This is a genomic window from Vagococcus bubulae (assembly GCF_003950315.1).
GTDB lineage: Bacteria > Bacillota > Bacilli > Lactobacillales > Vagococcaceae > Vagococcus > Vagococcus bubulae.
In genome coordinates, this window is sequence record NZ_NGJT01000004.1 from 1 (window position 1) to 57,671 (window position 57,671).

Annotated in this window: 57 protein-coding genes and 2 pseudogenes (1 of these 59 running past the window's edge); 49 read left to right on the forward strand and 10 right to left on the reverse strand. The window is 34.1% G+C overall.

The window, feature by feature from the left end; all coding sequences use genetic code 11:
• Positions 1-235 precede the first annotated feature (235 nt).
• The gene (locus CBF36_RS03100) at positions 236-964 is read right to left on the reverse strand and encodes a GntR family transcriptional regulator (protein WP_125956542.1); all 729 of its coding nucleotides are present in this window, start codon (positions 962-964) and stop codon (positions 236-238) included.
• A 207-nt stretch (positions 965-1,171) separates the two neighbouring features.
• Between CBF36_RS03100 and CBF36_RS03105 the strand changes: the two genes are divergently transcribed.
• From CBF36_RS03105 to CBF36_RS03125, 5 genes are read left to right on the forward strand one after another with little or no spacing between them, the layout of a single operon-like run.
• Positions 1,172-2,959 carry a glycoside hydrolase family 35 protein gene (locus tag CBF36_RS03105; RefSeq protein ID WP_125956544.1) on the forward strand — a complete coding sequence of 596 codons (1,788 nt, stop codon included), beginning with the start codon at positions 1,172-1,174 and terminating at the stop codon, positions 2,957-2,959.
• Positions 2,960-3,439 carry a PTS sugar transporter subunit IIB gene (locus CBF36_RS03110; RefSeq protein WP_125956546.1) on the forward strand — a complete coding sequence of 160 codons (480 nt, stop codon included), beginning with the start codon at positions 2,960-2,962 and terminating at the stop codon, positions 3,437-3,439. It begins immediately after the preceding gene.
• 13 nt (positions 3,440-3,452) lie between these two features.
• Complete coding sequence (locus CBF36_RS03115; RefSeq protein ID WP_125956547.1) at positions 3,453-4,349, forward strand: PTS mannose/fructose/sorbose/N-acetylgalactosamine transporter subunit IIC; 897 nt, start codon at positions 3,453-3,455, stop codon at positions 4,347-4,349.
• A complete protein-coding gene (locus tag CBF36_RS03120) occupies positions 4,336-5,139 on the forward strand; it encodes a PTS system mannose/fructose/sorbose family transporter subunit IID (protein ID WP_125956549.1) in 804 nt (267 codons plus the stop codon). Before CBF36_RS03115 ends, CBF36_RS03120 begins: the two co-directional genes overlap by 14 nt.
• Before the next feature lie 23 nt (positions 5,140-5,162).
• On the forward strand, positions 5,163-5,561 hold the full coding sequence (locus tag CBF36_RS03125; protein WP_125956551.1) for a PTS sugar transporter subunit IIA: 399 nt from the start codon (positions 5,163-5,165) through the stop codon (positions 5,559-5,561).
• Between the two features lie 40 nt (positions 5,562-5,601).
• On the opposite strand, the gene CBF36_RS03130 is transcribed toward CBF36_RS03125, so the two are convergent.
• Positions 5,602-6,420: a metallophosphoesterase gene (locus tag CBF36_RS03130; protein ID WP_125956553.1), complete on the reverse strand. Its 819-nt coding sequence runs from the start codon at positions 6,418-6,420 to the stop codon at positions 5,602-5,604.
• Positions 6,421-6,660: 240 nt separating this feature from the next.
• Here CBF36_RS03130 and rimP point away from each other — a divergent pair, with 240 nt between their 5' ends.
• The 18 genes and pseudogenes from rimP (at position 6,661) to gndA (ending at position 24,648) form a co-directional block, all read left to right on the forward strand.
• Entirely contained in the window at positions 6,661-7,134 is a 474-nt protein-coding gene (rimP, locus tag CBF36_RS03135; RefSeq protein WP_125956554.1) for a ribosome maturation factor RimP, read from the forward strand.
• A gap of 20 nt (positions 7,135-7,154) precedes the next feature.
• Entirely contained in the window at positions 7,155-8,381 is a 1,227-nt protein-coding gene (nusA, locus tag CBF36_RS03140) for a transcription termination factor NusA (protein ID WP_125956556.1), read from the forward strand.
• Between the two features lie 25 nt (positions 8,382-8,406).
• Positions 8,407-8,706 (forward strand): RNase P modulator RnpM, encoded by a 300-nt coding sequence (rnpM, locus tag CBF36_RS03145; RefSeq protein ID WP_125956558.1) that lies wholly within the window; start codon positions 8,407-8,409, stop codon positions 8,704-8,706.
• The gene (locus tag CBF36_RS03150) at positions 8,696-9,001 is read left to right on the forward strand and encodes a L7Ae/L30e/S12e/Gadd45 family ribosomal protein (RefSeq protein WP_125956560.1); all 306 of its coding nucleotides are present in this window, start codon (positions 8,696-8,698) and stop codon (positions 8,999-9,001) included. The genes rnpM and CBF36_RS03150 overlap by 11 nt, the downstream gene beginning before the upstream one ends.
• 12 nt (positions 9,002-9,013) lie before the next feature.
• Positions 9,014-9,122, forward strand: a pseudogene (locus CBF36_RS12565) (translation initiation factor IF-2 N-terminal domain-containing protein); the annotation flags it as partial.
• A gap of 242 nt (positions 9,123-9,364) precedes the next feature.
• A pseudogene (infB, locus tag CBF36_RS03155) lies at positions 9,365-11,338 on the forward strand (translation initiation factor IF-2); the annotation flags it as partial.
• Positions 11,339-11,369: 31 nt separating this feature from the next.
• Positions 11,370-11,717 carry a 30S ribosome-binding factor RbfA gene (rbfA, locus tag CBF36_RS03160; protein ID WP_125956563.1) on the forward strand — a complete coding sequence of 116 codons (348 nt, stop codon included), beginning with the start codon at positions 11,370-11,372 and terminating at the stop codon, positions 11,715-11,717.
• A gap of 125 nt (positions 11,718-11,842) precedes the next feature.
• On the forward strand, positions 11,843-12,811 hold the full coding sequence (locus CBF36_RS03165; RefSeq protein ID WP_165865364.1) for a Gfo/Idh/MocA family protein: 969 nt from the start codon (positions 11,843-11,845) through the stop codon (positions 12,809-12,811).
• 116 nt (positions 12,812-12,927) lie between these two features.
• The gene (truB, locus tag CBF36_RS03170) at positions 12,928-13,845 is read left to right on the forward strand and encodes a tRNA pseudouridine(55) synthase TruB (RefSeq protein ID WP_125956566.1); all 918 of its coding nucleotides are present in this window, start codon (positions 12,928-12,930) and stop codon (positions 13,843-13,845) included.
• A gap of 13 nt (positions 13,846-13,858) precedes the next feature.
• Positions 13,859-14,812: a bifunctional riboflavin kinase/FAD synthetase gene (locus tag CBF36_RS03175; RefSeq protein ID WP_125956568.1), complete on the forward strand. Its 954-nt coding sequence runs from the start codon at positions 13,859-13,861 to the stop codon at positions 14,810-14,812.
• Positions 14,809-15,945, forward strand: a complete 1,137-nt coding sequence (hemW, locus tag CBF36_RS03180; RefSeq protein WP_125956570.1) for a radical SAM family heme chaperone HemW — start codon at positions 14,809-14,811, stop codon at positions 15,943-15,945. Before CBF36_RS03175 ends, hemW begins: the two co-directional genes overlap by 4 nt.
• Positions 15,946-16,235: 290 nt before the next feature.
• Positions 16,236-17,282, forward strand: a complete 1,047-nt coding sequence (hrcA, locus tag CBF36_RS03185) for a heat-inducible transcriptional repressor HrcA (RefSeq protein ID WP_125956572.1) — start codon at positions 16,236-16,238, stop codon at positions 17,280-17,282.
• Between the two features lie 16 nt (positions 17,283-17,298).
• The gene (gene grpE, locus CBF36_RS03190; RefSeq protein ID WP_125956573.1) at positions 17,299-17,871 is read left to right on the forward strand and encodes a nucleotide exchange factor GrpE; all 573 of its coding nucleotides are present in this window, start codon (positions 17,299-17,301) and stop codon (positions 17,869-17,871) included.
• A 47-nt stretch (positions 17,872-17,918) separates the two neighbouring features.
• Positions 17,919-19,748 (forward strand): molecular chaperone DnaK, encoded by a 1,830-nt coding sequence (gene dnaK / locus CBF36_RS03195; protein WP_125956575.1) that lies wholly within the window; start codon positions 17,919-17,921, stop codon positions 19,746-19,748.
• A 142-nt stretch (positions 19,749-19,890) separates the two neighbouring features.
• Positions 19,891-21,054 carry a molecular chaperone DnaJ gene (gene dnaJ / locus CBF36_RS03200; protein WP_125956577.1) on the forward strand — a complete coding sequence of 388 codons (1,164 nt, stop codon included), beginning with the start codon at positions 19,891-19,893 and terminating at the stop codon, positions 21,052-21,054.
• A gap of 132 nt (positions 21,055-21,186) precedes the next feature.
• The gene (locus tag CBF36_RS03205) at positions 21,187-22,119 is read left to right on the forward strand and encodes a metal ABC transporter substrate-binding protein (RefSeq protein ID WP_125956579.1); all 933 of its coding nucleotides are present in this window, start codon (positions 21,187-21,189) and stop codon (positions 22,117-22,119) included.
• A gap of 92 nt (positions 22,120-22,211) precedes the next feature.
• Positions 22,212-23,108 carry a DMT family transporter gene (locus tag CBF36_RS03210; protein ID WP_125956580.1) on the forward strand — a complete coding sequence of 299 codons (897 nt, stop codon included), beginning with the start codon at positions 22,212-22,214 and terminating at the stop codon, positions 23,106-23,108.
• 112 nt (positions 23,109-23,220) lie between these two features.
• Positions 23,221-24,648, forward strand: coding sequence for an NADP-dependent phosphogluconate dehydrogenase (gndA, locus tag CBF36_RS03215; protein WP_125956582.1), 1,428 nt, complete (start codon positions 23,221-23,223; stop codon positions 24,646-24,648).
• Between the two features lie 42 nt (positions 24,649-24,690).
• On the opposite strand, the gene yidA is transcribed toward gndA, so the two are convergent.
• The 3 genes from yidA to CBF36_RS03230 are packed head-to-tail and all read right to left on the reverse strand — an operon-like array spanning position 24,691 to position 27,705.
• Positions 24,691-25,509: a sugar-phosphatase gene (gene yidA, locus CBF36_RS03220; RefSeq protein WP_125956584.1), complete on the reverse strand. Its 819-nt coding sequence runs from the start codon at positions 25,507-25,509 to the stop codon at positions 24,691-24,693.
• A 3-nt stretch (positions 25,510-25,512) separates the two neighbouring features.
• Positions 25,513-26,850: an HD domain-containing protein gene (locus tag CBF36_RS03225; RefSeq protein WP_125956586.1), complete on the reverse strand. Its 1,338-nt coding sequence runs from the start codon at positions 26,848-26,850 to the stop codon at positions 25,513-25,515.
• Positions 26,851-27,705: a lipoate--protein ligase family protein gene (locus CBF36_RS03230; protein WP_165865365.1), complete on the reverse strand. Its 855-nt coding sequence runs from the start codon at positions 27,703-27,705 to the stop codon at positions 26,851-26,853.
• Positions 27,706-27,842: 137 nt separating this feature from the next.
• Here CBF36_RS03230 and CBF36_RS03235 point away from each other — a divergent pair, with 137 nt between their 5' ends.
• From CBF36_RS03235 to rplS, 18 genes are all read left to right on the forward strand, one after another.
• A complete protein-coding gene (locus CBF36_RS03235; protein WP_125956589.1) occupies positions 27,843-28,280 on the forward strand; it encodes a YwiB family protein in 438 nt (145 codons plus the stop codon).
• Positions 28,281-28,362: 82 nt separating this feature from the next.
• Positions 28,363-28,968 carry a DNA-directed RNA polymerase subunit delta gene (gene rpoE / locus CBF36_RS03240; RefSeq protein WP_125956591.1) on the forward strand — a complete coding sequence of 202 codons (606 nt, stop codon included), beginning with the start codon at positions 28,363-28,365 and terminating at the stop codon, positions 28,966-28,968.
• 51 nt (positions 28,969-29,019) lie between these two features.
• On the forward strand, positions 29,020-29,367 hold the full coding sequence (locus CBF36_RS03245) for a DUF1622 domain-containing protein (protein WP_125956592.1): 348 nt from the start codon (positions 29,020-29,022) through the stop codon (positions 29,365-29,367).
• A gap of 103 nt (positions 29,368-29,470) precedes the next feature.
• On the forward strand, positions 29,471-30,949 hold the full coding sequence (locus tag CBF36_RS03250; protein ID WP_125956593.1) for an aldehyde dehydrogenase family protein: 1,479 nt from the start codon (positions 29,471-29,473) through the stop codon (positions 30,947-30,949).
• Between the two features lie 146 nt (positions 30,950-31,095).
• Positions 31,096-31,962 carry a class II fructose-bisphosphate aldolase gene (locus CBF36_RS03255; protein WP_079347919.1) on the forward strand — a complete coding sequence of 289 codons (867 nt, stop codon included), beginning with the start codon at positions 31,096-31,098 and terminating at the stop codon, positions 31,960-31,962.
• A gap of 189 nt (positions 31,963-32,151) precedes the next feature.
• Entirely contained in the window at positions 32,152-33,429 is a 1,278-nt protein-coding gene (locus CBF36_RS03260) for a UDP-N-acetylglucosamine 1-carboxyvinyltransferase (RefSeq protein WP_125956595.1), read from the forward strand.
• 1 nt (position 33,430) lies between these two features.
• Complete coding sequence (gene rho, locus CBF36_RS03265) at positions 33,431-34,702, forward strand: transcription termination factor Rho (protein ID WP_125956597.1); 1,272 nt, start codon at positions 33,431-33,433, stop codon at positions 34,700-34,702.
• Between the two features lie 90 nt (positions 34,703-34,792).
• Entirely contained in the window at positions 34,793-35,056 is a 264-nt protein-coding gene (locus CBF36_RS03270; RefSeq protein WP_125956599.1) for a type B 50S ribosomal protein L31, read from the forward strand.
• 67 nt (positions 35,057-35,123) lie between these two features.
• A complete protein-coding gene (locus CBF36_RS03275; RefSeq protein WP_125956601.1) occupies positions 35,124-35,513 on the forward strand; it encodes a hypothetical protein in 390 nt (129 codons plus the stop codon).
• Positions 35,514-35,576: 63 nt separating this feature from the next.
• Positions 35,577-36,410: an ammonia-dependent NAD(+) synthetase gene (gene nadE, locus CBF36_RS03280; RefSeq protein WP_125956603.1), complete on the forward strand. Its 834-nt coding sequence runs from the start codon at positions 35,577-35,579 to the stop codon at positions 36,408-36,410.
• Positions 36,411-36,481: 71 nt separating this feature from the next.
• Entirely contained in the window at positions 36,482-38,251 is a 1,770-nt protein-coding gene (locus tag CBF36_RS03285) for an LTA synthase family protein (RefSeq protein ID WP_416340692.1), read from the forward strand.
• Positions 38,252-38,493: 242 nt separating this feature from the next.
• Positions 38,494-41,166, forward strand: a complete 2,673-nt coding sequence (locus tag CBF36_RS03290) for a calcium-translocating P-type ATPase, PMCA-type (protein ID WP_125956606.1) — start codon at positions 38,494-38,496, stop codon at positions 41,164-41,166.
• Between the two features lie 182 nt (positions 41,167-41,348).
• A complete protein-coding gene (locus tag CBF36_RS03295; protein ID WP_243637964.1) occupies positions 41,349-41,789 on the forward strand; it encodes a hypothetical protein in 441 nt (146 codons plus the stop codon).
• 132 nt (positions 41,790-41,921) lie between these two features.
• Positions 41,922-44,258, forward strand: a complete 2,337-nt coding sequence (locus CBF36_RS03300; RefSeq protein ID WP_125956609.1) for an HAD-IC family P-type ATPase — start codon at positions 41,922-41,924, stop codon at positions 44,256-44,258.
• A gap of 96 nt (positions 44,259-44,354) precedes the next feature.
• Positions 44,355-44,810 carry a hypothetical protein gene (locus CBF36_RS03305; protein ID WP_125956611.1) on the forward strand — a complete coding sequence of 152 codons (456 nt, stop codon included), beginning with the start codon at positions 44,355-44,357 and terminating at the stop codon, positions 44,808-44,810.
• 112 nt (positions 44,811-44,922) lie between these two features.
• Positions 44,923-45,453, forward strand: a complete 531-nt coding sequence (rimM, locus tag CBF36_RS03310; protein WP_125956612.1) for a ribosome maturation factor RimM — start codon at positions 44,923-44,925, stop codon at positions 45,451-45,453.
• A complete protein-coding gene (gene trmD / locus CBF36_RS03315) occupies positions 45,443-46,183 on the forward strand; it encodes a tRNA (guanosine(37)-N1)-methyltransferase TrmD (protein WP_125956614.1) in 741 nt (246 codons plus the stop codon). The genes rimM and trmD overlap by 11 nt, the downstream gene beginning before the upstream one ends.
• Before the next feature lie 118 nt (positions 46,184-46,301).
• On the forward strand, positions 46,302-46,649 hold the full coding sequence (rplS, locus tag CBF36_RS03320; protein ID WP_079347943.1) for a 50S ribosomal protein L19: 348 nt from the start codon (positions 46,302-46,304) through the stop codon (positions 46,647-46,649).
• Positions 46,650-46,733: 84 nt separating this feature from the next.
• Here rplS and CBF36_RS03325 read toward each other — a convergent pair whose 3' ends face one another.
• Positions 46,734-46,940, reverse strand: a complete 207-nt coding sequence (locus tag CBF36_RS03325) for a glycine zipper family protein (RefSeq protein ID WP_125956616.1) — start codon at positions 46,938-46,940, stop codon at positions 46,734-46,736.
• A 167-nt stretch (positions 46,941-47,107) separates the two neighbouring features.
• Between CBF36_RS03325 and CBF36_RS03330 the strand changes: the two genes are divergently transcribed.
• The 8 genes from CBF36_RS03330 to CBF36_RS03365 all read left to right on the forward strand — a co-directional run bounded on the left by CBF36_RS03330 (position 47,108) and on the right by CBF36_RS03365 (position 54,760).
• Complete coding sequence (locus CBF36_RS03330; protein WP_243637965.1) at positions 47,108-48,493, forward strand: M24 family metallopeptidase; 1,386 nt, start codon at positions 47,108-47,110, stop codon at positions 48,491-48,493.
• Between the two features lie 86 nt (positions 48,494-48,579).
• On the forward strand, positions 48,580-49,347 hold the full coding sequence (locus CBF36_RS03335) for a threonine/serine exporter family protein (protein ID WP_165865366.1): 768 nt from the start codon (positions 48,580-48,582) through the stop codon (positions 49,345-49,347).
• An 11-nt stretch (positions 49,348-49,358) separates the two neighbouring features.
• A complete protein-coding gene (locus CBF36_RS03340; protein WP_125956621.1) occupies positions 49,359-49,835 on the forward strand; it encodes a threonine/serine exporter family protein in 477 nt (158 codons plus the stop codon).
• 80 nt (positions 49,836-49,915) lie between these two features.
• Positions 49,916-50,857 carry an HPr(Ser) kinase/phosphatase gene (gene hprK / locus CBF36_RS03345; protein WP_125956623.1) on the forward strand — a complete coding sequence of 314 codons (942 nt, stop codon included), beginning with the start codon at positions 49,916-49,918 and terminating at the stop codon, positions 50,855-50,857.
• Entirely contained in the window at positions 50,854-51,672 is an 819-nt protein-coding gene (gene lgt / locus CBF36_RS03350) for a prolipoprotein diacylglyceryl transferase (RefSeq protein WP_125956624.1), read from the forward strand. Before hprK ends, lgt begins: the two co-directional genes overlap by 4 nt.
• Positions 51,673-51,772: 100 nt before the next feature.
• On the forward strand, positions 51,773-52,783 hold the full coding sequence (locus CBF36_RS03355) for an NAD(P)H-dependent glycerol-3-phosphate dehydrogenase (protein ID WP_125956626.1): 1,011 nt from the start codon (positions 51,773-51,775) through the stop codon (positions 52,781-52,783).
• A 16-nt stretch (positions 52,784-52,799) separates the two neighbouring features.
• A complete protein-coding gene (gene galU / locus CBF36_RS03360; protein ID WP_125956628.1) occupies positions 52,800-53,729 on the forward strand; it encodes a UTP--glucose-1-phosphate uridylyltransferase GalU in 930 nt (309 codons plus the stop codon).
• 35 nt (positions 53,730-53,764) lie between these two features.
• On the forward strand, positions 53,765-54,760 hold the full coding sequence (locus tag CBF36_RS03365) for a nucleoid-associated protein (protein WP_125956630.1): 996 nt from the start codon (positions 53,765-53,767) through the stop codon (positions 54,758-54,760).
• Here CBF36_RS03365 and CBF36_RS03370 read toward each other — a convergent pair.
• The 4 genes from CBF36_RS03370 to CBF36_RS03385 all read right to left on the reverse strand — a co-directional run.
• Positions 54,757-55,518: an alpha/beta fold hydrolase gene (locus tag CBF36_RS03370; protein ID WP_165865367.1), complete on the reverse strand. Its 762-nt coding sequence runs from the start codon at positions 55,516-55,518 to the stop codon at positions 54,757-54,759. The two genes, CBF36_RS03365 and CBF36_RS03370, sit on opposite strands and share 4 nt — an antisense overlap.
• Positions 55,519-55,620: 102 nt before the next feature.
• Positions 55,621-56,493 carry a TPM domain-containing protein gene (locus CBF36_RS03375; RefSeq protein ID WP_125956632.1) on the reverse strand — a complete coding sequence of 291 codons (873 nt, stop codon included), beginning with the start codon at positions 56,491-56,493 and terminating at the stop codon, positions 55,621-55,623.
• Complete coding sequence (locus tag CBF36_RS03380) at positions 56,418-57,467, reverse strand: TFIIB-type zinc ribbon-containing protein (protein ID WP_125956633.1); 1,050 nt, start codon at positions 57,465-57,467, stop codon at positions 56,418-56,420. Before CBF36_RS03380 ends, CBF36_RS03375 begins: the two co-directional genes overlap by 76 nt.
• Positions 57,468-57,488: 21 nt before the next feature.
• On the reverse strand, positions 57,489-57,671 hold the 3' portion of the coding sequence (locus CBF36_RS03385; protein ID WP_125956635.1) for an SPFH domain-containing protein. 1,041 nt of this gene lie beyond the right edge of the window; only the last 183 of its 1,224 coding nucleotides appear in the window; its start codon lies off the right edge, out of view; the stop codon is at positions 57,489-57,491.

Here is a 57,671-nt window from a genome sequence, read left to right on the forward strand (position 1 = left end):
TCGGTTGTCTCTCGCTTCGCGAGACAACCAATTCTCATTAAAAATAAGAGAATCATCTGTTAAATTGAGTAGTTTTCTTGTATTATTATCCATAGGGGTATTCTCCTTTGTAATTTTGGTTTTAGTCGACTTAATTTTACCAATAAGAATGCCTCTTTTTCTATGTCTAAATAAAAAATCGCATTGATAGAATTTAATCTATCAACACGATTTAGTGTACAGCCGTTTTTTATAGTTATGAGTTAATGATTGGAGAAACGCTTGTCACGCTTTCAACTTTACTACAATAATAATCCCACCTTTTATAGCTTTCTATGTACTCTACAATTGTTCCGTTGTCTAAAAAAGTTGTTCTTTCTGCAAAACTCGTTGGTTCATACTCATTAATATTTAAAAGAGATGACACGTGTTTTGGTGTTGGAAATAAAATTTTATAGTATTCGATGGAAGGCGACGTAGACAGGTGAAAGTTAAAGTCTAATTCCATTTTTTTGTAGATTGATTTGAATTTTTCTGGATTATTCAAATCTTCTTTTTTTACGAATGTTTCTGGGATATAAGAATATTGTAAAAAAAATGGTTCTCCATCACTTATTCTTAATCTTTCAAATTGATAAATAACAGTGGATTTTGAGACATTCAATTTTTGTCTAATTCTATCATTGTTGATTTCTTTTATGCTAATAATTTTGACGTCTGTATTATGATCCGGAAACTTTTCGACATCTGTAAAACGTACTAATTGTTGATTTTTCCCTTGACTAACAAAGCGTCCTTTTCCTTTAACACTATATAAATACCCATCTAAAACTAATTCTTTAAGAGCTCTAATAACAGTAATAGAGCTGACATCATATTTTTGTATTAAGTCAGATTCACTATAAAAACGATCTCCCGGATGAAATTTACCAGTGTTTATCTCATTTAACAATTCGTTTTTAATAACTAAATATTTTGGAATCATAATGAGTGCTCCTTTTTTATTTTGTCATACCATAACCTATAGTTATCCTACTTTATTTTTATTGATAATTCAATGGTTGTTAGGATTAATTAATGTTAAAAAATAAACACAAAAACTATTGAAAACGCTTTTAAAAAATGGTATTATCTTAGTATACCAAGTCCTAGTATATTAGGTTTTGGATTTTGGAAAAAGGTTGGTGAGGTAGTGTCAACATTTGAAATTTCAGAGGATTTTTTACTAGATGGTCAGCCCTTTAAAATTTTATCTGGGGCAATTCATTACTTCAGGGTACATCCTGATGATTGGTATCATTCGCTATACAATCTTAAGGCTATGGGATTTAATACCGTTGAAACATATGTCCCTTGGAATTTACATGAGCCTAAAAAGGGAGAATTTGATTTTAAGGGGATATTAGATATTGAAAAATTTCTATCAATAGCAAAGGATTTAGGGTTATACGCGATTGTTCGTCCGTCTCCGTATATTTGTGCTGAATGGGAATTTGGCGGTTTTCCTGCTTGGCTGTTACAAGATCAAAACATGAAAATCAGACGTAGCGATGAAACATATTTAAACCATGTTTCTGATTACTATGATGAATTGCTACCCAAATTAGTGAAACACCAATTGGTAAATAAAGGTAATGTCTTAATGTTTCAAATTGAAAATGAATATGGGTCATACGGGGAGGATAAAGAGTATTTAAGTGATTTAAAACAAATCATGCTAGATAGGCAAATTGTGATGCCTTTATTCACTTCAGATGGTGCTTGGCAAGCAACTTTAGAGGCAGGTAGCATGATTGAAGATGGAATACTGCCGACAGGAAATTTTGGTTCTAAAGCCAAAGAGAATTTTGCGAATTTACAAGCATTTTTTGATAAGTATGATAAAAAATTTCCACTTATGTGTATGGAATTTTGGGATGGCTGGTTTAATCGATGGGGAGATAATGTCATTAAACGTGATCCAGAAGAATTAAGAGATTCGGTTAAAGAAGCTTTGGAATTAGGAAGTATTAATTTATACATGTTTCACGGTGGAACGAATTTTGGTTTTATGAATGGTTGCTCAGCAAGAGGTCAAATAGATTTACCACAAGTAACATCTTATGATTATGATGCCATTTTAGATGAACAAGGTAATCCAACTAAAAAGTATTACTTGATTCAAGAGTTGGTTAAAGAGATGTTTCCAGATGTTGAAATTAAGGAGCCTTTAATTAAACATTCTTTGCCTAATCAAACAGTAAAACTATCCAATAAAGTAGCTTTGTTTTCAACCTTAGAGACGTTGAGTGAAAAAGTTAAATCTAAATACCCACTTTCTATGGAAGAATTGAATCAAAATACTGGATATGTCGTATATCGAACAACCGTTTCTAAGGATAAAGAAGAAGAATATTATCGTGTAATTGATGGACGAGACAGACTTCATTTTTATTTAAACCAAGAATTAAAATTAACTCAATATCAACAAGAAATTGGTGAAAATATCACCGTACCATTAGTGAATGAAAGCAATCAAATCGATATTTTAATGGAAAATATGGGTCGAGTAAATTATGGACATAAATTATTTGCAGACACGCAACGTAAGGGGATTAGAACGGGTGTCATGTCAGATTTACATTTCATCACCGAATGGGAACATTATCCAATCAAACTGGAAACAACTGAGGGAATTGATTTTTCAGGAGAGTGGGAAGAAAATCAGGCAGCCTTTTATCAGTTTGAATTTATAGTTGATGATATAAGTGATACATATATCGACATGTCAGATTTTGGAAAAGGTGTTGTATTAGTTAATAATGTTAACGTTGGACGTTTTTGGAATAAAGGACCGTATATGACTCTCTTTGTTCCAAGTGGATTACTAAAAGTAGGACACAATGACATTGTGGTGTTCGAAACGGAAGGTCAGTATAAAGAAACGCTACAATTGGTTGAAAAACCAATAATAAAAACAATATTAGAGGAGGAATTATAAATGAGTATTATAGGAGTAAGAATAGACGGAAGATTAATACATGGACAAGTAGCTAACTTATGGACTACTAAATTAAATATTTCTCGCATCATGGTGGTTGATAATGTGGTATGCAATAACGCTATTGAAAAAAGTGGATTGAAACTAGCAACACCATCTGGAGTGAAGTTAAGCGTATTACCAGTAGAAAAAGCAGCAGCGAATATATTAGCTGGCAAATATGATTCACAGCGATTACTCATCGTAGCAAAAAAACCAGAAACTTTGTACGAGTTAGTTGAGGCAGGAGTACCAATAGAGGAAATTAATGTTGGCAATATGTCTCAAAGTACAACAACAAGATCTATTACAAAATCAATTAACGTAGATGATAATGATATCAACTATTTTAATAAATTAAATGAGAAGGGAGTAAAATTGGTTGCACAAATGGTTCCAAGTGATAAAGCAGAAGATTTTATGTCATTTTTGACAAAATAAGGAGGAAAAACTAATGACAATACTATGGTGGCAAGTGCTATTATTAACGTTATACGCAGGATACCAGATTCTTGATGAGCTACAAATTTATTCTTCTTTAAGTGCACCAGTATTTGCAGGGTTGTTTGCAGGTCTTGTAATGGGAGATATCAAAGCGGGACTTTTAATTGGTGGAAGCATGCAATTAACTGTTTTAGGAGTAGGTACTTTTGGCGGCGCTTCCAAAATTGATGCGAACTCTGGAACAATTTTAGCAACAGCATTTTCTGTTGCTTTAGGCATGGATCCAGAACAAGCCATCGCAGCGATTGCTGTACCAGTTGCTAGTTTAATGATTCAAATGGATATTCTTGGTCGATTTGCTAATACATTCTTTGCGCATAGAATTGATACAGCAATCGATAACATGGATTATAAAGGTATTGAGAGAAACTTCTTATTCGGCGGTTGTTCTTGGGCTCTTTCAAGAATGATTCCAGTATTTTTAGCATTAGCTTTTGGTGGCGGTTTAGTTGAACAAGTAGTAGCTGTTTTAAATGGAAGTTTAAAATGGTTAGGAGATGGGTTATCAGTTGCCGGAGCAGTTCTTCCAGCAGTCGGATTTGCTATTTTATTACGTTATTTACCAGTTAAAAAACATTTCCCTTATTTAATTTTAGGTTTTGTTATTACAGCACTACTTACAACAGTATTTGGTAACATTCAATTACTTGGAGCTGGTGTAGCAAGTGTTGTAAAAGATTTCCAAGGTATCTTTAATGGATTACCTATGTTAGGAGTTGCTTTAATCGGTTTTGCTTTTGCTTCAATCCATTACAAAAATGGTTATGCTGCTCAAACAAATACGTCAGTGAATGTTAAGTCAGAAAATCCATCAGCTGAGGAGGAGATTGAAGATGACGAAATATAAATTAACAAAAGAAGACTTTAATCAAATTAACCGTCGTAGTTTATTTACCTTCCAATTAGGTTGGAACTATGAAAGAATGCAGGGGTCAGGTTATTTATACACTATCTTACCTCAGTTAAGAAAAATGTATGGTGATGATACTGAAGAGTTAAAAGAAATGATGAAAACGCATGCGCAATTCTTTAACACATCGAATTTTTTTAATACTATTATTACAGGGATTGACTTAGCTATTGAAGAAAAAGAAGGCTATCAATCAAAAGAAACTGTTTCAGGTTTGAAAGCAGGTTTAATGGGACCATTCGCAGCGATTGGGGATTCGATATTTGGTGCGTTAATTCCGACAATATTTGGAGCTTTAGCTGCTAATATGGCGATTAATGGGAATCCAACAGGGATATTCATCTGGATTGCGGCACAGATTGCTGTGATGGTTTTTCGTTGGAAACAGTTAGAATTTGCCTATAAAGAAGGGGTATCTTTGGTCACTACTATGCAACATAGATTGACAGCTTTAACAGATGCAGCAACTTTATTAGGGGTATTCATGGTTGGAGCATTAGTTGCTACAATGGTCAATGTAAAATTGTCTTGGGCACCTGTTATTGGAGATTTAACAATAGATATGCAAAATAACTTGGATATGATTTTACCTCGTTTATTACCTGCAGTGGTTGTGGGTGTGATTTACTGGATGTTAGGTAAGAAAAACATGACATCTACAAGAGCAATCTTTATCGTATTAGTTGTTTGTATTGCTTTATCAGCCTTAGGCGTGATTTCTAAATAATTATTGGTAAAGGAAGTGTAAGGATGACTCATTTGGTATTAATCAGTCATGGGAATTTCTGTGAAGCATTAAAAGAAAGTACGGAAATGATTATGGGGCCACAAGATTTAATAAAAACAATTCCCTTATTACCTAGTGAAGGGCAAGAAGATTTTAAAAATAAATTTTTAGATGTAACGAAACATTTAGATGATTATATAGTATTAGCAGATTTAATGGGTGGTACGCCATGCAACGTGATTTCGAAAATGATTTTATCAGGTGAGGATATCACATTGTATGCAGGGATGAATATGCCGATGGTTATTGGATTTATTAATAGTGTGCTGACAGAACAACCTGTTGATTTATTAGATAGTGGAATAAAAAATATTATTTCAGTTAATCAAATATTAGCAGAGATGGATGACGATGATGAATAGAGAAAAAGCTTTGGTACCGAAATGTGCCAAAGCTTTTTCTCTATGCTTGTTGAATAGTTGTAAAAATTAGGTGAGGATAATTATTTAGCCTAATAGGAAAGGTGCTATTTGCCAAACCACGACTGACAATAAGATGAGAATCATTTTTAATGTATAGCCCACTAGTTAGTTTTGGTAAGATACCTTGATCAGGGGCTAAAAGGCCATCAGTTCCAGGAAAACGCCATTGACCACCATGAGCATGCCCACTAAAAATGGCTAAAGGTTGATTAAAAGAGTTTAGATACTCATGAAATAGTTCAGGATGATGTGCCAAAATTAATGTTTCTATATTAGGATTAATCTTAGTCATATCTTGATTTGAAAGTGCTGTTTGTTGGTTACTTAATCCAACAATATTAAATGACGTATCATGAATTGATAAATGGGTGACATTATTTTCTAAATAAATAGCATCACTTTCTTTGATTTTTTGTTTCCATAAAACATAATCAGGGTTTGTTTCTTCGTGATTCCCGTTGACCACATAAGTTGGGTAGCGAGTTGTCAATTCGTTTAAAAAATTAAAAAAATTAGTTGTTTCCACAGTTTCAGTCCGATCAATTGTGTCGCCTGTTAAAAAAAGAACATCAGGTTTTTCTTTATCAAGTTCATTTAATAACTGTGTTTGATTAACTCTTATTCTAGGAAATTGTAAATCAGATAATTGGGCAATTTTTATTGGTTGTCCGTTCACACGGTTACTGGTAATAATAATGGACTCAGTATCTAATTGTCTGTTTTCACGGATACCTTCAGCAATCATTAGTAGAGGTAGACTCAGTAGGACTCCTGTGATGATGTTTTTTACTTTTGTCATAAAGACGCCTCCTTTGTAAAAAAATGTCTTAAGTTAAATTAACAAAAATTAAAAAATAAAGAACTAAAATAAAAAAATTTAGAAAATTCTTAACCATATTTTCAAAAAAAAGCCTACAACATTGAATAGTGTTGAAAAATATGCTAACATAACATTGTGTGATATGAGTGGAAAGAGTGAGCGTGTTGACGCTCACTCTTTTTGATGAATTTCTCGAAAATGTATAGGGAGGCGAAAATATTGGCAAATGTAGTCGAAATAGTCACTGACTTAGTTAATCCAATCTTGGAAGGCTATCAATTTGACTTAGTAGATGTTGAATATGTTAAAGAAGGAAAAAATTGGTTTCTAAGAGTATTTATTGATAAAGATGGCGGTATTGATATCAATGAATGCGCACTAGTCAGTGAAGCGTTAGGTGAAAAACTTGACACAATCGATCCAGATCCGATTCCACAAGCCTATTTCTTAGAGGTGTCTTCACCAGGGGCAGAAAGACCATTGAAAAAAGAAGAAGATTATGTCAATGCTATCGGAGAGTATATAAATATCTCTTTTTATCAAGCTGTTGAAGGAGAAAAGCAGTATCAAGGTTTCTTAAGAGAAGTAACCCCAGAGACGCTCACCCTATCAGTAAAAATTAAAACGCAAGAAAAAGAAATGACATTTGATAGAAAAAACATTGCCAAAGCGAGATTGGCTATTCAATTTTAAAATGGAGGTTAAGGAAATACATGAACAAGGAAATGTTAGGAGCACTAGATGCTCTTGAACGCGAAAAAGGTATTTCAAAAAGTATCGTAATCGAAGCATTAGAAGCAGCGATGGTTTCAGCGTATAAACGTCATTATGGACAAGCACAAAACGTAGAGGTTGAGTTTGACGAGAAAAAAGGAGATGTACATATTTTTTCTGTTAAAGAAGTGACAGAAGAAGTAATGGACTCTCAATTAGAAGTTAGCTTAAAAGAAGCGTTAAAAATTAATGGTGCTTATGAAATTGGCGACATGATTCGTTTTGAGGTAACACCAAAAGACTTTGGTCGTATTGCAGCACAAACGGCTAAACAAGTTATCTTACAACGTGTGCGTGAAGCAGAACGCTCAATTATTTATAATGAATTTAGTGCTTACGAAAATGAAATTATGCAAGGAATTGTGGAACGTCAAGATAACCGCTACATTTATGTTAATTTAGGTAAAATTGAAGCAGTATTATCTAAACAAGACCAAATCCCAAATGAAGTTTATCAACCACACGATCGCATCAAGGTTTATATTTCAAAAGTTGAAAACACATCAAAAGGACCTCAAGTTTACGTTAGTCGTAGCCATCCTGACTTGTTAAAACGTTTATTTGAACAAGAGATACCAGAAGTGTATGATGGTGAAGTAGAGATTATTAGCATTGCAAGAGAAGCTGGAGATAGAGCGAAAGTGGCAGTGACGGCTGCTAATAAAGATATTGATCCAGTGGGAACTTGCGTTGGACCAAAAGGACAACGTGTTCAAGCTATCGTGAATGAACTAAAAGGTGAAAATATGGATATCGTGGAATGGAATGAAGACCCTGCTGTCTTTATCTCTAATGCCTTAAATCCAGCCCAAGTATTAGATGTGATTTTTGAGCCAAACCAACGCGCTTGTACGGTCGTTGTGCCAGATTTCCAATTATCATTAGCTATTGGTAAACGTGGACAAAATGCTAGACTGGCTGCTAAATTAACTGGCTATAAAATTGATATTAAACCTGAGTCTGAATGGGAAAAAATAGCCGCAGAAAATGAAGAAGAACTAATTGAAGAAGTGCTTGAAGCAAACGAAGAATTAGTTGTTGAAGACATTTTAGAAGATACTTTGGAAGAATTAGCAGAAGAACTAATTGAAGAAGTTGTGGAAGAAACAACAGAAGAAGTTATTGAAGAAGAGATTATTGAATCAGTAGAAGAAGATGAAAAATAATACCACTTTTTGGGAGGCGAAATAGATGAAACAAAGAAAAATTCCAATGCGTAAATGTGTTGTATCAAATGAAATGAAACCTAAAAAAGAAATGATTCGTATCGTTCGTTCTAAAGAAGGCGAGATTTCGATTGATCCAACTGGAAAAATGCCAGGTCGAGGGGCCTATCTATCTATGGAACCAGAAGTTGTCCAAAAAAGTTGGGATCAAAAGATTTTAGATAGAGTGTTAAACGATACGTTGACAGATGACTTCTATCAAGAGTTGCTAGACTATGTCTCACATCAAAAAGCAAGGAGAGAATTATTCGGAAATGGAAAATAAACAACGATTTCTTAATCTCCTAGGTTTAGCAATGAAAGCCGGTAAACTTGTAACTGGCGAAGAAACAACCTTACAGTCAGTGAGAAAAAATACTGTAAATTTGGTGATTTTAGCAAGTGATGCAAGTGAAAATACCGAAAAAAAAATGAGAGACAAGTGTCATAGTTATCATACAAAATTGATTTCACCATGTACATCAGCTGAATTGAGTTCAGCGATTGGTAAAAATCGTATGATTATCGGGGTATGTGACACAGGATTCTCTCGAAAGATGTGTGAACTAATGACAGAATAGGATGGTGAGAGAATGAGTAAAAAACGCGTATATGAATTAGCGAAAGAACTTAATGTTCCAAGTAAAGATATCGTAGAAAAAGCTCAGTCCGCAGGTGTTGATGTGAAGAATCATATGAGTACATTAAATGATTCAGACATTGATAAAGTCAAACACCTATTAGCACCTTCAAAAGCTAAGGGACAAGATAAACAGAACACTGGTAAAACACCAGTTCAAAAAAATAATCATTCTAACAAAAAGTTAGAAAATAATGATAACAGTAAGGGTAATCGAGTGAATAATCAGAATCAAAACAAACAACAACCAACGAATAAACCAAATAATAACCAACAATCTTCAGCTAATGGAACGAAAAAACCAGCTGGAAATACTTCTAATCAAGCAAATAGAAGCAATAATTCAACAGGCAATAACAACAACCAAAATAAAGGTGGAAACCGTAATAATAATGGTAACCGTCCTTATCAAGGTAACCAAAACAATCGTTATAACAAAAACAATAAACGACGTAACAATAAAAAAGGAAAACAACAAACATCTAATAAACCTGCTGTACCACCACGTAAATTTAAAGAATTACCAGAAGTGTTAGTTTACACTGAAGGGATGAATGTGGCAGACATTGCTAAGAAAATTTATCGTGAACCAGCAGAAATTATTAAAAAATTATTCCTTTTAGGTGTGATGGTTAACCAAAACCAAGCCTTAGATAAAGATACAATTGAATTATTAGCAACAGATTACGGTATTGAAGCGGAAGAAAAAGTTCAAGAAGATGTGGCTGATATTGATAAATTCTTTGAAGCAGATGTTGTTGATCCTGACAAATTAGTCAGTCGACCACCTGTTGTGACTGTTATGGGACACGTTGACCATGGTAAAACAACGTTATTAGATACTCTAAGAAATGCTAAAGTAACATCAGGAGAAGCTGGTGGGATTACGCAACATATTGGGGCTTACCAAATTGATATTGACGGCAAACCAATTACGTTCTTAGATACACCAGGACATGCGGCATTTACTAGTATGCGTGCTCGTGGAGCAAGTATTACAGATATTACGATTTTAGTTGTAGCAGCTGATGATGGTGTCATGCCACAGACTGTTGAAGCGATTAACCATGCTAAAGCAGCTGAAGTACCAATTATTGTTGCTGTCAATAAAATTGATAAACCAAGTGCTAATCCAGATCGCGTGATGCAAGAATTAAGTGAATATGGTTTAATTCCTGAGTCGTGGGGTGGAGATACGATTTTTGTTCCAATCTCTGCAAAATTTGGTGATAATATTGAAGAATTACTAGAAATGATTTTACTTGTTTCAGAAGTAGAAGACTTAAAAGCAGACCCAACACAACGTGCTATCGGGACAGTTATTGAAGCACGTTTAGATAAAAGTAAAGGTCCTGTTGTGACATTATTAGTACAACAAGGGACTCTACATGTACAAGACCCAATCGTTGTCGGTAACACTCATGGACGTGTGCGTGTGATGACAAATGATATTGGTCGTCGTGATAAAGCAGCAGGTCCAGCAACACCAGTTGAAATTACTGGGTTAAATGATGTGCCACAAGCTGGTGACAGATTTGTAACCTTCGAAGACGAAAAAACAGCTCGTGCAGCGGGTGAAGAAAGAGCGAAACGTGCCTTGTTAGAACAACGTCAAGTAAGCCAACGTGTTACATTAGATAATTTATTTGAAAGTCTTAAAGACGGTGAAATGAAAGAAGTTAATGTTATTATCAAAGCAGACGTTCAAGGTTCTGCTGAAGCTTTAGCAGCCAGTTTAACAAAAATTGATGTTGAAGGCGTTCGTGTAAAAATCGTCCATTCAGCAGTTGGAGCAATCAATGAAAGTGACATCACATTAGCTTCTGCAAGTAATGCAATCATTGTCGGATTTAACGTTCGTCCAACAGCACAAGCTCGTACACAAGCAGAACAAGAACAAGTAGATATTCGTTTACATCGTATTATCTATAAAGTAATTGAAGAAATTGAAACAGCTATGAAGGGAATGCTTGATCCTGAATTTGTTGAAAAAATTACAGGACAAATGCAAGTTCGTGAAACTTACAATGTGTCTAAAGTTGGGACAATTGCAGGATGTTACGTAACTGAAGGATTCATTCGTCGTGACTGTGGTATTCGTCTAATTCGTGATGGCATTGTTATCCATGAAGGTAACTTAGCTAGCTTGAAACGATTTAAAGATGATGCAAAAGAAGTTAAAATGGGATTTGAATGTGGTGCAACTCTTGAAAATTACAATGACGTAAAAGTTGATGATGTCATTGAAGGGTTCATCATGGAAGAAGTGAAAAAATAATTCAGCTCATTTATATGAGGAGGATAAGCATATGGCAAATTACCGAGATCGTCGTGTCGCTCAAGAAATATTAAAAGAAGTGAATGATATTTTACATAAAAAAGTTCGTGATCCACGCGTACAAGATGTAAGTATTACTGACGTAAAAGTAACTGGTGATTTACAAGAAGCAACTATTTTCTATAGTTTGTTAAGTGATAAAGCATCTGATAAACAAAAAGCTCAAGAAGGATTAGAAAAAGCGACAGGATTAGTACGTCGCGAATTAGGTCATAGATTAAGCATCTACAAAACGCCTGAAATCACCTTTACAAGAGATGAATCAGTTGAATATGGTAATCACATTGATGAACTATTAAGAGGATTACATAAAGATTAAGTAACGTAAGACTAGAGGATAACTTATTTTCTCTAGTCTTTTTTATTTTTCATAAAATAGCAATTATTAACGCATAATAATGAAGTATGATAAACTAAAATAAGATTAACTAGGAGGCGATTCGATTGGTAAAAAATATCGGAATAGTTGGGACAGGTGTCATTGCAACAGAATTTGTGACGCAAATAGATACGTCAAAATACACCATTCATTCAGTGTATAATCGTAACCCCAGATCTCTTGAAACATTTAAAGAAGCACATCAACTGCATCATGGATACACAGATTACAATGAATTTTTAAACGATGATGATTTAGATTGTGTCTATATTGCTACTCCAAATCAAACGCATTATGACTATGCTAAAAAAGCTATTGAAACAGGCAAACATGTACTATGTGAAAAAGTGATGGTACTAAAGGGTGAACAAGCACAGGAGTTGTTTGCATTAGCTAAAAAACATCATGTGGTCATACTGGAAGCTGTGACATTGTTCTTTATGCCAATGTATCATGAGGTGAGTCGTTTATTAGAACAGAATGTGTTAGGAAAAATCAGTGGCGCAAATATTACATTTGGTAGTTGTAAAGAGTACGATGTAAATAATCGATTCTTTTCATTAGAAAAAGGCGGTGGGGCATTATTTGATATTGGACCATATGCCTTATCAGCAGCTGTTTATTTATTAGGGACAGATATCGAGTTAGTTTCTTCTGAGGTTGTCATGGCACCAAGTGGCGTTGATGAAAAATCAGTGACAACATTAAAAACAAAAAATAATGAATTAGCCAGCGTGATGTTGTCATTTAGAGGGAAATTACCGAAACAAATTTTAGTAACAGGTGATGAAGGTTACTTATTAATTAATGATTTTCCAAGAGCAACAACTGCTGATATCTTTTACAATGATGGAACAACACAAGTCATTGAAGTAGGAGATGGAAAAGACGTATTCACCTATGAGATGGATATGTTAAATCATTTGGCTAATGAAAAAGATTTAGAACATGTCCCAGATTGTCGCGAAGTGAGTCAACGAGTGATTGAGTTGATGGACGCGATGAGACGCGAGTGGGGATGGGAACTAGAATAGTTATCTTAAAGGAGGGGAAACCTCCTTTTTTTATGTTTACAATCTCTTTTGTCTTAATTAGGTCTTTAAGTATGCTATAATATTCAAGAAATGATGAAAAGAGTAGGAGAAGATGAATGGAAGGAATTATCCCTCTATGGAAACCACGTGGTATGACAAGTCATGATTGCGTCTTCCAGTTAAGAAAGATTTTAAAAACAAAAAAAGTTGGACATAGTGGCACTCTTGATCCGGATGTTGATGGTGTGTTGCCTATTTGTGTCGGTAAAGCAACAAAAGTTGTTGAGTATTTACAAGAATCTCATAAAATATATGTTGGGGAAATAACACTGGGTTTTTCAACAGAAACAGAAGACGCGAGTGGGGAAGTTGTAGCGAAAAGTCCTATTACTAAGCCTTTAACAGAAAAAGAAATTGATGAAGCCATGTTATCTTTAACAGGTGATATTCAACAAGTGCCTCCTATGTATTCAGCAGTAAAAGTGAATGGTCGACGATTGTATGATTATGCGAGAAAAGGTGAAACAGTCGAGCGTCCTATTAGACAGACAACCATTCATCATTATAAACGAATTAGTCAACCAGAATTTTCTAACGAAGAACAAACACAGTCATGGAAATTTGAAGTGGATTGTGCAAAGGGAACATACGTTAGAACACTTGCCGTAGACACAGGAAAAAAATTAGGCTATGAGGCCCATATGTCAGATTTAACGAGGTTATCAAGTGGTGGTTTTGACGCGAAAGAAGCCATTACGTTAGAAAGAGTAAGAGAACTTGTTGAAGATAATCAATCATCAGAAATATTCTATCCCCTTGAGCGTGCAGTCGAGACGTTTCCTAAAAAACGATTAACATCAGATGAGTATCAATTAATCAGAAATGGATTAGTGATGCCAGATTCTTTTTTTGAGGGATATGATGACACACAGTTGATTGCATTATTTTACAATCAACAACTTGTTAGTTTATATGGTAAACACCCAAGTAAACCTGGTTTATTTAAACCAGTTAAAGTGATTCGAAACGATTAAAGGAGTATATGTTATGCAAATTATTAATATTCATCATCCGTATGATCCATGTAACTTACCTAAAGAGGATGTTGTGTTAGCTTTAGGTTTTTTTGATGGCGTTCATAGAGGTCATCAAGAAGTGATTCGAACAGCAAAAACGATTGCGGATGAAAAAGGATTAAAATTGGCTGTGATGACGTTTAATCATCATCCAGCAGTTGTTTTCCAAAAAATAGATCATAAGAAAATGAAATACATTACAACGATTGAGCAAAAAGAAGAGAGAATGAAAGAATTAGGTGTTGATTATTTATATATCATTGAGTTTACCTCTTCTTTTGCGAGTCTTTCACCACAAGATTTTGTAGATGAATACATGGTCGGATTACATGCTAAAGTGGTAGTGGCTGGATTTGACTATACATATGGCAAAAAAGATATTGCCAATATGAGGATATTGCCGGACTATGCGAATGGTCGATTTGATGTTGTAGAAGTCCAAAAATTAAGTGATAATGATGAAAAGGTTAGTTCAACAGCGATTCGTGAATGCATGAAGATTGGTGATATGCGTGCAGCTAATAAATTATTAGGGTATGCTTATGAAACAACAGGCATTGTGGTGCATGGTGATAAACGTGGCCGATTATTAGGCTACCCAACAGCTAACATTAAAGTGCCATCATTTTCACTATTGCCAACAGGTGGGGTATATGTTGTTAAGATAAAAGTAGCAAATAAATGGTACATGGGTATGGCTCAGATAGGATACAATATTACGTTTGAAAGCAATCGACCAATGACCATTGAAGTCAACATTCTAGATTTTTCAGATGATATTTACGGAGAACAAGTGAGTGTTGAGTGGCTACACTTTTTACGGGGAGAGAAAAAATTTGATAATGTGGATGGACTAATTGCTCAACTAAAACAAGATGAACAAGATACAAGGAATTATTTTGATACAGTAGGAGGACGAGCATGACGTCAGCCTATATACATATTCCTTTTTGTGAACATATCTGTTTTTATTGTGACTTCAATAAAGTATTTATTGAAGGACAACCTGTTGATGAATACATTGAGGCATTGTTAAAAGAGATAACATTAACAAAAGAAGCTTATCCATCAGACACAACTGAAACCATTTATATTGGTGGAGGTACGCCGACATCTTTATCTGCTAAGCAGCTCGACCGATTGTTAAGTGGTATTAAAGAATTGTTACCATTCAATCCAAGTGATGAATTTACAGTGGAAGCTAATCCAGGTGACTTGACGATGGACAAAATAAAGGTCCTACAAACGCATGGAGTGAATCGATTATCTATGGGAGTTCAAACATTTGATGATCGGTTATTAAAAAAAATTGGCCGAAAACATTCAGCTCAAGATGTATTTGATACAATGGCACTTTTAGAGCGAGCAGACTTTTCAAATGTTAGCATTGATTTGATTTATGCTTTACCAAATCAAACAATGGAAAGTTTTGAAGACACACTTGATAAAGCATTAGCGCTAGATTTACCTCATTATTCCATGTATTCGTTAATTTTAGAAAATAAAACCATGTTTTATAATTGGGCAAGACAAGGCAGGTTGCATTTACCGGGGATTGATGTTGAGGGTGATATGTTTGAGCGAGCAATTGAACGGATGACGTTAGCCGGAAAACATCAGTATGAAGTGAGTAATTTCGCTGAAGTGGGAAAAGAGAGCAAGCATAACTTGGTTTACTGGAATAATGATCATTATTATGGATTGGGCGCAGGAGCAAGTGGTTATTTAGGCAATATTCGTTATAAAAATCATGGCCCTATTCAACATTACTTAGAACCTTTAAGACAAAATAAATTACCTACTATTACAACAGAAAATTTAACGATTAAACATCAAATGGAAGAGGAAATGTTTTTAGGATTACGTAAAAAACAAGGTGTTTCTCTGCCTAATTTTGAACAAAAATTTGGTCAATCTTTTGAATCAGTTTATGGAAGTATCGCTGATGGTTTAATAGAGGAAGAAATGATTCAAATAAGAGATGGGTTTATTTCGTTAACGGATAAAGGGTTAATTTTAGGAAATGATGTTTTTGAGAAGTTTTTATTAGAAAAATAAGCATGAAACAGTCTAAAAAGAAAAAATTAGGCTGTTTTTTTGTTGTTCTCGTTTTTTTGACAAAATAAACTGACATATTCTCGTGATTAATTGATTATAAATTTGTCATAATATAGACAAATCCTTTATTTATTAAGCTTTTCTAAGACGGTATCGTTAATTTTAGCACTCTGAAACAAAGAGTGCTAAAAAAGAGATGTTTTTAGTTGACAAAAAAATTAATCCTTGTTATATTGAATAATGTAGTTAGCACTTAATACAAAAGAGTGCTAATAAGGAAGGTGATTCGCATGTTGAGTACTAGACAAGAACACATCTTACAATTATTAGTTCAACTCTATACTGAAACAGGACAACCTGTTGGATCGAAGACCTTGATGAATAACGGGATTACAGTTAGTTCAGCAACTATTCGAAATGAGTTATCGAAATTGGAAGATTTTGGTCTTATTCAAAAAATGCACACGTCTTCTGGTAGAATTCCTTCAATGCAAGGGTATCGTTATTATGTGGATCATTTAATGGATCCCAGTAAGATTAGTTCTACCGATGTTCAACATATTAAACGATTGTTTGATCGCAAATTTAATGCCACAAATGAAATCATAGAGTGGTCTGCTAATATTTTATCCGAGCTAACAAGCTACACTGCATTTTCGTTAGGGCCTGAGGTAAAAGAACGTCGATTAACTGGATTTCAAATTGTTCCATTAAATACTCGTCAATTAATGGCGATTATTGTTATTGATCAAGGATATGTTGAAAGTCAAGTGTTTTCCATTCCAAGTTCAGTGTCAACTGAAGATATCGAAAAAATGATTCGAATCATCAATGATCGATTGTTGGGAGAAACACTTTTGACAGTTTACCATAAACTTCGAACAGAGATTCCATTAGTTCTCCAACGTTACTTTAACAATTCAAGTAATATTTTGTTCTTATTTGAAGATGTGTTTAATCAAGCTTTTGATGAACAAATTTATGTGGGTGGTGGTATGAATTTATTAAATTCAGCAGCGATTACAAACCCAAATGAATTTCAGTCAGTGTATTCCTTAATTAGTGATACAGATAAATTGACTGAGCTTCTTGTATCGGATAAAGATGAAAAAATTGATATTAAAATTGGAGACGAGCTAAACAATGATTTATTGCAAAATATGAGTTTAGTGACTGGATCGTATGATGTTTTTCAACGAGGTAAAGGTTTAGTAGCTGTTTTAGGACCTGCTAACATGTCTTATTCGAAACTGTTAGGAGTTATGGATGTTTTGACAGATGAGCTATCTAGGCATCTAGAAACATATTATCGACATTTGGAAAATAGTGGAGAGTGAAAGGAGACTGACTAAAGTGAAAAAAGATGAATCAGTTGATAAAGTTAACGAGGAAGAAAAAAAAGACGAGGAGTCGACAGTTGAAACAAATGAGACTGTTGAAACCGAAGAAGTGGTAGAAGAAACCGAATCTGAAGAATCTTTAGAAGAAACATTACAAGAAGATTTAAATAAGATGGAAGATCAATTTCTAAGAGCTCAAGCGGAGATTGCTAATATGCGCAATCGACATAAAAAAGAGCGTGAGGAAGCATCTAGATATCGTGCACAAGAATTAGCAAAAGAATTACTACCAGCTTTAGACAACTTAGATCGTGCGTTAGCGATTGAAGTAAGTGATGAGCATGGTGAAGCGATGAAAAAAGGGATTGAGATGGTGAGAGAAAGCATGTTGCATGCTTTTAAAGAGTCTGGTATCGAAGAGATAAAAGCTGAAGGTGAAGCTTTTGATCCAAACTTACATCAAGCTGTACAAACGGTCCCAGCTGAAGATGGTCAAGAATCAGATGTGATTGTTCAAGTGTTACAAAAAGGCTATATCTTACATGATCGTATTTTACGACCATCAATGGTTATTGTGACACAATAATATAAATGAAAGTTAAATAAATTAATTAGACAAAGGAGATCTTTAATATGAGTAAAATAATTGGTATTGACTTAGGAACAACAAACTCTGCAGTAGCTGTATTAGAAGGCGGAGAAGCAAAAATTATTACTAATCCAGAAGGTAACCGTACAACACCATCTGTTGTATCATTTAAAAATGGAGAAATCCAAGTAGGTGAAGTTGCTAAACGTCAAGCAGTAACAAACCCAAATACTATTTCTTCTATTAAACGTCATATGGGAGAACCTGGATATAAAGTCGAAGTTGAAGGAAAAACTTACACACCTCAAGAAATTTCTGCAATGATTTTACAATACATCAAAGGATTTGCTGAAGATTACTTAGGCGAAAAAGTAGACAAAGCAGTTATTACTGTGCCAGCTTACTTCAATGATGCTCAACGTCAAGCAACAAAAGATGCTGGTAAAATTGCTGGTTTAGAAGTTGAACGTATTGTTAACGAACCAACTGCAGCAGCTTTAGCTTATGGTTTAGATAAAACTGACCGTGACGAAAAAGTTTTAGTATTCGACTTAGGTGGTGGTACATTTGACGTATCTATCCTTGAATTAGGTGATGGTGTCTTTGATGTATTATCAACTGCAGGTGACAATAACTTAGGTGGGGATGACTTTGACGAAAAAATCATCGACTACTTAGTAGAAGAATTCAAAAAAGAAAATGGTATTGACTTATCTAAAGATAAAATGGCAGTACAACGTTTGAAAGATGCAGCTGAAAAAGCGAAAAAAGATTTATCAGGTGTAACAAGCACTCAAATCAGCTTACCATTTATCACTGCTGGAGAAGCTGGACCTCTTCACTTAGAGTTAAACTTAACTCGTGCAAAATTTGATGAATTAACATCTGATTTAGTTGAAAGAACTAAAATTCCAGTTCGTCAAGCAATCAAAGATGCTGGTATTTCAACTTCAGAAATTGATGAAGTTATCTTAGTTGGTGGATCTACTCGTATTCCTGCAGTAGTTGAAGCTGTAAGAAAAGAAACTAAAAAAGAACCTAATAAATCAGTTAACCCTGATGAAGTAGTGGCAATGGGTGCTGCTATCCAAGGTGGGGTAATCACTGGTGATGTGAAAGATGTTGTATTATTAGACGTAACACCATTATCATTAGGTATTGAAACAATGGGTGGCGTGTTCACTAAATTAATCGACCGTAACACAACAATCCCAACAAGTAAATCACAAGTCTTCTCAACAGCAGCAGACAACCAACCAGCCGTTGATATTCATGTATTACAAGGTGAACGTCCAATGGCAGCTGATAACAAAACATTAGGAAGATTCCAATTAACAGATATTCCTGCAGCTCCACGTGGTGTGCCACAAATCGAAGTATCATTTGATATCGATAAAAACGGTATTGTTAATGTAAGTGCTAAAGACTTAGGTACTCAAAAAGAACAAACTATTACAATTAAATCATCTTCAGGTTTAACAGATGAAGAAATTGAACGTATGGTAAAAGACGCTGAAGCAAATGCTGAAGCAGATAAAGAACGTAAAGAAGAAGTTGATTTACGTAACGATATCGATGCGTTATTATTCTCAGTTGATAAAACTTTAGGTGAATTAGAAGGTAAAGTAGACGCTGATGAAGTGAAAAAAGCTGAAGAAGCTCGTGATGAATTAAAAGCAGCTGTTGAAGCAAATAATATTGAAGACATGAAAGCTAAACGCGATGCATTAAATGAAATCGTACAAGCATTGACTGTTAAATTATATGAACAAGCAGCAGCACAACAAGCACAAGAAAATCCAGAAGCAGCACAAAGTGGCGCGGATGATGTGGTTGATGCAGACTTTGAAGAAATCAACGACGACGAAAAATAATTGTGAGTTAAGAAAAAAGCCAAAGCATTGTGCTTTTGGCTTTTTCTCTTGATTATTACTATAAAACATTCTAAAATTGACTAAATTGTGGTATGATTTAAACGAATTTAGAGGTTTTAGAAAAATGGAGGGTTAGTTAAATATGGCCAAAAGAGATTATTATGAGGTTTTAGGAGTCTCTAAAACAGCAACAGATGATGAAATAAAAAAAGCCTATCGAAAACTATCCAAAAAATATCATCCAGACATAAATAAAGAAGCCGATGCAGAAGATAAGTTTAAAGAAGTATCTGAAGCATTTGAAGTATTAAGTGATGCACAAAAACGTGCAGCTTACGACCAATATGGCCATGCAAGTACTGATCCTAACTTTGGAGCAGGTGGTTTTGGTGGCGGTGGTTTCCAAGATTTTGGAGGTAGTTTCGGAGGGTTTGAAGACATTTTTGAATCATTCTTTGGCGGTGGAGGACGTTCAAGTAATCCTAATGCGCCGAGACAGGGTTCTGATTTACAATACACCTTGGATTTAACGTTTAACGAAGCGATTTTTGGATTAGAAAAAAGTATTCGCTATAATCGTGAAGATGAGTGTGCAACATGTCATGGAACTGGAGCAAAACCAGGAACACACCCTGAAAACTGTCCAAAATGTCATGGTTCTGGTGTCATCAATGTTGAAAGACAAACACCACTTGGCCGCATGATGAGTCAACAACCTTGTAATGAATGTCAAGGAACTGGTAAAATTATCAAAGAAAAATGTGAAACTTGTCATGGAGCAGGTCGTATGGTGAAATCACACTCTGTTAAAGTAACAGTTCCAGCAGGTGTTGAAGATGGACAACAAATGCGTTTATCAGGACAAGGGGAAGCAGGATATAATGGCGGACCTTATGGTGATTTGTATGTGGTCTTTAGGGTAGAAGAAAGCCCAATCTTTGAAAGAGATGGCTCTGAAATTTATTATGATCACCATATTACATTTGTTCAAGCAGCATTAGGTGACGAGATTGAAGTTCCAACTGTTCATGGACGAGTGAAATTAAAAATACCAGCAGGTACACAAACAGGTACAACCTTTAGACTTAAAGGTAAAGGGGCACCAAAACTTCGTGGAAATGGTAATGGTGACCAACAAGTAACCGTTCATGTTGATACACCAACCAAAATGAATGAAGAACAAAAGAAACTCTTACGTCAATTTGCTGAATTGAATGGTGAAAAAGCAGCTGTTGAACAAGAAGAAGGATTTTTTGATAAAATGAAAGATGCTTTTTCTTCAAATCATAAGAAAAAGAAAAAATAAGTAAAATGAAAAAAGTAAAACTGTTAGACTGTTTTACTTTTTTTGTTTTTTACTTGAAATAAATTCGGAAAACAAGTAAGATGTATCATTAGACAGTAATGTTTACGATTTGAGAGAAAGTGAGGATTTTTAATGAAGCGATTAACTAAAATAATATTAGGATTAACACTAGTAAGTTTACTAGTTGCATGTGGAAAAGAAAGTAAAGAAGAAAAAAAAGAGGCGGATACTTTACACGTTGTGACGTCTTTTTATCCAATGTATGACTTTGCCAAAAAAGTGACTGGCGATAAAGCAGATGTCACAGTGCTCACTGAAGCAGGCGTAGAGCCCCATGATTATGAACCAAGTGCAAAAGATTTAGCTAAAATTCAAAATGCGGATGTCTTTATTTATAATTCAAATGAGATGGAAACATGGGTAAGAGATGTACTTGCATCTATTGATACAAAAAAAGTGAAAGTCATTGAAGCAAGTCAGGGCATTGATTTAATGGAAGCAACTGAAGAACATGAACATGAAGGAGGAGATTCGCATGATCATGAATTAGATCCTCATGTGTGGCTTGATCCAGTTTTAGCTAAAAAAGAAGTAGAAACCATCACGAAAGGTTTAGTTGAAGTGGATACACCTAACAAAGATGTTTATGAAAAACAATCAAATGACTTTATTAAAGAATTAGATAAATTAAATGAAGCTTATGTTGATGCAACAAAAAATGCGACACAAAAAACGTTTGTGACACAGCACACAGCTTTTTCTTATTTAGCTAAACAGTATGGTTTAACGCAAGTAGCTATTTCGGGTATTTCGCCTGACCAAGAGCCAACGCCTAAAGAATTAAAAAATATTGAAGATTTAGTCAAAAAGGATGATATTAAAGTAATTTATACTGAAAGTAGTGCTTCTTCAAAAGTGGCTGAAACAATTACTAGTGCAACAGGTGCGACACTTTCAGAGCTTAATCCATTAGAAAGTTTAACAAAAAAAGAAATGGATAATGGAGAAGATTACTTATCTGTTATGTATACAAATTTAGACCATTTAAAATTAACCATAAAATAAACGTTGGAAACCTAGAATATTTCTAGGTTTTTATTGTTTTTATAGCCTTCCTAGTTGTAGAATAAGTCGATAAGGGAAGAGGAGGTTATAAGGTGAAAAAAGGAAGTAATAAATTAAAGGGAATGATATTAGCTATTATGGGAGGTGTGTTTTGGGGTGTTTCTGGAGTGGTAGCTGAATATTTAATGAATAATAAACATATTTCTGCTAGTTGGTTAGTTGGAGTTAAAATGATGGTAGCTGGGTGTTTAATCTTACTTTATCAGATGATGAAAGGGAATAAAGATAGTCTGTCACCACTGAAGCATAAACAAGAACTCATGCAATTAATTATTTTTAGTGTATTAGGTGTACTGGGATTACAGTATTCTTTTTTTAAAGCAATACAAGTGAGTAATGCAGCAACTGCTACTATTTTACAGTACCTTTCCCCAATATTATTAGTGGTTTATTTCATTATAGAAAAAAAAGAGTTACCAAATAAATTAAGTGTTATTAGTATTTTAATTTCATTAGTGGGAACGTTTTTATTAGTGACGAAAGGAAACATTAATGAGTTAGCTATCTCTAGTCATGGATTATTTTGGGGATTGTTATCAGCTTTTTTCGGAGCGTTTTATATTATTCAACCTAGAGCACTTATGGCTAAGTATGGAACAACCTTAATTATTGGCTGGGGAATGCTTATAGGTGGCATAGCATTTCAAGTTTATCAACCCATCTGGAAAAACATGCCAGACTTCACACCTGGAGTGGTATTAGGAATTTTAGTGATTGTTATTATTGGAACGGTATTTTCGTATATCTGTTTACTTAAAAGTACGGAATATATTCCACCACAATTTTCTAGTTTATTAACATCGTTTGAACCACTAAGTTCGGCGTTATTTTCTGTCTTATTTTTAGGATTGATCTTAAAACCGATTGAAATAATTAGTATGTTCCTCATTATTTTAGCGGTGTTTCTTTTATCTCGATGTGATGTTTAATAAGAAAAGTCATGTCTATTTATATTTTAGGTAAAATAGGCTATAATTATTTACAAGATATAAAAAAGATAAAAAAGAAACATTTTTTGAAAAATGAATTGGAGGAAGATGTATGTCTAAACAACAAATTGGCGTTGTCGGTATGGCAGTCATGGGAAAAAATTTAGCACTAAACATTGAAAGTAGAGGTTATACTGTTTCAGTTTTTAACCGTACATCATCAAAAACAGAAGAAGTGATTAAAGAACATCCTGATAAAAAATTAGTGGCAACTTATTCGATTGAAGAATTTGTTAATTCGCTTGAAACACCTAGACGAATTTTATTAATGGTAAAAGCCGGTAAAGCAACTGATTTAACGATTGAGAGTTTACTACCATTTTTAGACGAAGGTGATGTCTTAATTGATGGAGGAAATACTTACTTTAAAGATACCATTCGTCGTAATGAAGCACTCGCTACATCTGGTATCAACTTTATTGGTACTGGTGTATCTGGTGGTGAAGAAGGAGCATTAAAAGGACCTTCAATGATGCCTGGTGGACAAAAAGAAGCGTATGAATTAGTAGCCCCAATCTTTGAACAAATTGCGGCAAAAGCAGAAGATGGTGAGCCATGTGTAACGTATATTGGACCAAATGGTGCAGGTCACTATGTTAAAATGGTACATAACGGTATTGAGTATGGCGACATGCAATTAATCGCCGAGTCATATGATATTTTAACTCGTGTATTAGGTTTATCTGTTGAGGAAGTAGCAGATATCTTTAAAGACTGGAATACAGGAGAGTTGGATAGCTACTTAATTGAAATTACGTCTGATATTTTAACTCGTAAAGATGACTTAGGAACAGGTAAACCAATTGTTGACGTTATTTTAGATGCAGCTGGAAACAAAGGGACAGGTAAATGGACAAGTCAAAATGCGCTTGATTTAGGAACACCACTACCGCTTATTACAGAATCAGTATTTGCTCGTTATATTTCAGCTCTTAAATCAGAACGTGTAGCAGCAAGTGAGATTATCCCAGCTCCACCAGTGAAAGAATTTACTGGAGATAAAAAAGAATTTGTTGAAAAAATTCGTCAAGCTTTATATTTCAGTAAAATCATGAGTTATGCTCAAGGATTTGCTCAAATGCGTATGGCTAGTGAAGAATATGGTTGGGATTTAAATTATGGTAATATTGCCAAAATCTTTAGAGCCGGATGTATTATTCGTGCTCAGTTCTTACAAAAAATTACAGATGCTTATGACCGTAACCCAGAAATTAAAAATCTTATTTTAGATGATTATTTCTTAGATATTACAACAAAATACCAACAATCAGTCCGTGACGTCGTAGCGTTAGCTGTTGAAACAGGAGTACCTGTTCCAACATTCTCATCAGCTATTTCTTACTACGATTCTTATCGTACAAAAGATTTACCCGCAAATATTATTCAAGCACAAAGAGATTACTTTGGTGCTCATACTTATGAACGTAAAGATCGTGATGGCGTGTTCCATTATGATTGGTACGGTGAAGAAAATAAATAATAAAACATTCCAGCTACTCAATTAAGAGTAACTGGAATGTTTTTATTTATCGTTAAGAACCCATTCATTGATGGCGTAAGCGACGCCATCTTCGTCATTGGTTTTTGTTATTTTGTTTGCAATGCTTTTTACACTGTCTACAGCATTTCCCATCGCAACACCTAGACCAGCATATTCAATCATAGATAAGTCATTTTCATTGTCACCAATAGCCATAACTTCTTCTTGTTTAATGTTCAAGTGCTCAGCCAGTTCTTTTACTGATTCTCCTTTAGTTGCTTTAGGATCTAGTATCTCCAAATAGTATGGAGCACTTTTAACGATGGCAAAACGTGCATGAAATTCTTGTGGAATTTTTTTAATTGCTGCATCAAGAATATCTTCATGATCAATCATCATCGCTTTTACTAATTTTATATCGTCCGTCATTTCAGAGACAGGTTTATAAACTAACGGAATACCTGTGATTACTGCTTCGTTAATGGTATAGGGGCTAATATCAGGGTTAGCTGTGTACATTGTATCAGCATCTTGTACATGGAAATGAACGCCTAGTTTACGTGATAATAGTTCGACATCTTGGTAGTCATCTAATGACAGTGAATGACGTAAAATAATATCTTTTGTTCCGGCATTTTGAATCATTCCACCATTATAGGTAATAATAAAACTGTGGTCATTTTCTAATTCAAGTTCTTTGACTAAATCAATTACACCGATAGTTGGTCTTCCTGTTGTTAAAACAATATCAATCCCACTATCAGAAGCTTTTTTAATTGTTTCTTTGACTTTTGGTGTTAATTTTCTTTCTGAATTGACTAAGGTTCCATCAATATCAATTGTGACCATTTTAATTCCCAAATATTACACGTCCTTTTTTATTATTTCTCCATTTTTTAAGGAGTCGTTAAAAGAGTTAATAGAGTCTTCAAATAAAGTATAATTGTCTGATGTAGAGGATGCAAGCATTTCATCAGGGAAATAGAAGCGTTGATCTCCTTTTGTTTCTCCAGCAATCGCTCTAACTAACTCGCTGGCACTGGATAGTTCAATCAATTCACCATCTGGATAGATTAATTCGATTTGCGTTTTATTTTGTGATTTTTCTGGTTTATAAAAATCATAAGGTAAATCAAAACTTGAGTTAATCGCTGTGTAATATCTTTCATCAAAGCCAACTTTTTCTACTAGCTCTTGTAATTCAGGTAATAGAATAAAAGTTTCTTTTGAAAACGTTGCTGACTTAAACGGTACTCGGTTTAAAAATCGTTTGGATAAATCACTTAAAATCGCATCGTCTGATTGACTCCATAAATGAAAAGCAGTTGTTAATACCCCATCATCTAATGCGAGGTAATCGACTAAATCAAAATCATGTGCAAGGAAAGGAACTAAAAGAGGCGATGTTTTATTAAAATATGGTTTATTATCATGGTATAAATCTTGAGCTCGTTGTAATAAACGATCTAAAACCATTTCCATTCCTCGAGAGACGGGATGAAAATAAATTTGCATGTACATCTGATAGCGGCTAACAATGTAATCTTCAACAGCATGCATCCCGCTTACCTTAAAGACAATCCCACTTTTATGAGGTCTGATGACACGTAAAATACGTGTTAAATCAAATGTTCCGTATTCAGTTCCAGTAAAATAGGCATCTCTTAATAAATAATCCATTCTATCTGCGTCAATTTGGCTAGAGATTAATTGGACGACTTGTTTATTAGGATAAGTTTTTGCAATGACACTAGCTACTTTTTCTGGAAAATCTTCTGATACTTGACGTAAAATCTGATTAATTTCTGTTTTACTTGATGTGATGATATCAACTGTTATTTGTTCATGGTTGGTTTTAAAAATCGCTTCAAAAGTGTGCGAGAAAGGACCATGTCCTAAATCATGTAGTAAAGCTGCACATAAAGTGACCAGGCGTTCTGAATCATCCCAACCATCTTCACCATAATCTAAGACATCATAATTACGCTTGAAATAGTTACAAATACGACGAGTAATCTCATAAACACCTAAAGAATGACCAAAACGAGAATGCTCTGCTGTATGGAAGGTTAGTGAAGTCGTTCCAAGTTGTTTAATGCGTCTGAGCCGTTGGAATTCTTTGGCGTTTATTAATTCCAAAATAATCGGGTGTTCGACTTTGATATCGTGGTGAATGGGATCTCTAAATACTTTTTCAATCAATTAATTAATCTCCTTTAAAATGGTATTAATGCCTTCATTACGTTGTTCCATTCGATGGTACCCTTTGTCATAAGCTTCTTTAAAATCTTCCGAAGTTAAAAACTGATTGAAGTGTTTTTGAGCGGTATCATCAAAAGACCAGTCTTGGCTGATAGCTTCAACAATAAGAGTTTTCATTTTTTCGACGGTTAGGTCTTGGCACAATAAATCTGATAGATTTTTCATAGAGTCTGGGTTAACAGGAGGAAAAGGATCTTTTCCAAAATGTTCTTTTAATCCAGCTTGATAAAATTGTTTGACTAGATTCCCTCTTTTTTCTTGTTGGCCATTAACACTAATATAAATCATAATGCCTAAGCCTTTTTTTATTCTACGTTGGGCAATACCGGCAAATTTTTTTTCATTGATACTTAAATCATATTCGCCAGGACAGTAAGAATCTGTCACTTCAAAAGAATCTACTGTTGTATTAAATGAAGATAAAGCACTTGAAATAATAGTTTTCATGGTTTCATAGCCATGATTAATACTGGTTTGGTTAGTAAATTCTTGTGGTAATATGATTGAAAAGTTTAAAATACCGTCATCAGCTACTACAGCTAAGCCACCAGAATTTCGGACAACAGGATGATAGTGGTTAGTTTTAACAGAAGAAATCGCATTACTTAAATCTGTGACACGAGTGTCTTGCATACCGAGTATTAATTGATTTGTCATCGTCCAAAAATGAATGATAGGTATTTTCTGCTTACCAGAGTAATCAGCTAAAATATCTGTCACAATAAATGGATCGTATTTGTTTTCATTTGTTAAATGAGGTTGCTCAAATAGAACAACAGATTGTTTCAAAGACATATATACAACTCCTTTTTCTACTTTCTTCATTATACCGATTCTTTAGTGAAACTGAAAGGATTTAAGAATAATGACAAAGGTTTGACAAACCTTTTAAAAAAGACCAAAATATATAAAAAAGTAAAGAGGTGGAATGCGTGTCACAAAGAGAAAAAAAACCAGTCAGTATTTTGGTGAAAACTGAGGTTACACAAGAGCAAGAATTTAAAGAATTTTTAGTAGAAGTCAAAGGTCACATGGTCGTGATTAATGATGTTATCTATTTAAGATATGAGGAAATAATAGAAGGGATTGATACTCCTGTTCCGGTTACGATAAAAATTTTACCAGATGGAACGGTAACCTTAATTCGTTCGGGTGACGTCAAAATGAAATTAAATTTTTCTTACGAGGAGAAAAAAGAGACGACGTATACTACACCTTATGGCATGATGAGCATTTCAACCATGACCAATCACTTACATATCAGTTTAAAAGATAACCCTCAATCAGGGAGTGTTACAATTGAGTATGATTTATTTGCTGGTGAGGAAAAGTTAGGAATGTATCATTTAATGATTAATTTTAGTGCGTAATAGATGAAATAAAAATTTTGAATTGCAAAGAAACTCTAGTTATTGTATGATAAAGAGTAGACTGTGAAAGGACGTGTGTCAGTTGGAAATTAAAGCTTTTGAGGGCGTAAATAAAAATGAATTGTCAATGATTGAAGTTGCACATGCAATTTTAAATCAACGTGGAGACATTATTGATTTTAGTGATTTAGTAAATGAAATTCAAAACTACTTAGAAAAAGCAGATAGTGAAATTCGTGACATCTTGCCACAATTTTATACAGACTTAAATATTGACGGAAGTTTTATTTCTTTAGGAGATAATCGTTGGGGGTTACGTAGTTGGTACCCAATCGACTCAATTGATGAAGAAGTATCTGGTGTGGATGACGACGAAGAAGAAACACCACGTCGTAAAAAACGTAAAAAAGTTAATGCCTTTATCGCAATGGATGATGATGCCATTGACTACAATGATGATGACCCTGAAGATTTGGACTTGGTTGATCATGATGAAGACGATGATGAGTTGTATGAAGATGAAGAAGATGAAACAAAAGAAATCAAAGAATATACAACAGACTTATCTGAAATTGGTGCTGATAATGACGTTGACGAAGACGATGTACCAGAAGGCGTTGAAGAAGATTTAACTATCGTTGAAGAAGATGATTTATACGAAGAAGATGAAGAAGACGAAGAATTATAATAAAAAGAGTATCATTTGATGCTCTTTTTTGTTTATTTTAGAATAGGAGAGATGGCGATGATTAGTGAAGTAGTGGATAAAATTATCTTTGTGTTAAATGCTTTTTCAGTGATTATACTCTTAGTGGGTGTGGCAAAAGCTATCATTGATTTTACCAAAAATGAATTTGGAAGTGGCACAAGGGAAGAAATCTCTTTAAGAAATAATAAAATTAAACTATATCTCGGCTCTTATATACTGTTAAGTTTGGAAGTATTAATTGCATCAGACATTATCGAGACCATTTTAAATCCGTCAACACAGGACATCATTATTTTAGGTGGAATAGTTGTAATAAGAACAGCTATCTCTTATTTTTTAGGAAAAGAAATTGAACAAACACATAATGAGAAAGGGTAGAAATACTCTTTCTTTTTTTGTAAGCATAACACTTGAATTTTAAAATGAAAACCTATACAATTCTAACTATACCAAAATATAAAAAAATAAAAGGAGAATTGCTATGACAGTTGTTAATGACATATACAAAGAATATGAGTTATTTATTAATGGAGAATGGACAAAAGGCGCTAAGGGAGAGACGATTGATAGTTTTTCACCAGTAAATGGTGAGAAAATAGGCACGTTTATTGATGCAGTGGATGCAGATGTGGATGCAGCCGTTGGAGCCGCTCAAAAGGCATTACCTGAATGGCGTGATTGGTCACTTGTTGATAGAAGTAATTTGTTATTAAAAATCGCAGATGTTATTGATGAAAACGTGGAGCATTTAGCCTATGTAGAGTCTATTGACAACGGAAAGCCAATTCGTGAGACAAAAGCGATTGATGTCCCTTTAAGTGCCGATCATTTTAGATATTTTGCTGGCGTGATTCGAAGTGAAGAAGGATCAGCACAAGCATTAGATAAAGATACATTGACGCTTATTTTAAGAGAACCAATTGGGGTAGTGGGCCAAATTATTCCATGGAATTTTCCTATATTAATGGCAGCATGGAAATTAGCACCAGCTTTAGCAGCAGGTAATACTATTGTTATTCATCCATCGTCATCTACTTCTCTAAGTTTATTAGAATTAGTTAAATTAATTGGTCCAATGCTACCAAAAGGTGTGTTGAATTTAATTACAGGTAAAGGCTCTAAATCAGGCGACTATATGTTAAAACATGATGGGTTTAATAAATTAGCCTTTACTGGATCAACTGAAGTAGGATACAAAGTCGCTCGAGCTGCAGCAGATAAATTAATTCCAGCGACACTTGAGTTAGGTGGAAAATCAGCGAATATCTTCTTTGATGATATGCCATTTGAAAAGGCTGTTGAAGGAGCACAACTTGGTATTTTATTTAATCAAGGACAAGTATGTTGTGCAGGGTCAAGAATATTTGTACAAGAAGGTATTTATGATAAATTTGTAAATGAATTAAAAGAAAAATTTGAAGCCGTTGTTGTTGGGGACGCATTGGATGAAAACGTCCAAATGGGAGCTCAAGTAAATGAAGGCCAAGTCAATAAAATTTTAGAAGCAGTAGAGGTTGGGCGTAAAGAAGGCGCAACGATTTTAACAGGTGGAAAACGTCTTGATGGTGATTTAGGAAAAGGGTGTTATGTTGCTCCAACACTTTTAACTGATGTAACAAATGATATGGAAGTTGCCCAAGAAGAAATCTTTGGTCCAGTCGCAGTAGTAATTAAATTTAAAACGATTGATGAAGTGATTGAAATGGCAAACGATTCTGAATATGGTTTAGGTGGTGGTGTTTGGACTAAAAACATCAACACAGCTCTTAAAGTGAGTCGAGGAATTGAAACAGGACGCGTATGGGTTAATACGTATAACCAAATACCAGCCGGTGCACCATTTGGTGGATACAAAAAATCAGGAATTGGTCGTGAAACACATAAAGCTATACTTGATGCGTATAGCCAATTTAAAAATATTTACATCGATACAAAAGAAACAGGATTTAATCTTTACTAAAAAAGGACTTTAATAAAATTTTCTGAAAATACCGTCAAAGATTGTGATTTGACTAGCAAAAAAAACTAAAGAGTGTTAAAATAATTGTGTTAGTTAAGTATCACCTATGTAAAATAGAGTGATAACATAATAGGAGGAATTTAATTATGGCATTAGTATCAGCAACAGAAATGTTAAAAAAAGCTAAAGAGGGCAAATACGCAGTTGGTGCATTCAACACAAACAACTTAGAATGGACTAAAGCTATCCTACAAGGTGCACAAGAATCTAATTCTCCAGTAATGATTCAAACTTCTATGGGTGCTGCAAAATATATGGGTGGCTACCAAGTATGTTACGATTTAGTTAAAGACTTAATTGACTCAATGGGAATTACAGTTCCAGTAGCATTACATTTAGACCATGGTGAATATGAAGATGCATTAAAATGTATCGAAATTGGTTACACATCTGTAATGTTTGATGGTTCTCACTTACCATTTGAAGAAAACTTAGAAAAAGCAAAAGATGTTGTTGCTAAAGCTCATGCTAAAGGTGTTTCTGTAGAGTGTGAAGTTGGATCAATCGGTGGAGAAGAAGACGGCGTTATTGGTTCTGGTGAATTAGCTGATCCAGCTGAATGTAAAGCAATGTCTGAAACAGGAATTGATTTCTTAGCTGCAGGTATTGGTAATATTCATGGTTCTTATCCAGAAAACTGGGCAGGTCTAAGCTTTGATCGTTTAGCTGAAATTGCTGAAGTAATCGACGGTAAACCAATGGTATTACATGGTGGTTCTGGTATTCCATTAGACCAAATCCAAAAAGCAATCTCTTTAGGCGTATCAAAAATTAACGTTAATACTGAATGTCAAGAAGTATTTGCAGCTGCAACACGTAAATACATTGAAGAAGGCAAAGACTTAGAAGGTAAAGGATTTGACCCTCGTAAATTATTAGCTCCAGGTACTACTGCAGTAACTGAGTTAGTTAAAGAACGTATCCAATGGTTTGGATCAAACGGTAAAGCTTAATTTAAAATTTTTAATGTTAAAAGAGTGTCTGACTTTGTCAGTCACTCTTTTTTTATGCATAAATCTACCAAGTGCTTTTTTTCATTTATATTGTATGATAGAATACAACTATATATGAATATTGAAACTTATTTGGCTGCTTATTTTAAGCGGCTTTTTTAAAGACTAAAGTGAGGTCATTAAGACAAAATGAAAAAATTAATTATAAATGGTGGAAAAAAATTAAAAGGCACCGTCACAATTAGTGGCGCTAAAAATAGTGCTGTTGCTTTAATCCCTGCGGCTATTTTAGCCGACTCTCCTGTTATTTTAGAAGGAGTTCCTGATATTAAAGATGTACACTCTTTAAAAGAAATTTTAGAAATTATGGGTGTGAAAGTTACATTTGAAAATCATACAATGACGATTGATCCAACAGATATGGTGTCTATTCCAATGCCAAGTGGAAAAATAAATAGTTTACGTGCTTCATATTATTTTATGGGAGCTTTATTAGGTAAGTTTGGTGAAGGCGTTGTTGGACTTCCGGGTGGTTGTTATTTAGGGCCAAGACCAATTGATTTGCATATTAAAGGATTTGAGTCTCTTGGTGCTGTTGTGACAACTGAACATGGTGCTACTTATTTGAAATCACCAAATGGATTAGAAGGCACACGCATATATATGGATATGGTTTCTATTGGGGCTACTATTAACGTCATGTTAGCTGCTGTGAAAGCACAAGGGCGTACGGTCATTGAAAACGCCGCAAGAGAGCCTGAAATTATCGATGTGGCAACATTATTAAATAACATGGGTGCTAAAATTCGTGGTGCTGGTACAAATGAAATTCGTATTGATGGCGTCAAAGAATTAAAAGGATGCCGTCATTCAATTATTCCGGATCGTATTGAAGCAGGGACTTATTTATCAATGGCAGCTGCTCATGGTGATGGTGTTATAGTCCAAAATGTTATTTATGAACATTTAGAAAGTTTTATTTCAAAATTAGAAGAGATGGGCGTACCAATGACTGTTCGTGAAGATAGCATTGAAGTACATCCAGCTAAAAATTTAAAACCAATCAACGTCACAACTGTTCCTTATCCAGGATTTGCTACAGATTTACAACAACCTATCACACCTCTACTATTAAAAGCCAATGGAAAAAGTATTGTAACAGATACAATCTATGAACAACGAGTCAATCACATTCCAGAGTTAGTCCGTATGGGGGCAGATGCAAGCATTGAAGGGAAAATGATTGTGCTAAATGGTCAAGAAGATTTAGAGCTTGTGGGAGCAGACGTTACAGCGAGTGATTTACGTGCGGGTGCTTGTTTAGTGACGGCAGGAATTATGGCAAGTGGAACAACTCGTATTTCTAATGTGGATAATATTTTACGTGGGTATGATAATATCATTGATAAATTAACAAATCTAGGTGCTGATATTCGGATGGAAGAAGGCACGGATAAAGAGGGATAATATGCGTGATTATTTAACAATGGGGGAATTAGAACATAAGACCCTAAAAGAAATTTATGCTTATGCAAAAGATTTTAAAATACCTTATTATAGTCAAATGAATAAAAAGGAATTATCGTTGGCTGTCATTCGTGCGCAAGCAGAAAAACAAGGTTTTTTCATGGTAGAAGGTGTTTTAGATATTGTATCAAGTGATGGATACGGCTTTTTACGACCTATTAACTACACACCGAGTAAAGAAGATATCTATATCTCCTCATCACAAATTAGACGATTTGGCTTACGAAACGGAGATAAAGTATCAGGAAAAGCTAGACCACCTAAAGAGAGCGAACGTTACTATGGATTGATGCATGTTGAAACGGTTAATGGAAAAAATCCAGAAGATGCCAAGCAACGTCCGCATTTTCCGGCACTAACAGCACTTTATCCTGATACCAAATTAGTATTAGAAACAACAAAAACGGCTTTATCAACACGGATGATTGATTTATTTGCACCGGTTGGCTTTGGACAACGTGGTTTAATCGTTGCACCACCAAAAGCTGGTAAAACAAGTGTCATAAAAGAGATTGCTAATGGTATTTCAAAAAATTACCCAGATGTAGAATTAATCGTTTTACTAATTGATGAGCGACCTGAAGAAGTAACGGATATTGAAAGAAGTGTGGATGGGGAAGTAGTGTCATCTACCTTTGATCAAATGCCAGAAAATCATACTCGAGTAGTGGAGCTTGTGTTAGAAAGAGCGTTGCGATTAGTTGAAGATAAACGCGATGTTGTTATTTTAATGGATAGTATCACGCGTTTAGCTCGTGCCTATAATTTGGTTATCCCACCAAGTGGTCGAACACTTAGTGGAGGGATTGATCCGGCAGCTTTCTATAAACCAAAACGCTTTTTTGGAGCTGCAAGAAATATCGAAGAAGGTGGCAGTCTGACTATTCTTGCAACGGCTTTAGTGGATACAGGAAGTCGAATGGATGATGTGATTTATGAAGAGTTTAAAGGAACAGGTAATATGGAACTTCATCTATCAAGAGAATTATCAGAACGCCGTGTGTTCCCAGCAATCGATATTAAACGTTCAGGAACGAGACGCGAAGAATTACTTATGTCACCAGAACATTTGGAAGAAATTTGGAAATTACGCCGTCATATGAAAGGCGACTCGATTAACTCAACTCATCAATTATTGACTTTCTTAAAGAAAACAAAAAATAATGCAGCATTCTTTGAAACATTTAAAGACGTCTCTTTTTTAAAAAAATGAATTGCTAAAAATGTTTGAACATGTTAATATAATATCGTTGTAATAATAACTCTGTTTCAGCAAATGAATCAGGGCAAAGGAGAGAGAAATATGAAACAAGGAATTCATCCAGAATATCATCCAGTCGTATTTATGGACTCACAAACGGGTTTTAAATTCTTATCTGGATCAACTAAAACATCTGAAGAAACAGTTGAGTGGGAAGATGGTAACACATACCCAGTCATTCGTGTGGAAATCACTTCAGATTCACATCCGTTCTATACAGGACGTCAAAAATTTACACAAGCAGACGGACGTGTGGATCGTTTCAACAAAAAATATGGTCTCAAAGACGAAAACGCTGCAGAATAATCTTCAGTGTCGAAAAGGTTTCTGGTATATTATCAGGAATCTTTTTTTTATTGAAAGGATTGATTAAATGACTCATTCAACAGATAATCAACGCTTTAGAATAATAATATGGATTGAACATAATGATCATTGTTTGGTCACCACCAATAAAGAGGGTGACAAACATCTTCTTGAAGTACAACCTGAATTTGCCGAAACAACACTTGAAGCAATTGAAAGATATGGTAAAGACATACTTGATTTATCATTTGAAAACATTGAATGTGTTGATATTATCGAGCAGACCACTCCTCAACATTTCGAACGGACTGAAACATTATGTTTATATCGTGCTGAGATAAGTGAAAAAGAAGTATTACCCAAATTAGCACATAGTCAAATCGTTTTCTGGTTACCCATTGAAAAAGTTAAAAATATCGCTTCTATTAATTTGTTATCGAAACTAACTAAAATGTAAAAATGATGTATGAGAGTTGCTAATTTATGGTAAAATATGGGTTAAATACAAGGAGAGATGGATATGACAGAGTTACAACAAATGATAATAACTAATTTACAAGTGAAACCAACTATAGATGCTAAACAAGAGGTAACTAGACGTGTGGCATTTTTAAAAGAGTATATGCTGAAACACCCTTTTTTGAAGACTTATGTATTAGGAATTAGTGGTGGGCAGGATTCTACACTTGCTGGAAAATTAGCACAATTAGCTATGACTGAATTAAGAAATGAAACAGGCGACAATGCGTATCAATTTATTGCGGTACGATTGCCATATGGTATTCAAAATGATGAAGCAGATGCTCAAAAAGCGATTGATTTTATTCAGCCAGATAAATCGGTTGTCGTAAATGTGAAACCAAGCGTGGACGCATTAGTGAATGAGTTAAAAGACCACTCACAAATCAACATTAGTGATTTTAATAAAGGAAATATCAAAGCCCGTCAACGTATGGTGGCTCAATACGCCATTGCCGGTCAAGAAAGTGGTGCAGTGATTGGAACCGATCATGCAGCAGAGAATCTGACAGGTTTTTTTACTAAATTTGGAGATGGTGCTGCAGACATATTGCCGCTATTTGGTTTAAATAAGCGTCAAGGAAAAGCATTGTTAAAAGAACTTAATGCTGATAAGTCTCTCTATGAAAAAATACCAACAGCTGATTTAGAAGAAAATAAACCAATGATTTCAGATGAGGACGCGTTGGGAGTGACTTATGACGCGATTGATGACTATCTAGAGGGGAAACAAGTAAGCGATAAAGACAGAGAAACGATTGAAACATGGTATAAAAAGGCTGAACACAAACGTCATTTACCGATTACATTAGGAGACACATTTTGGAAAGAGTAAAACGACATCAAAAAAAACACTGGGCTAAGCGATTTATCACGCACCCTATTACGAAAATACTGTTAACCTTAATGATTGTTTATGCTAGTAATTTCTATTTACAATTAAGTCAAAATACCTGGAATCTGTCTTTAGCATGGAAATTTGCGATGGAGTGGCATGTTGAAAAATTTTTATTAGGAACATTGGTTTTGTTATTATTAGATACTTTTTTAATTAGTTTAAGTGGCTCATTTTTGATAGGAAATATTATTTATGTCATCAGTATCGGCATATTAGGTATTGCTAACAATCAAAAAATGCTTCTTAGGATGGAGCCGATTTATCCAGATGATTTGAAAATGATTTTTGAGTTTACGATGATGAAGGATATTGTAGGGACAACCTATTTTATTTTAGCCTTAATACTAATTGGTTTAGCTTTATTAGGTCTTTTATTTGCCATTTATCGATCAATTCGTCTAACAAAACGTCAACAAATTATTCGCCTATTTTGTTTTTTAATCTCAGTTAGTGGGTTATTTTATGCAAGCTTATTTAATCAACCAAATAATTTACTGCGAAAAGCGTATAATAAAACAGCGCTTTGGATACCTTACAGTCAAAAAATGAATTATTATAATACAGGATTTATGGGTGGCTTTTTATACAACTTAAAAGTTGAAGCAATGGACGAGCCAAAAAATTATTCAAAAGAAGAAATAGATAACATTGTTTCTAAATACAACAAACTAGCAAAAAGTAAAAATGCTACCAAAAAATATCAAGACAAACCCAATGTCGTGTTTGTCATGTCTGAAAGTTTTTCTGACCCAGATAAGTTAGATGGTATTAAACTAAATAAAAGCCCAATTACTGATTTTAGAGAAGTGGCTCGCCAGTCTGTTTATTCTGGTGAAATGCTGTCGCAAAACTATGGTGGTGGGACTGCTAATATTGAATTTGAAGCTTTAACAGGGATTTCGATGGCATTATTGAATCCGCAAATGACAACACCTTATACGATGATGCTTCCAAAGAAAACTGAATTTCCATCTATTGTGTCGAGTTTAGAACAACAAGATTATCAGACAGTTGCTATTCATCCATATAATACATCAATGTATAAACGAAAAGATGTTTACAATGTTTTAGGATTTAATCAGTTTTTAGACGAAAACACAATGACCCATAAAGATAAATTATCTAATAATGGTTATATTTCGGATGAGTCAGCTTTCAATGATGTATTAGATATTATGAAAGACTCTGACAAAGCATCGTTTGTCCATCTTGTGACAATGCAAACACATATGCCATATAATAATAAATACACGAATTCACCTTATACATTGACAACCTCAACATCGAGTACTTCGATTGATAATTATGCGTTGGATATTTCATACACATCAAAAGCATTAAAACAATTTATCGATGAAGTCAATAAATTGGATAGGCAAACAATTGTTGTATTCTGGGGAGACCATTTACCATCAATTTATCCAGATGATATCGTGGAAAAAAATAATCCATTTACAACTCATCTAACAGAATATTTAATTTATGATACCTTGAGTAAAGGCATTCATCATCAAGAAGTGATGAGTCCATTTTATTTTTCAAGTTTAATTACTGATTTTTCATCTGTTGAGCAGACAGGATTTAATGCCATGTTATTGGAGTTGCAAAAAATTCTTCCAGCATTTGAAAAACAAATGTATTATGTTAATGGAAAATGGGAAAAAGAAGTGTCCTTTACCAAAGAGGAAAGAGAATTATATGAAGCGTATCAGCTTATTGTTTATGACTTAGTATCAGGAGAAAATTATTCGAAGAAAATGTTTGAGGTTCAATCCTAGTCATGAATTTTTTTAGAAAATAGTGAATTAATTGTAACTTAAAAATTTTCATGATATAATCAACTAGAATTATTCATAAGGGAGTAACTGGCAGTTCTACATACTGCGGTAATGCCACCAATCGAAATCATTGCGCATTTCTGGTATTATCTTAAATAGTGAGACTTATGTATGTAGTTAAGCATACATAGGTCTTTTTTTATTTGACTTATGTATAGCGACAAATAAAAGGAGGAAAAGAGATGTCAGATCAAAAGAAGAAGCAGTTGAATGACGCTTTTTATGTGGAAGATGAGAAGCAAGTGTTAGAAAAACTGCAAACAACACCCCATGGGTTGAGTACTGCAGAAGCAGAAAAACGTATTCAGGAGTATGGTCATAATCAGTTGGACGAAGGGAAGAAGAAAAGTTTATTTAGTAAATTTTTAGACCAGTTCAAGGATTTTATGATTCTTATTTTATTAGCAGCGGCAGTTCTTTCATTTTTCATGGGGGATCAAGTTGAGGCGATTATGATTATTGTGGTCGTCTTTATCATGGCGATTTTTGGTGTTGTACAAGAAGCAAAAGCAGAAGAAGCGATTGAAGCATTGAAAGATATGTCAACACCTAATGCTAATGTTCGTCGTGACAACACAACAAAAACAGTGAAAAGTACAGATTTAGTTCCTGGTGATATTGTGTTACTTGAAGCAGGTGATGTCATTCCTGCAGATATGCGTTTAATTGAAACAGCTTCGTTGAAAATTGAAGAAGCCGCATTGACTGGGGAGTCTGTTCCAGTTGAGAAAAAAGATGTCATATTAGAAAAAGAAGACGTTGGTATTGGGGATCGTATCAACATGGCTTATATGAACAGTAATGTCACTTATGGCCGTGGAGTCGGTGTTGTGACAGGTACTGGAATGAACACAGAAGTTGGTAAGATTGCTAATATGTTAGCACAAGCTGACGAAACCAACACGCCATTAAAAGAAAACCTAAATAAATTAGGTAAGGTATTATCTATTGCGATTATTTTCATCTGTATTGTGATGTTTGGAGTGGGAATGTTACGTGGTGGACATGACTGGATGGAAATGTTATTAACATCTGTTTCCTTAGCCGTTGCAGCCATTCCAGAAGGATTACCAGCGATTGTAACGATTATTTTAGCCTTAGGAACACAAAAAATGGCTAAACGTAATGCATTGGTTAGAAAATTACCTGCAGTGGAAACGTTAGGTAGTACGGATATTATTTGTTCAGATAAAACAGGTACACTGACATTAAACCAAATGACAGTAGAGGAAGTCTTTACAAATAATGAATCCATTCGTGATTCAAAAGACATTTCTTTAGACAATACAACATTAAAAATTATGACATTTTGTAATGATACAAAAATTTCTGATGATGGAACATTAATAGGTGACCCAACAGAAACAGCTTTAATTAAATATGGTGAAGATCGTGGATTTGATATTGCAAGTCAATTGAAATCTGAGCCTCGTCTAGCTGAAGTCCCATTTGATTCAGATAGAAAATTGATGTCAACATTCCATAAGTTATCAGATGGTCGTTTCTTTGTTGCTGTTAAAGGAGCACCAGATGAATTATTAAAACGTTGTACAAACTATGATGTTAATGGCGAAATCAAACCAATGGATAAGTCAGAAGAAGAGTTGATTTTAAAAACAAATAAACAATTAGCGACACAAGCGTTACGTGTTCTAGCAATGGCTTATAAAATAGTAGATGAGATTCCAAGTGAATTAACTAGTGAAAATGTTGAAAAAGATTTAATTTTCTCTGGTTTAGTTGGAATGATTGACCCTGAACGTAAAGAAGCAGCAGAAGCAGTACGTGTAGCAAAAGAAGCAGGTATTCGTCCAATTATGATTACGGGTGACCATAAAGATACAGCAGAAGCGATTGCAGTACGTCTTGGTATTTTAAAGGAAGGGCAACATGATGCTGTTATTACTGGTGGCGAATTAAATGATATGTCAGATGAACAACTAGCTAATTCAATTGAACAATACTCTGTTTATGCTAGGGTATCTCCAGAACACAAAGTTCGTATTGTTAAAGCATGGCAAAAAGATGGAAAAGTGGTTGCGATGACAGGTGATGGTGTCAATGATGCACCAGCACTTAAAACAGCTGATATTGGTATAGGTATGGGAATTACTGGTACTGAAGTTTCTAAAGGGGCAAGTGATATGGTCCTAGCTGATGATAACTTCTCTACTATTATCGTTGCCGTTGAAGAAGGCCGTAAAGTATTCTCTAATATTCAAAAAACCGTTCAATACTTACTTGCTGCAAATTTAGGGGAAGTATTAACCTTATTTATTGCCACAATGGTTGGTTGGGATACCTTATTACCGGTCCATTTATTATGGATTAACGTAGTAACTGATACATTCCCTGCGATTGCATTAGGGTTAGAACCTGCTGAAAAAGGTATTATGAAACACAAACCTCGTGGACGTGATTCTGATTTCTTCTCAGGTGGTGTCATGAGTAGTATTATCTATCAAGGGATTTTAGAAGCTGGATTAACATTAGGTGTGTATATGTATGCTATTAATAACCCAGTTCATACAAATTATGGTGAAATCCATGCTGATGCATTAACCATGGCTTATGCAACACTAGGGTTAATTCAGTTAATCCATGCGTTTAACGTAAAATCTGTTCATGAATCATTATTCAAAGTGGGACCATTTAGAAATAAAATCTTTAATTATGCGATTTTACTTTCATTTGTCTTACTAGCAGTAACAATTGTTGTACCAGGATTTAATGACCTATTTAAAGTAGCTCATTTAGATGGACATCAATGGTTAGCTGTATTTATTGGATCATTTGCTATTTTACCAATTGTAGAATGTGTGAAATGGGTTCAAAGAAAAACCCTCTATAAATAGGGTGTTAAAACTATCCAATCTCTTTTGGATAGTTTTTTTGTTTTTGTTGACAAACTAAAGGTATATCTATAATATTGAAGTTAATGTGTTGCTTTTTTTAGAAAAAATATCGCAACTTATCCTTTAAATTTTGTTTAAAAAAAGGTAAAATAAACGAGAATGATTGAAAGAGGGGAATTACGTTGAAAAAACCAAATATAGGGCAATATTTACAAGTTATTAATGCCATTGTAACGGAATCTGAAAAAGTGGGAGAAAAAATGAATCCGTCATACGAAATTATTCGTACAGCGATTGATGAGGACAAACTATCCGATTTAACAGTTGAACAACTAACAGAAATTAAGAGTCAATTTACAAGTGGTACAGAAGAGTACAGAGTAATGGAAAACTCATTAACTCATTTAAAAGCACCTGTGAAAGTTTTAGGAATTCATAAAAAATTAGAAAAAGCATTCCAAGAATACGTTGAAGGATGTCAAGAAATGATTGATTCGATTGATGCCGAAAATGCTAAAGTGGATAGTGAAGCCTTTGATGTGTCAGAAGTGAAACAAGACGCTGCAACTGATGGTATCTCTTTCTGTATCCAACGTATTACACAAATTATTATGAATAAATAGTCGAAAAGAGATGAGAAATCATCTCTTTTTTTAAATATCTTTAAATAATAAAAGAAATAGCCTAACAAACAGACAGATTTTTTAATAAATGGTATCCTTATAGTATAAAAAAGGTTTTAGGGGGAGGATACTATGTCAGAAAAAAAATCCTATCCGGGTCTTACAGATGAAGAAGTATTGAATAGAATGGCTAGAGGTGAAGTGAATCAAGCCATACCAAAAACAACTCGGTCATTCAAGCAAATCTTATTTGAAAATAGTTTTACGCTATTTAATTTTATAAATTTAGTGATAGCTGGCTTTATTATTTATACTGGAAGTTATAAAAATTTACTTTTTCTGGGTGTCATTGTATCAAACACCTTGGTTGGTGTGTACCAAGAAATTAAAGCGAAGAATAATATTGATCGATTGAGTTTACTGAGTGAGTCAAAAGTTACAGTGACAAGAAACTATCAAACGTTTGAGATTCCACAAAATGAAGTGGTGAAAGATGATTTGATTACGATTAAACGAGGGCAACAAGTTGTGGTGGACGGAACAATATTAGATACAGAGGGAATGGAATGTGACGAATCGCAATTAACAGGTGAGTCTGATCCTGTCATAAAAACTGTTGGTTCATCAGTTTACTCTGGAAGTTATATTGTAAGTGGCAGTGGATTGATGCAAGCAACGCATGTTGGGAAAGATAGTTACAGCTATAAACTTAGTATGGAAGCTAAACAGACTAAGGGCATTTATAGTGAATTAATCATGTTAATGAATCGTCTAATTCGCTTGCTGACAATGGTTATTATTCCTATCGGAGCCATCTTAATGATTACAAGTTTAACAAGTGGAACACAACTAAATGAAGCGATTTTAGGTAGTACAGCAGCCATTATGGGGATGATTCCAGAAGGGCTTATCTTACTAACAACCGTTGCATTAGCAGTTGGTGTGATTAAATTAAGTCGTAGGCAAGTATTGGTTCAAACGATGGGAGCAATTGAAACGTTAGCTCGAGTAGATGTTCTTTGTTTAGATAAAACCGGCACGTTAACAAGTGGGCAATTAAAAGTTGTTGAGTTTGATACAGTTGATACCACTGATTTAACGGATGAGACGTTTTCTATTTTAGTTGGCTCTATCGTTAAAGGATTGAATGAAGATAATGCAACAGGACTAGCCTTAATGTATTATTTTGACCAAAGTGATGTGACACAATTTAAGCCAGTGAAACAAATTCCTTTCTCCTCTGCAAGAAAGTGGAGTGCCATTACGTTTAAAGATAATGATACCTATTTTATGGGCGCACCGGAGTACTTATTTGATGGTTTTTCTGAAGAACAAACTAAAAAAATGGGATTGGCTTTTGAAAAAGGGTTACGAATTATTGCAGTTGCTAAAAGCTGTGATGTGGAAATAGCTCAAACATTACCAAGACAATTAGAATTATTAGGGTTTATTTATCTTGAAGATGAAATTAGACCAGAAGCACCTCAAACGCTTGAGTATTTTAAACAGGAGAAAGTAGATATATGCATCATATCTGGAGACCATCCTGAAACGGTCACACAGATAGCTAAACGATCTGGCGTATCACATGATGAAGAATCAATTGATATGAGTAAACTATCAGATGATGACATCCCAGAGATTGTTAAAAAACATCGAATATTCGGCCGAGTATCTCCTGAACAAAAGAAAAAATTAGTGATGGCCTTACAAGAACAAGAGCATGTTGTTGGGATGACAGGTGATGGAGTCAATGATATTTTAGCTTTGAAGCAGGCAGATTGCAGTATTGTTATGGCTAACGGAAGTGATGCTGCTAAAGGAATTGCTGATTTTGTTTTACTAGATTCTAATTTCGACTCTATGATAGATGTTGTATTAGAGGGTAGACAGGTCATTAATAATATTCAACGAGTGTCTTCTCTTTACTTAACAAAAACGGTTTATTCTTTGTTTTTAGCTGCGATTTATATTTTTATTAGTTCGCCGTATCCATTTCAACCCATTCAGTTAAGTCCGATTAATGCTCTTACAGTGGGTATTCCCTCTTTCTTTTTAGCTCTTAGACCAAATACACAACCAATCAAAGGAACTTTTTTGAAGAATGTATTTGAACCGCCTTTAGCCAGTGGGTTAACAGTCGTGATTATGACCCTGTTCATTGAAGTGTTCGGCAATCTGCTAGGGTGGTCATATGAGCAAAAATCTACTGTGACTGTTTTATTAACAGGTTTTATAGGATTCATTGTCTTAAGGGAGATAGCTAAACCATTAACTAAAAAGATTATAGGACTTTTAAGTATTTTATTCCTATTATTCTTGTGTATTTTTACATTTTTTGATAAAATTTTTTCATTGGTAAGTATTTATACTATTCAATTGGCTATGGTGTATATACCGTTAATGTTATTATCGATACCAACTTTTTATATTATTCGGAAAATAGTTCATAAATTATTAAAAGAATAAATTAACACAAAATTCATATTTTATTATTAAAAAAGATATACTTTTCATATACTATAGAATTATATTGTAGAGGTCAGTTTATTATGGGAGGGTAAAATGAAAAAAATAGTCGTAAGTAGCATGCTAATCAGTAGTGTTTTTGTTATCTCGGGGTGTTCATCTGGAGTAGGTACTACAGCAAGTGCAGGACAAACTACTAAAAGAACTGGCGAGATTGCTTCATCAACAGTAAGTGAGTCAAGCCAAGAAAGTAGTCCTATTTTTGAAGGCCGATTGACAACAGATCCAGTTGTTGATAATGATACGGTTATTTTGTCGTTTGAATCAGTTGATGTCGTGTGCGACCCAGACTCTATTCATGATGTTCTTGATTCTAATGGTGTTGTTTTAAATGTAGATAAAAAAGTATTTAATAATACTAAAAATAAAGAAAAAATGAAGCATGGTGTATCAGTAGAGTTTACATTAACGAAAACACCAGCGTTGACATTTTCTATCCCACCACAAGTTCCTGGTGATTCGATTGAGTCATTACAGGTATTAGATAAATAGATAAACAGAAAAAGCATTGGGTGATTGTGCCAATGCTTTTTAAAATGTTTCGCTTTGGTTTAACCAAAATGTTACAATAATAAAATGAAATATGTGAAATGAGGGAATAAAGGTGACAGAGTATTTAAATGTTGGAAAAATTGTTAACACGCAAGGAATTAAAGGAGAAGTTCGAGTGATTTCTCAAACTGATTTTCCTGAAAAACGCTATAAAAAAGGGAATATATTATACTTTTTTCAAGATGGAAAAGACATGGTTGAGTTAACGATAAAATCTCACAGAAAACATAAAAACTTTGATATTGTTAGTTTTGAGGGTCATCCGAATATTAATGATGTTGAAAAATATCGTGATGGCATTTTAAAAGTTAAAAAAAATGAAGTTGGTCAATTAGAAGAAAATGCTTTTTACTATCATGAAATTATCGGCTGTGAAGTAGTAGATGAAACGGGAGAGTTGCTTGGTACAATTAAAGAAATTTTATCTCCTGGAGCCAATGATGTGTGGGTAGTTAAATCTAAAGAACATGGAAAAAAAGATATCTTATTACCATATATTGAATCAGTTGTTTTAGATGTGAATGTGGATGAACAAAAAGTAACTGTTGACATTCCAGAAGGGTTGATTGACGATGAGAATTGATGTATTAACTCTTTTTCCAAAAATGTTTGAAGGCCCGCTAACTGAATCTATTTTAGGGAAAGCCATCACTAAAGAGTTGCTTGAGGTTCATGTAAGAAATTTTAGAGAGTTTTCGACAAATAAACACCAACAAGTAGATGATTACCCATATGGTGGGGGAGCTGGAATGTTGTTGAAAGTTCAACCCATCCATGATGCTCTTACATTTATTGAAGAAGATGCACAAACTAAACCACGTGTGATTTTACTTGATCCAGCAGGCAAACGATTTAATCAAGAGATGGCAGAAGAATTTTCAAAAGAAGATCATTTAGTATTTATTTGTGGACATTACGAAGGGTATGATGAAAGAATTCGCTCTTTAGTAACAGATGAAGTGTCATTAGGAGATTATGTGTTAACAGGTGGAGAGCTTGGGGCAATGGTAATGATTGATGCAACGGTGAGATTATTACCAGAAGTTTTAGGAAATGACGAATCTGCTAAGACAGATTCTCATTCAACAGGTCTTTTAGAGCACCCACAATACACACGTCCGGCTAATTATGAAGGAATGGAAGTCCCTCACGTATTAACTAATGGAAATCATAAATTAATTGAGGAATGGCAGTTAAAAGAATCGCTTAGAAGAACCTATTTAAGACGACCTGATATGTTAGAAAGTATTGAGTTAACAAAAGAGATGGAAAGATTACTAGAAGAAGTGAAAAAGGAAGAAAAAAGTATTTAGCCTCTTTACTGAAAAGAGTAATTATGCTATTATAATTTAGTGAGTCAAATGGCTCATCTATCACAACATTCCGCTGTGTAAGATGCATATGAATGTTTAGAATAAGGAGAATGTGGACATGAATCCATTAATAGAAGAAATTACAAAAGAACAATTACGCTCTGATATCCCAGCTTTTAGACCAGGTGACACTGTACGTGTACATGCTAAAGTTGTTGAGGGTACTCGTGAACGTATCCAGTTATTTGAAGGTGTTGTAATCAAACGCCGTGGAGCTGGAATTAGCGAAACTTACACTGTACGTAAAATTTCTAATGGTGTTGGTGTGGAACGTACTTTCCCAATCCATACACCGCGTGTTGCTCAAATCGAAGTAATCCGTTATGGTAAAGTTCGTCGTGCGAAACTTTATTACATCCGTGCATTACATGGTAAAGCAGCAAGAATTAAAGAAATCCGTCGTTAATAAGTCATTATTAACCGATAAAGAACTCTATGAAAATAGGGTTCTTTTTTTATAACTAAATCTAAAAACGCAAGAGTTAAAAAACTACTCTTGCGTTTTTGATTCATTAAGATATTGAATAATACCTCCAATCCCTACACCCATTAATATCCCGAATGAGAATCCTAGTGCAAGATTATCGATTAATAATCCTAATAATAAGCCAAATGATGGTCCTAATGAGATGCCTAATATCATATAATTAATGTCATCGTTGCTAATATCGCGTCTTTTCTTTTGTTTGTCACTCATATTACCACTCCTTTTTAATAAATATACCATAAAAATACTATCGATAACATGATATCTTAGGTCAAATAGTGTTTATTACTTCGTTTTAAATCAAAGTTTTATCATAAATTTCTCGCTAAATTTAGCTAAACTATGATTATGAATGAAATGTAATGGAGGTAATAAAAGTGAATGATATATGTTTATCTAATATAGATGAATTAGTTGTTGATAGAGAATTAAAACCAATTGCTTTAACTGATGACACAATGAATCAACGATTAAAAAAAGTGATGAATCGAATGGAACAGGGAAAATTAGATGCACTAGTTATTTATGGTGATTTAGAACATGGTGGAAATTTTGAGTATTTAACAGGCTTTGTGACGCGTTTTGAAGAAGGTATGCTTGTCTTGCATAAGACTGGTAAAGCTTATTTAATACTTGGTAACGAAAACATAAATAAGGTACCTAAATCTCGTATTAAAGCAATAGGCATTCACATGCCACATTTATCTTTAGCTAATCAACCAATGGAAGATGATCGACCTATCTCAGATTACTTTAGAGAAGCTGGCTTAACAGATTCAATGAGAGTAGGGGTAGTTGGTTGGAAATTATTTACTAGTCACTATTGTGATAATAATAATCTGTTTGATTTACCTAATTTTTTAATACAAGGATTAAAAGAAGTAGTAGGTGAAAAACATCTTTCTAATCAAACAGGATTGTTCATCAGCAGTGATAATGGAGCGAGAGTTAAGAATAATAGTAATGAAATAGCTCACTATGAGTTTTGGGCTCAATTATCCAGTCAAAGTATGTCTAAAGGATTAGAATTATTTGATGTTGGTCTTTCTGAAATGAAAATAGGTGATGTCATGCAAGAAATGGGACAGCCTAGAAGTGTGGTTACGATTGTGGCGACAGGTGAAAGATTTGAAAAAGCAAATATGTATCCGACAGATAAAAAGGTGTCACTTGGAGATCCCGTTTCTATGACAGTGGGATACAAAGGAGGTTTAACATCAAGAGCAGGTTATGCTGTTAAAAATTCAGCTCAGTTACCAAAAGGCCAGGAAGATTATTTAGATAAATTAGCTAAACCGTATTTTAATGCAGTGGCAACGTGGCTTGAAAGTATAAAAATAGGTAAGACAGGTCAAGAAATGTACAAAATGATAGAAGGTATTTTACCAAAAGAAAACTATGGATGGCAATTAAATCCTGGTCACTTATTTGCAGATGAGGAATGGTTATCATCCCCAATCTATCCTAACTCAGAGATTACATTAAAAAGTGGTATGATGTTTCAACTAGATATTATTCCATCAATCTCAGGATATGCTGGCACAAGTTGTGAAAGTGGGATTGCATTAGCCGATGAAAGATTAAGAAAAGAGATAAAAGATAATTATCCTGATTTGCATCATGTTTTTATGCTTCGTAGAAAATTTATTGAAAAGCAGTTAAATATCCACTTACCTGAAGAAGTTTTACCAATGACGGATACGGTAGCTTATTATCGTCCTTTCTTTTTGGCTAAAGACCATGCATTAAAACGAATTAAATAAAAAATCACGTTTTATTCCTATTATGTCTGTATAATAGGAATTTTTTTTCGTTATAGTAAATGGGATACATTGTAGGAAAGAAGGAAATGAAGATGGATTCTCAACCTAATTTTGATGATATTGTACAAGTGTGTTTGTTATATGGAAAGATTTTACAAGAAAGTAATGCGACAAGTGATATGATTAATGCCAATATACATAAGATTATTAATCATTTAAATATAGAAAATAATGAGTTATCAACCTTTAATGCAGAAACGAGCTTTGTTATTATAAATCGACATGATAACACAGTGAAAATGATTCCCGTAGAAAAATCGGGATATAATTTTGAAAAAATACTGAGAGTTGAACGCGTATTGGATGATTTTTTAGCTAATAAAATGGATACTCAGAGTTTTTTAAATGAGTTAAGAGTCATTAATCAAAAAAACTATTCTTTTCCTGAAAAAACACGAATCATTAGCGCAGCACTTGTCTGTGGTGGGATGAATGTCATTATGAATGGCTTAAATTGGAATTTTTTCACAACATTTTTTCTAGGAATCATTGGTTATTGGTCATATTTAAAAATAAAAGAAACAACAAAAATAAATATCTTTTCTATTCTGTCTTATTCAACTATTATTTGTTTTTTTATTGTATGCCTAGTTAAAGTACATGTGGTGAGCGAACCGTATTCTATTTTATTTAGTTGCATTATGCCATTATTACCTGGAACCACGTTTGTCAATGCCATCAGGGCAATGATGGATGGGGATTATTTAACAGGAATGATTCAATCGATGGATGCTTTTAGTACAGCGTTAATGTTGGGATTACCGGTAGCTATCATTTTTTCTAGTGTTTTGTAAGGAGTGGTTTGATGATAATAAAATTATTTTTTAGTTTTATCGCTGGTTGTGCCATAGCGATTCTTTATAATATTGAAAAAAGTTATACCTTACTATGTGGACTCTCAGGTATGCTCACTTGGTTTATATATTATCTATGTACAAAATTGTCTTTTAGTGAAGCGATATCCTCATTAATTGCCTTACTAGCATTAGTCTTTTTTTCAAATATTTTGAGTAAGTGGAAAAATGTTTCCAGTTTAGTATTTAATATGCCTGGAATTATGCCGATTGTGCCTGGAGGTTTATTATTTAAAACCTTTAATAATTTAACGGAAAAACATTATGAAGTCGCGTTACATTACGGATTTCAGGCTTGCTTAGTGGGTGGTGCCATAGCGATTGGTTTTATTATTAATGAAGCGGTATCTAAAATTTTACTGGCAGCTAAAATGAAAATTGAAGAAGAACCATTTATTAATAAAAAAAATAAATCATCTGAAAAGTAAAACGGTATCAAAAGATAGTCACTTGGGACATTAAATGTTAGAATAGATAAGATGAGTATTTAAAGTAAGGAAGTGAAAAAATGGTTCAAATCAAAGATATTGTTAATCAACTACATTTGGATGTCTATTCAGGCGATGAATTTTTAAATCGTACCGTTGCCTCAAGTGAAATTTCACGACCAGGGCTAGAATTGACGGGGTATTTTAACTATTACCCATATGATCGAATCCAAGTGTTAGGTATGAAAGAAATTACGTTTATCGAAAAAATGACAACAGCTGAAAAAACAATGATTTTTAAAAAGTTATGTAATGAAGATACACCTTGTTTTGTGATTGCTAGAGGGTTGTCTGTGCCAGAAGAATTAGTTAAGGCGGCAAACAAACAAGAAATACCAATCATACAATCCACTATTTCTACTTCTCGTTTATCTGGTATGATTTCAAACTTTTTGGAAAGCCAGTTAGCTGAGCGTGTTTCTATTCACGGTGTATTAGTAGAAGTATATGGTTTAGGTGTGTTGATACAAGGTAGCAGTGGCATTGGTAAAAGTGAAACAGGTTTAGAGCTAATCAAAAAAGGTCATCGTTTGATTGCTGATGATCGTGTTGATATTTACCGTCAAGACGAGCGAACTGTTATTGGAGAAGCACCAAAAATTTTGGAGCATTTAATGGAAATTCGTGGTGTTGGGATTATCGACGTGATGAATTTATTTGGTGCAAGTGCGGTTAGAAATCACGCTCATATTTCTCTTGTGGTTAATCTTCAAGATTGGAGTGTTGATAATACCTTTGACAGATTAGGTTCAGGTACCGAGTCAATTGATTTAGCACATGTTCCTGTACCGAAAATTACCATTCCAGTGTCTAATGGTAGAAACGTTGCCACAATTATTGAAGTTGCTGCGATGAACTTTAGAGCAAAAACAATGGGATATGATGCAACGAAAAAATTTGAAAATAATTTAGCACAACTGATTGCTGAAAATTCAGAGAATGACAAGGAGCTTGATAAATGATAGCAGCAATTAATCCGACAGCTTTTCATATTTTTGGTGTAGGGATTCAGTGGTATGCGATTATTATTGTGTCTGGTATAGTGTTAGTGTCATGGCTTGCTACTAGAGAATCTATTCGTGTTGGGCTAAAAGAAAATGATGTTGTGGATATGATGTTATGGGCACTTCCTATTTCGATTATTGGAGCTAGGTTGTATTATGTCATATTTGAATGGGAATACTATGCGCAACATCCAGCTGAAATATTGGCCATAAGAAATGGTGGTTTAGCTATTTATGGTGGGTTGATAGCAGGTGGATTGGTATTGTATTTTTATACACGTCACCATTTTATTAATACGTGGACGTTTTTAGATGTCGCAGCACCAAGTGTCTTATTAGCACAAGCCATTGGTAGATGGGGAAACTTTATGAATCATGAAGCGTTTGGTGAAATAACAACAAAAGCTTTTTTAATGACATTACATTTGCCTAATTTTATTATTGAAAATATGTACATTGATGGCTCGTATAGACAACCAACTTTTTTATATGAAAGTACATGGAATTTGATTGGGTTTATCGTCATTGTGTTATTAAGAAGGAAAAATCAATTTTTCAAACAAGGTGAGATTGCGTTAACCTATGTTTTATGGTACTCATTTGGCCGATTCTTTATTGAAGGGATGAGAACAGATAGCTTGATGTTTTTTGGAGGATTAAGAGTATCTCAAATTCTTTCAGCCGTGTTATTCATAGGCGCACTTGTTTTAATCGTTATTCGACGTAAAAATAAAGAATTACCATACTATAATCGATCATATAGTATTAAATAAGAAGTAAGATGTGTGGCGAAAACGTCTCGCGTCTTACTTCTTTTAGTAACCTATGATAAAATAAGTGTACAATGTTTTTTAAAAGGAGAAATTTAATTCTATGAAACAAAAAATTGCTGTTTTAGGAGCAGGCTCTTGGGGCACTGCTTTAGCGATGGTACTCGTTGAAAATGGTCATGATGTGACGATTTGGGGAAATAAAGAAACTCAAATTAATGAAATAAATCACCATCATACCAATGCTCATTATTTAAAAGAAATTACGTTACCGACTAAATTAGTAGGGACGATTGATTTAAAAGAATGTATCAAAGATGCTGATGCGGTGTTGTTTGTTGTACCAACAAAAGCGATGCGTGAGGTATCGAAAGAATTTAATAAAGTTTGTGAGAATCAACCAATTGTGATTCATGCTAGTAAAGGATTAGAACAAGATAGTCATAAACGTATTACAGAAGTACTAGAAGAAGAAATTGATTCAAGCCATAGACAAGCTATTGTGGTATTATCTGGACCAAGTCATGCAGAAGAAGTGGCAGTCAAAGACGTGACAACCATTACAGCAGCATCAAGTTCAATGCAAGCGGCTGAGTATGTACAACGCCTATTTTCAAATGATTATTTTAGAGTATACACTAATAGTGACGTGATTGGGGTAGAAATGGGTGCGGCTTTAAAAAATATTATTGCACTTGGTTCAGGCGCTTTACATGGATTAGGTTATGGAGATAATGCTCGAGCGGCTATTATGACTCGTGGACTAGCTGAAATTAGTCGTTTAGGCGTTGCGATGGGTGCTAATCCTTTAACATTTATCGGTTTAAGTGGTGTAGGAGATTTAGCCGTAACATGTGCAAGTGAGCATTCACGCAATTTTAGAGCAGGGTATTTACTTGGAAAAGGTAATTCATTAGATGACGTATTAAATAATATGGGAATGATAGTCGAAGGTGTTTATACAACTAAAGCAGCCTATGAATTGGCTCAAGAAAGAAATATTGAAATGCCGATTACAGAAGCGATTTATGATGTTATCTATAATCATACTGATGTCCCAACAACAGTAAAAAATATTATGCTCAGAGAACATAAATCTGAACAGGAATTATAAAAGGAGATTAACAAACATGTCTAAAGTAAAAAAAGCAGTTATTCCAGCTGCAGGATTAGGAACACGTTTTTTACCCGCAACAAAAGCAATGGCTAAAGAAATGTTACCAATCGTTGATAAACCAACAATTCAATTTATTGTTGAAGAAGCACTTGCATCAGGAATTGAAGATATTTTGATTGTTACCGGAAAAGCAAAACGTCCAATCGAAGATCATTTTGATTCTAACTTAGAACTTGAAACAAATTTAAAAGAAAAAGGTAAGTTAGAATTATTAGAATTAGTAGAAGAAACCACTGGATTAAACTTACATTTTATTCGTCAATCTCATCCTCTTGGTTTGGGACATGCAGTGTTACAGGCAAAATCGTTTGTTGGGAATGAGCCATTTGTTGTGATGCTTGGTGATGATATTATGGAAGATAACATTCCATTAACGAAGCAATTAATCAACGATTATGATGAAACACATGCTTCTACTATCGCTGTCATGGAAGTACCAAAAGAAGATGTGTCTAAGTATGGCATTATCAATCCTGGTGGTGAAGTAGCTAAAAACTTGTTTAATGTCAAAAATTTTGTTGAAAAACCACCTGTTGAAAAAGCACCAAGTAACATGGCTATTATTGGTCGTTATCTTCTAACACCTGAAATTTTCCATGTGTTAGAAGAACAAAAACCAGGTGCTGGTGGGGAAATTCAATTAACAGATGCGATTGATACATTAAATAAAACGCAACGTGTGTTTGCCCATAATTTTACAGGAACTCGTTATGACGTTGGAGATAAGTTTGGTTACATGAAAACAAGTATTGAGTATGGGTTAAAACACCCTCAAATTAAGGATGATTTAGCTCAACTTATATTAGATTTAAGTGATGAAATCAAACAAGAAAAAGGCATGACAACTAAGAAAAATGAGACAAAAAAAACTGAGAAGGATTAATTCCCTTCTCTTTTTCTTGTTTAAAGGAGAATAATATGGAAATACTAAAAGCGATTTTACACATTATTGATAAAGATTCTGGACAATTAATCTGTTCACAAGCAGAACTTGATTTACGTGATTTTCATGTGAGTCAATATATGGAAACAGTGTTAAAACGATTGGATAAAGGAGAGTATAAGCATGGCATTCTATCAGCAGATAATGATATTGTTCCTTTTGTGCAAGAGATAGAAACTGACTTTATAAAAGCAACACAAGACATTTCTCAAAAAATGTTTGATGTCTTGGCTATTAGTGAAGATGCACCTAGTGGAGATGTTTTATTTTTAGAAACAAAAGATGATATAGAAGAAAATCATTATTTAGTCGTGATTAAATTTAATTATAAACCTCAATTTACACATCATGTGACTTATGTAGATGATGTGATGCAAAATAACATTATTTTAAATCGGACTGTTTTTCCTGCTGTCACACAAAAAATTGATGAATGTTTTATGATAAATTTAGCAGATTTATCTACAAAAGTTATAGAAAAACGCTATATGTTTGAAGGAGAAAAACGCTACTATTTTACAGAACGTTTGTTGCAACTTGACCCACTACCGACAGTTAGTGAGAAATTAAATATTGTGAAAAAAGCAGTGAAACAAGTTGCAAAACGTTATAATGAAGAAGAGTATGTGAGTATGAGCCAAGCACAACAGGCAATTTTTGAAAGCATTGAATCAGATGGCATTATTGACACACAAAAAGTAGCTGACGTTGTATTTAAAGATAATATTTCTGCAAAAGAAGAATACCAAGAAATGATTGGAAAAACAAAATTTACTGAGGATATTCCAGAAAATATTGTGAAATATGAAAAAAAATACAGCAAACAAAAATTTAAATTAGCTAATGGCATTGAATTGTCTATTCCAAGTGACGTGTTTAATGATGCTAATATGGTTGAGTTTATCAACAATCCTGATGGAACAATCTCTGTAATGATAAAAAATATTGAAGAGATTACTAGTAAGTTTTAATGATAAAACTGGTTATTTAGAAAGTTTGCCATATTCTCCATTGTCGGAATAGTTAAGATATGTGGTTCATCTATGCCTGTTTCAAATACCATATTTTTACCAAAATCGTCATGTTTGTACGTGTTATAAAAATCATGACTAGCTGAATAAGGGATTTTGACATCTTTTGTTCCATGCCAAAAATAAAGTGGTCGGCTATTTATTTTTTCAGGTTGTTTATTGAGGTCGTAAGATGATGTCCAAGATAAACTATCTTCTAAATCAATGGGTAACGTGAGTTGTTTTTCTTTACTATAAGAAATCAATCGGTCAATAAACCCTTGATAATTGGGAGTGCCCATTAAAATTGCAGCAGCTGTAATATCAGGATGTTTTGTTAGAAGACCCGCACTCGTCATTCCACCCATTGAAAAGCCACCAACAGCAATTTGGTTGTCTAAAATAAATTTTTTGTTGTAAAGATATTCTTTGATTAAATTAAACTCAATAAGGTTATGTTGGATACTAGACCAAAAAGCAAAAGAAGGGATGACAGATCGATTTTCAACGCGTCTCGTTCCATGAAACATGGCATCCGGAACAATCACACGGTTAGTTAACTGAGCTATTTTTCTAGCAGGTGTTAAGGCCAATTCTTTTGATGTTTGCCAGCCATGATAAAAAACAACACATGGAAGTGGATCATATTGATGAGTCTCAGGCACAACTTCTAAAACCGGAATATGTTGAATCATTCTTTCTTTAATTAAGCATTTCATAAGTTCCCTCCTTTAGTTAAGAGTATCGATTGTTCAAAAATAAAGCAATCATTACAACTCAAAAAAATGCTATAGACAAAAACAAATTGTCTGTAGCATTTTTTAGAAGCTTCCGCCACCACCGCCGTGGCTTGTTCCGCTGCTTCCCATATGAGTACTGGACCCACTACTTGGAGGCGGTTTGGGAATATGTCTAGTTGTCGTAATATCAAATACTTTTGATGTGCGAGATTCTGTTAAATCAAGTGAACTCATTTCATAATAGGGGTAATGATAAGTCGCTTTTTTTAACAAATAATTTCTAGAGATATACACATAAAAACCAATAGCTGAACCAATACCTGCGATACTGGCAATTATGATTGTCAATATTGAAAATGCTTTTGAGTTATCTCGTGCAACACGATGTGTGTTAGCAGCTGGACCATCTTTAATGTAGCCACTTGAAGCAGTTAAGACATATTTAATGACATCATAATAGCGACCATCTTTCATATCTTCAGTGCTACTGTTTACAATTTGATTGATACGATTGTCATTTAAAATATCTATCATACTTCCTGTTGTCGAAATATGAAATTTTCGATGTTCCATATCAATTAAAAAAAGCATGCCACTTTTATCATTACCGAGTCCAAAACCATTATTATCATAGAAATCATCAGCATATTCTTCCGGTGTTTTTCCATCAGTATTTTCTGTTGAGACAAAAACAAAATCTTGATTATTTTTTTCTTTGAATTCATTGATAGCTTGTTCAAGGGAATTTTTTTCATCAGCTGACAATAAATTAGCTTGATCAAATACTCGTTCTGACGTTTCTGCTACTGTATAAATAGAAAAGCTAAATAGACTAAATAGTATAATAATGGTGAAACTAATGAGTGAGTTATATTTTTTTAAAATAGCAAATACCCCCCAACTAGGATAAGTGTGGTTACTAAAATACCTAATGCAACAGAAGTCCCGATTAATTTTGGTTTATTAATTGGCAACTTCCCACTTGTTTTTCCAGTGACACCGTTCATCGCATAATAAAATGGTTCATCACTTGTCTCAGACTGATAGGTTACAACCCAAACAGGTAATAACAAATATTTATTCGATTGACTTAATACGTGACTTTCGTGATGATTGGTCGATAGAGTTGTAAATCCTTGCATTTCATTTTCTAAAATAGTTTGAGTATAGTGAGAAAGTTCTCCAACTAGAGAGGGTTCTAATGAAGAAAACTCAATATCTCGTTTTTCTGCTTGAAAGCCTGATAAATATTTGGAGTCAAAATTTGTGACATCAGTTAAAGGAAACGGTTGAACCGATTCAATCATGAGCTGTTTGGTATTTTTTTGAAGAGCATTTTTGATTAAATCTCTAAAATGAATGGTTCCACCACGGGTTAGTTTATATTTTCTCGTTCGAGTGTACTCGGTATCACCAACGCGCCAAACGGTAATTTTAGTTCCTGTCGCATTAACGCGCCCTTTTGTCGTTGCATCAGTCTTCCAATAAGGAAAGTAAATACCGGTAATTTTTTCTATTTGGGATTCATCAAAAAAGTCTTTTGGTATAAATTTTTTGGATTTTGCCCAAGATAGAAATTGTTCCTTTGCTTCATCTTTGGAAATTTTAAAAGGTAAAATATTATTAGGTAAAAACTCACCAGAAACACGGTCTTTTAACAAAACAGGATTATGACAGTAATAGCAAAATGTCGCCGCAGTTGTATCATCGGTCACGATTTCTGCTCCGCAAGACGGACAATCATAAAGGTTGAACATCTCTTGGCTCGTTTGGTCAAGGTTTTCAGCAGATTCTTTTTGTTCTGTTGAATCTAAATCACCCTCATTAAAAACACTTAAACAATATTCACAATGAAAGGTTTGATTGCTAGGGTCAAAGAGTAAGGGCCCATCACAATTTGGGCATTTATGTGAAAGCACATCGGACATTGGACCACCTCATTTCTAAATTTATAAAGGCAATCCTTGGAAAGGTGCCCCACACTCTGGACAGAATTTTGGCATTTGATTGGTGATGGTGACAACGTTATGACAGTTAGCGCATTTCATTTGAATACCAGACGTTTGTGGTGCAGGTTTTGACTGTCCGCACTCTGAACAGAATTTTCCAGTATTTTCTGTTTGATCGTTTGG

Bases quoted from the DNA above. Each gene is read 5' to 3' on its own strand.
- CBF36_RS03100 (WP_125956542.1), bottom strand. From the start codon at position 964: ATGATTCCAAAATATTTAGTTATTAAAAACGAATTGTTAAATGAGATA.
- CBF36_RS03110 (WP_125956546.1), top strand. From the start codon at position 2,960: ATGAGTATTATAGGAGTAAGAATAGACGGAAGATTAATACATGGACAA.
- CBF36_RS03115 (WP_125956547.1), top strand. From the start codon at position 3,453: ATGACAATACTATGGTGGCAAGTGCTATTATTAACGTTATACGCAGGA.
- CBF36_RS03120 (WP_125956549.1), top strand. From the start codon at position 4,336: ATGACGAAATATAAATTAACAAAAGAAGACTTTAATCAAATTAACCGT.
- CBF36_RS03125 (WP_125956551.1), top strand. From the start codon at position 5,163: ATGACTCATTTGGTATTAATCAGTCATGGGAATTTCTGTGAAGCATTA.
- CBF36_RS03130 (WP_125956553.1), bottom strand. From the start codon at position 6,420: ATGACAAAAGTAAAAAACATCATCACAGGAGTCCTACTGAGTCTACCT.
- nusA (WP_125956556.1), top strand. From the start codon at position 7,155: ATGAACAAGGAAATGTTAGGAGCACTAGATGCTCTTGAACGCGAAAAA.
- rnpM (WP_125956558.1), top strand. From the start codon at position 8,407: ATGAAACAAAGAAAAATTCCAATGCGTAAATGTGTTGTATCAAATGAA.
- CBF36_RS03150 (WP_125956560.1), top strand. From the start codon at position 8,696: ATGGAAAATAAACAACGATTTCTTAATCTCCTAGGTTTAGCAATGAAA.
- rbfA (WP_125956563.1), top strand. From the start codon at position 11,370: ATGGCAAATTACCGAGATCGTCGTGTCGCTCAAGAAATATTAAAAGAA.
- truB (WP_125956566.1), top strand. From the start codon at position 12,928: ATGGAAGGAATTATCCCTCTATGGAAACCACGTGGTATGACAAGTCAT.
- CBF36_RS03175 (WP_125956568.1), top strand. From the start codon at position 13,859: ATGCAAATTATTAATATTCATCATCCGTATGATCCATGTAACTTACCT.
- hemW (WP_125956570.1), top strand. From the start codon at position 14,809: ATGACGTCAGCCTATATACATATTCCTTTTTGTGAACATATCTGTTTT.
- hrcA (WP_125956572.1), top strand. From the start codon at position 16,236: ATGTTGAGTACTAGACAAGAACACATCTTACAATTATTAGTTCAACTC.
- dnaK (WP_125956575.1), top strand. From the start codon at position 17,919: ATGAGTAAAATAATTGGTATTGACTTAGGAACAACAAACTCTGCAGTA.
- dnaJ (WP_125956577.1), top strand. From the start codon at position 19,891: ATGGCCAAAAGAGATTATTATGAGGTTTTAGGAGTCTCTAAAACAGCA.
- CBF36_RS03205 (WP_125956579.1), top strand. From the start codon at position 21,187: ATGAAGCGATTAACTAAAATAATATTAGGATTAACACTAGTAAGTTTA.
- gndA (WP_125956582.1), top strand. From the start codon at position 23,221: ATGTCTAAACAACAAATTGGCGTTGTCGGTATGGCAGTCATGGGAAAA.
- CBF36_RS03230 (WP_165865365.1), bottom strand. From the start codon at position 27,705: ATGTCTTTGAAACAATCTGTTGTTCTATTTGAGCAACCTCATTTAACA.
- CBF36_RS03245 (WP_125956592.1), top strand. From the start codon at position 29,020: ATGGCGATGATTAGTGAAGTAGTGGATAAAATTATCTTTGTGTTAAAT.
- CBF36_RS03250 (WP_125956593.1), top strand. From the start codon at position 29,471: ATGACAGTTGTTAATGACATATACAAAGAATATGAGTTATTTATTAAT.
- CBF36_RS03255 (WP_079347919.1), top strand. From the start codon at position 31,096: ATGGCATTAGTATCAGCAACAGAAATGTTAAAAAAAGCTAAAGAGGGC.
- CBF36_RS03260 (WP_125956595.1), top strand. From the start codon at position 32,152: ATGAAAAAATTAATTATAAATGGTGGAAAAAAATTAAAAGGCACCGTC.
- rho (WP_125956597.1), top strand. From the start codon at position 33,431: ATGCGTGATTATTTAACAATGGGGGAATTAGAACATAAGACCCTAAAA.
- CBF36_RS03270 (WP_125956599.1), top strand. From the start codon at position 34,793: ATGAAACAAGGAATTCATCCAGAATATCATCCAGTCGTATTTATGGAC.
- CBF36_RS03275 (WP_125956601.1), top strand. From the start codon at position 35,124: ATGACTCATTCAACAGATAATCAACGCTTTAGAATAATAATATGGATT.
- nadE (WP_125956603.1), top strand. From the start codon at position 35,577: ATGACAGAGTTACAACAAATGATAATAACTAATTTACAAGTGAAACCA.
- CBF36_RS03285 (WP_416340692.1), top strand. From the start codon at position 36,482: ATGATTGTTTATGCTAGTAATTTCTATTTACAATTAAGTCAAAATACC.
- CBF36_RS03290 (WP_125956606.1), top strand. From the start codon at position 38,494: ATGTCAGATCAAAAGAAGAAGCAGTTGAATGACGCTTTTTATGTGGAA.
- CBF36_RS03300 (WP_125956609.1), top strand. From the start codon at position 41,922: ATGTCAGAAAAAAAATCCTATCCGGGTCTTACAGATGAAGAAGTATTG.
- CBF36_RS03305 (WP_125956611.1), top strand. From the start codon at position 44,355: ATGAAAAAAATAGTCGTAAGTAGCATGCTAATCAGTAGTGTTTTTGTT.
- trmD (WP_125956614.1), top strand. From the start codon at position 45,443: ATGAGAATTGATGTATTAACTCTTTTTCCAAAAATGTTTGAAGGCCCG.
- rplS (WP_079347943.1), top strand. From the start codon at position 46,302: ATGAATCCATTAATAGAAGAAATTACAAAAGAACAATTACGCTCTGAT.
- CBF36_RS03325 (WP_125956616.1), bottom strand. From the start codon at position 46,940: ATGAGTGACAAACAAAAGAAAAGACGCGATATTAGCAACGATGACATT.
- CBF36_RS03335 (WP_165865366.1), top strand. From the start codon at position 48,580: ATGAAGATGGATTCTCAACCTAATTTTGATGATATTGTACAAGTGTGT.
- CBF36_RS03340 (WP_125956621.1), top strand. From the start codon at position 49,359: ATGATAATAAAATTATTTTTTAGTTTTATCGCTGGTTGTGCCATAGCG.
- hprK (WP_125956623.1), top strand. From the start codon at position 49,916: ATGGTTCAAATCAAAGATATTGTTAATCAACTACATTTGGATGTCTAT.
- lgt (WP_125956624.1), top strand. From the start codon at position 50,854: ATGATAGCAGCAATTAATCCGACAGCTTTTCATATTTTTGGTGTAGGG.
- CBF36_RS03355 (WP_125956626.1), top strand. From the start codon at position 51,773: ATGAAACAAAAAATTGCTGTTTTAGGAGCAGGCTCTTGGGGCACTGCT.
- galU (WP_125956628.1), top strand. From the start codon at position 52,800: ATGTCTAAAGTAAAAAAAGCAGTTATTCCAGCTGCAGGATTAGGAACA.
- CBF36_RS03365 (WP_125956630.1), top strand. From the start codon at position 53,765: ATGGAAATACTAAAAGCGATTTTACACATTATTGATAAAGATTCTGGA.
- CBF36_RS03370 (WP_165865367.1), bottom strand. From the start codon at position 55,518: ATGAAATGCTTAATTAAAGAAAGAATGATTCAACATATTCCGGTTTTA.
- CBF36_RS03380 (WP_125956633.1), bottom strand. From the start codon at position 57,467: ATGTCCGATGTGCTTTCACATAAATGCCCAAATTGTGATGGGCCCTTA.